Raw genomic sequence first — 57,671 nt, 5'->3', positions numbered from 1 at the left:
CGCCCTGTCGGTCGGTTTCGGTACGGACTGGAGCGGCTTGGTGTCGGCCTGGCTGACCGAGTGGGAACGCAAGGGCCCCAAGTGGGAGAAGGCCAAGGCGCGTGTCCTGTCGACGATGGAGGGCATCGCCGCCCAGCCCAACGGCTTCGTCCAGGGCAGCGGGCTGTACGACCTCGACACGGGCAAGTTCGCCGTCGCCCCGGCGCCGGTGGTGTCGGTCTCGCACCTCTCCGCCGTCTTCGGCCTCAACGAGTTGTGCGCCGAACTGATCGACCTCGTCGACATGCCGAAGTTCAACGAGGCCTACTTCGACTACTGCCGCTACTTCAACGCCACCAAGGCCGAGCAGAAGGCCCGCTACGGCTCCGACTTCGGCTCGCTCCTGCTGTTCCAGGGCCACTCCCGCCTGGACGCCTACACCGCCGTGCGGACCGGTGACGAGAAGCTCGCCAAGCGGGCCTGGGACAAGTTCTACAACTCCGACGGCTACAAGGAGTCGTCGCCCTGGAAGACGGAGAAGCTGAGCGGACCGGCGACCCTGGTACCGGGCAGCGAGGCCGCGTGGGTGTCCTCGAACGACACCGCGCTCTACGGCCTCGCCGCCATCGAGAACCTGGCACTGCTGGGCGACAAGATGCCCTAGCCGGGGCCTAGGGCCTGTTGCGAAAGTGGCCTCTGCCGCGCGACGCCCGGCACGCACTCTCGCCGCACCGCCCGAAAGCCCGAGTACGCCCAGTACGAGGGCTTCCGGGCGGCACTCCCCCAGCCTTCGGCCGGGGGGACCCCCAGAGCACGCACCGGACGCCGCGCGGCCGCCCTCCGGGCAACGAGGCCACTTTCGCAACAGGCCCTAGTCCATCTTCCCCAGGACCTCCCGCACCCGTCGGACGTCCCGGATGCGCTGCTCGTACGTCGCTCCGAGTGCGAGCAGCAGCAGTCCGGCGAGGGCGGGAGGCACCCAACGCGGGAGCACTCCGGTCACCTGCACGAGATACGGGGCGAGTTCGTGCAGCGCGAGCAGGGTGAGCACCGAGCCGCCGAGCAGCAGCGGTGCCTGGAGGTGGTGCCGGGCGCCCAGCAGGGTGACCGCCAGCGCCGCGCCGCCGAGCAGCAGCGGGCGCGTCCAGTGGGCGTCGCCCCAGGCCGCGACGAGGCTCGGGATCAGAGTGGCGGCGAGTCCGGGGCCGTACGCCGTCCAGGAGGATGCCTGCGGATCGCGGCGTCGGCGCAGGGCGCCGACCAGCAGCGCGGGGACGGTGACCGGGAGGGTGTACGCCTCGGGGGCGCCGACGTCCCAGGAAGCCAGCCGGACCCAGGTGGCCAGCACGAAGAGGGCGGTGGCCGCGTAGCCGAGGGAGCGCCGCTCCGGGCGTACGGCCGTCCCGGCGGTGATCACCGCGCACAGGGCCAGGACGAGGGCGAGCACGGGCGGGTCGGTCACGGCGAGGGCCACGGCGAGCCCTCCGGCCGCGGCACCCGCCGCCTCGACCGGCACGGTCGCCGGAGAGCCGCCCAGCCGTGCCGCGAGCAGGGCCGCGACGGTCGGCACCGCCAGCACGAGCAGGGCGGTGTGGGCGGGCGTCCAGTCCGCGGCGGCGCCGGTCGCGCAGGCGAGCGCGGCGGCGTACGCGAGGGCGGCCGGGGCCGTGACGGGCGTGAGACGCGTGGACCAGGAGGCGGCCGCCCACAGCGCGGTCAGGGCGGACAGCACGGTGAGGGTCGCGGTCTGGGTGGCGAGGGAGAGCGCGGCGAGGCTGAGGGAGCTGAGCAGCGCGAGGAGGAGAGCGGTGAGCTTGGCCGGCAGGAAATGCCGTACGTCAGGTGTCGGCGCGGTCGGTTGGGGCGCCCGAGTACCCTCCGGGGACGGGGACGGGGACGGGGACGGGGACGGGGACGGCGACGGCAGCGCTCGGCGTACGGCTCCCGCCGCTCCCAGAGCGGCGGCGATCACGACTCCCTGGACCGACAGGCCGACGGCGTAAGGAAGTTCGAGCACCGCCGGAAGGATCGCAGCCGTGGCCCAGGTCAGCCCCAGCGCGCCGGTCAGGGCTCGTGGGCGCCAGGTCGTGTCGCGGACCGTCAGGACGAGCACGGCCGCGACGGCCGCCGGCACGAGGGGTGCCGTCGCCGCGTGCGGCGGCCAGGCCACGTCCGTCGTCACCGCGACCCGGGAGTCCGAGGGTGCCCCCGCCCACGCGCGGGTCACCCAGCCGGCCGGTCCCAGCAGCGCGACGGCGAGGACGGGCAGCGTCCACAGCACGGCGAGCGCCTGTACCGCCCCGGATGCCCACGCGAGACCGCCTCGCACCGCGTCCGGCAGGGCCGTGGCCCGCACCGCCGCCAACAGGGCTATTGCGCAGGCCAGATGGACCGGAACCGTCCACGCCTCCGGGAGTGCGGGGCGGGCCGTACCGCCGACCGCGCCGACCGCGAGCAGCCCCGAGGCGACGACGAGACCGACGCCCCGCTTCTCGCCCTGGCTCCGCCAGGCGGCACCCAGCGCGATCGCGGCGGCGAGGAGGAGGAGCGCCGCCGCACGGGCGGCGGCGCCCACGCCGGTGGCCGTCCAGGACAGCCAGCCGGCGGCCAGTACGCCCCAGGCGCCCGCGCCGTACGCGCCGACAGCGGCGACGCCCCGCACGGACCCGGAGGTCACCCGGAGCGCCAGCACCGTGTCGGCTGCGGCGGTCACCAGGAGCGCGGCCGTGACCCCGTACGGACCCGCGTCCGCCGCGACCGCCCACAGCAGCAGCGGGAACTGGCCGGCCACCACGGCGGCGGGGAGGGGCAGACGCAGCGCGGCCGTGGCCGGCAGCAGACCGTACCCGGTCCACAGCAGGGCCAGTACGGCCGTCGCCGCCGCCGCGTATCCGGTGCCGTCGACCCCCGCGAGGGCGGCCTCGTGCAGGGCGTACGCGTCCAGCAGCGTCAGCGCGAGCCCGAGGCCCGCCACCGACTCGGCCGTCGAACGCAGCCCCCGCCGCAGCGGCACCGCCGGCACGGCGAGCGCGGTCAGGGTGACCGCGCCCAGCACCAGAGCCCGCCCGGTGATCCCCAGGTGACCCCAGCTGACCAGGGTGAACACCATCGCCGCGACGGTGAGCAGGACACCGCCGAGCAGGAGGAGAAGGTTCTGCACGCCGAGTGCGGAGGTCTCCGGGCGAGGCGGGGTCACGGACATCGACGGGGTCTGAGGCTGCGGCTGCGGCTTCTGCAGGGTGGCGACCAGCCAGGCGCGACGGGCCAGCAACTGGGCCCGGTGGGCGTCCAGGCGCCACAACTCGGCGTCGAGGATCCGCAACTCCTCGGCCGGTGGCGGAATGTGCGTCATGCCGTCGAGTGTGGTGTGCGTCACGTCGTACGGCATGAGTGTGCGTACTCAGGTCGTACTCAGATACGCCTCACCGCGCCCGCCTCGGGCAGACTCGGCTCATGGACTGGAACCGTTACCGCTTCCGCAGCCGGTGGCGTCTGCCCGCCGCGCCGACCGCCGTATACGCCGCGCTGGAGCGGGTCGAGGACTATCCGCGCTGGTGGCGCCAGGTGCGGGAGGTGAACCGGGTCGACGACTCGACCGGCCTCGTCCGCGTCCGCTCCCTCCTGCCCTACGACGTGACCTTCACCGCCCGTGAGGTGCGCCGCGACCCGGTGGCCCGGGTCCTGGAGACCGCCTTGTCCGGGGACATCGACGGCTGGGCACGCTGGACGGTCACCGCGGACGGCACAGGCAGTGTGGCCCGCTACGAGCAGGTGGTCGACGTCAGCAAGCCGCTGCTCAGGCGATTCGCCGTACCGGGACGGCCGCTCTTCCGCGCCAACCACTGGCTGATGATGCGGGCCGGGCGGCGCGGACTGGTCGGCCACCTGACAACGGTTTGAAGGAAACCCGCGGGGACCTGTATTGTTCAGTGCGTTCCCGGGCGATTAGCTCAGTGGGAGAGCGCTTCGTTCACACCGAAGAGGTCACTGGTTCGAACCCAGTATCGCCCACCGGGAAAAGCCGGTCCGCCTGAGGCGGACCGGCTTTCTTCATGCCGCCGCACGCGAACCCTCATGCCGCCGCCGGCATGTCCGGGCGCAGCGGCCACGCCGGATCCACCGTCTCCTCCGTGCCGCTGCGGGCGAACCACGCCTGCAGGCCCCGAGCCTGCGCCGCGTGCCACACCGCCTGGAGCGTGTGCAGCTCGGCCGGGCTCAGCCGCTCCAGCCGCGTCGCGAACCGGCGCCCCACCGCCCGTACGACATCCAGCGCGGCCAGTGCGTCGGCCCCCGCGTCGTGCGCGCCCTCCAGCTCGACGCCGTAGTGCCCGCACAGGTCGGTGAGGGTGCGGCGGCCCTTGCGGTAGCGGTCCAGGTGCTTGTCGAGGACCCTCGGGTCGAGCACCAGCAGGGGGGAGGCATCGAACCAGCGGTCCAGGGACGAGGCGCGGTGCCGGCGCAACTCCCGGTCCAGGAGCGTCAGGTCGAACGGCGCGTTCATCACCACCAACGGCCGTCCGGCGCGCGCCTGTTCGGCCAGCGCCTCGGCTATCTCGTACATCACCGGAGCGGGCCAGCGGCCGTTGCGCTGGAGATGCTCCTCCGTCAGTCCGTGCACCTCTGTCGCCCCGGCGGGCACCGGCACGCCCGGGTTCACCAGCCACCGGGTCACCCGTGGCCGGGTGCCCGGGGCGTCCTGGACGACGACGGCGGCCGACACGATCCGGTCGGTCTCGACGTCCACGCCCGTGGTCTCCGTGTCGAAAGCAGCCAGCGGCCCTTCGTACCAGCAAGCCATACCTACCCAACCCCTCGTTCACCCGCGGCAGCTGACGCCCCGTCGTCTGCCCCGTTTGGTGATACCCGGGCTGTTTGCGCCGTACGCCGGAAGGACACAACAGGAATACGGGTCCTTGCAGTTCAGCGGCCCGGCGCGGGACGCACTCGGCCCAGGCATGGGCACTTCGTCTGTTCTGGAAGGCTGTTGGTCATGGCGATAGCGCAGCCCGAGCGGGGCGGGCTGCTGCCCGAACGCACGGCTCCCCATCGCGGCACACTCGCCACCACCGCCTGCATGGAAACCCTGCAGGTGGGCTACTTGCACGCGGTCGCCGCGGCGGCCGGCTGCTCGCTGTCGCAGCCCTTTCCGGACAACGGCATCGACTGGCACGTCAGTCACGGCTCGCCCGGGCACACCGTCGACGACGAGGTCACCATCAAGGTGCAGTTGAAATGCACCTACCAGGTCCCGCCGAACCCTCCCGGGCGCACGTTCTCCTTCACGCTCGACAACGACCACCTGCGCAAGCTCGCCCGCAGCCCGGTCTCGGTGCACAAGATCCTCGTGGTGATGCTCGTGCCGAGATCCCAGGACGACTGGTTGCGGGCCAGCCACGACCGGCTCGACCTCAGGCACTGCTGCTACTGGGTCAACCTCGCCGGTCACCCGATCACCGGCCGGACCCGGACCACCGTGCGGATACCGACCTCGCGCATCTTCGACGACCGGGCGCTCTGCGAGATCATGACGCGGGTCGGGACCGGAGGCAGACCATGACGCACCGCCCGCTGGAAGAGCCACTGCGGTCCGTACGACCGCATCCCGTCGACCAGACCGCCGTCACCTGGACCCGCCCCCCCGACCCCGCCGACGTCGATCCCGCCGTGCTCGGTGCCCTGCTGCACCGGCACGGCTGGCAGCGGCGCGGGGGAGCGGCCGGCCGCTACGGCCGCTGGACCCCGCCCGGACCGGGCGGCGGCATGAGCCTGCTGGTGCCCGAGAGCCGCGCCTTCCCCGACAGCGACGACCTGCTCGGCGAGGCGCTGCTCGCGCTGTCGCGCAGCGCCGCGCCCTCCGCGCGCGAGGTGCTGGTCTCCCTCGCCGTGCCCAGCGACGAGATCCGCTGGTGGCGCGACGTCCCCACCGGACCGGCCGGCGCCACTGCCTGGACGGTCGAGGAGCAACTGCGAACGGCTTCCCGGCAGATGCTGCTCGCCGGAGCGCTCGCCACGCGCGCGCGGGCCGGCTACTACGGCGCCCGCCACCGGCGCACCGCCGCCACGGTCCTGGAGAACGTGCTCGTCGGCGCCGCGGCCGAGGGCAGGCGCCTGACCGCGTTCGTCCCCGTCGACACCGGCCGCCCGCTCGCCGTCCGCCTGCACCAGGCCCTGTACGCCGCCCGCGAGGCCATCGACTACCAGCGCGCCACCGGCGGCATGGACGCCTTCGACGGCGCCGTGGAGGCAGGCGTGAGCCGTGAGCTCACGGAGGCGCTGATCGCCCTCGTGCGCGGTACGGAAGGGGCGCGCGTCGCCGTCGAGTGGGCACCCGCGGCCGGCGTCCCCGAGGACTGCGCGGCGGGCGGCGAGCCCGTCGAGTTCTCGCCCGGCGACCTGCCCGCCCTGCGCGAGGCCGGCGCCCGCTATCTGCGCGAGGAGCCCTCCGTGCCGGTGCGGATCACCGGAACCGTGGTCCGGATGCGCAGGTCGGGGCCGCGCGGGGAGGGAGCGGTACGGCTGCGGGTGATCGCCGGGGCCGAGGTCCCGCACGTCCGGCTGACCCTGGACGAGGACTCCTACCGGATCGCCGGACACGCGCACCTCGTCGGACTGCCGGTGCGGGTCCTCGGGCGGCTGGAGAGCCGGGGCGGCTTCCGGCGGCTGACGGACGCCTGTGAGGTCGTACCGGTGCAGGTCGACGAGGCGGAGCGGGACCGGCTGATGAAGTCCCTGCAGGACACCGCGGAGATCACGGCCTTCTTCGAGGAGACCCGCGGAGGGGACTGAGACGCAGGTCCGTGGCGGGAGTGAGACGGAGATCCGAGACGGAGGTCCATGGGGACTGAGGCTGGGTGGGGAGACCGGGGTGGCCGGGGCGGGTGGTCATCCGTTTAGCGGTCGGGGGGCGCGGGTCGGTACGATCCGGTCATGCGCGCGCTCCCGGTATGGCGCCGCAGTCCGCCTTCAGTCAGGAGAGACCGGTGTCAGACGTCCGTGTGATCATCCAACGCGATTCCGAGCGGGAAGAGCGCGTGGTGACGACGGGCACTACGGCCGCCGAGCTCTTCGCCGGCGAGCGTTCGATCGTCGCCGCGCGGGTGGGCGGCGAGCTCAAGGACCTGTCGTACGTCCTGTCCGAGGGCGAGGAGGTCGAGGGCGTCGAGATCTCGTCCGAGGACGGCCTCAACATCCTGCGCCACTCCACCGCGCACGTGATGGCGCAGGCCGTGCAGGAGCTCTTCCCCGAGGCCAAGCTGGGCATCGGTCCGCCGGTCAAGGACGGCTTCTACTACGACTTCGACGTCGCCGAGCCGTTCACGCCCGATGACATCAAGCGCATCGAGAAGAAGATGCAGGAGATCCAGAAGCGGGGACAGAGGTTTTCGCGCCGGATCACCACCGACGACGCCGCCCGCGAGGAACTGGCCGACGAGCCCTACAAGCTGGAGCTCATCGGCCTCAAGGGCAATGCCGCGCAGGCCGCCGAGGGCGCCGACGCCGAGGTCGGCGGCGGCGAATTGACGATCTACGACAACCTCGACGCCAAGACCGGCGAGCTGTGCTGGAAGGACCTCTGCCGCGGCCCCCACCTGCCCACCACCCGGAACATCCCGGCGTTCAAGCTGATGCGCTCGGCCGCCGCGTACTGGCGCGGCAGCGAGAAGAACCCGCAGCTCCAGCGCATCTACGGCACCGCATGGCCGTCCAAGGACGAGCTGAAGGCGTATCTGGACTTCCTCGTCGAGGCCGAGAAGCGCGACCACCGCAAGCTCGGCGCCGAGCTGGACCTCTTCTCCATCCCGGAGGAGCTGGGCTCCGGCCTCGCGGTCTTCCACCCCAAGGGCGGCATCGTCCGCCGCGAGATGGAGACCTACTCGCGCAAGCGCCACGAGGACGCGGACTATGAGTTCGTGAACACCCCGCACATCTCGAAGGAAAACCTCTTCGTGACCTCGGGGCACCTGCCGAACTACGGGGACGCGATGTTCCCGCCGCTGGAGTTCGACGGGCAGAACTACCGCCTCAAGGCGATGAACTGCCCCATGCACAACCTGATCTTCAAGGCGCGCGGTCGCTCCTACCGCGAACTGCCCCTGCGGCTCTTCGAGTTCGGCACGGTGTACCGCTACGAGAAGTCGGGCGTCGTGCACGGCCTGACCCGTGCCCGCGGCTTCACGCAGGACGACTCGCACATCTACTGCACCAAGGACCAGATGGCGAGCGAGCTGGACTCGCTCCTGACCTTCGTCCTGGACCTGCTGCGCGACTACGGTCTGAACGACTTCGAACTGGAGCTGTCCACCCGTGACGACTCCCCGAAGTTCATCGGTGAGGACGCGGAGTGGGAGGAGGCCACCGACGCACTGCGTCAGGCGGCCGAGAAGCAGGGCCTCCCGCTGGTTCCCGACCCGGGCGGCGCCGCGTACTACGGCCCGAAGATCTCCGTCCAGGCCAAGGACGCCATCGGCCGCTCCTGGCAGATGTCCACCGTCCAGGTCGACTTCCAGCAGCCCAAGCGGTTCAACCTGGAGTACACCGCGGCGGACGGCTCCAAGCAGCAGCCGGTCATGATCCACCGTGCGCTGTTCGGCTCCATCGAGCGGTTCTTCGCGGTGCTCCTGGAGCACTACGCGGGTGCCTTCCCGGCGTGGCTGGCGCCGGTCCAGGCGGTCGGCATCCCGATCGGGGACGGGCACGTGGAGTACCTGGAGAAGTTCGCCGCCGCGGCCAAGAAGCAGGGGCTGCGGGTCGAGGTGGACTCCTCCTCGGACCGGATGCAGAAGAAGATCCGCAACGCCCAGAAGCAGAAGGTGCCCTTCATGGTCATCGCGGGCGACGAGGACATGTCGGGCGGGTCGGTGTCCTTCCGGTACCGCGACGGCTCCCAGGAGAACGGCATCCCGTTCGACGAGGCCATCGCGAAGATCGCGAAGGTCGTGGAGGAGCGGGCGCAGGTCTGATCTCCTGTCGCCCGCCGACCGGTCTCTCCTGTCGGCGGGCTCCCTCTGCCGACAGGCCCCGGGAGGCTCAGCTTCCCCGGGGCCTGTCGTCGCCCTCGCGGCTGAAGACCTGCAGCAGCCACGCGGAGAACGACCCGGTGACCGCACCGAGCAGCGCGAGGCCGACGCCCATCAGCCCCACTGCGATCAGCCGGCCCACAGGGGTGACCGGAACGACATCGCCGTAGCCGACGGTTCCCAGCGTGGAGCAGGTCCACCACACCGAGTCGCCGAACGTCCGGATCGTCGCGTGCGGGGCGTCGTGTTCCTGCTGGTACACCGCGAGCGCGGCGGCGAACCCGAGCAGCCCCACGGAGAGCGTCGCGTACAGGATGACCCGCGCGTGCAGCGTGAGCCGGGATCGTCCCCGCCGGCGCTGCACGGCCTCGTTGACCTTCACGATCTGCACCGGACGCAACAGCGGCAGCACCATGACCACGGTGTCCAGCCAGTGCCGGCGGACGAACCCCGGGCCCTGCCCGCTGAGCCGCCAGCGCACCCCGTAGTCGACGATGAACATGGCCCAGGTCGCGTAGGTCAGGGCCAGTGCCGAGTCCCTTACGGCGTCGGGCTGGCCGTGCCCGAGGACCCGTACCGCGTAGGAGCCCAGGGACAGCAGCGACGCGACGCCGAGCGGTACCTCGCTGCGGTGCTCCCAGCTGGCCAGACGGCTGTCCTTGTCCACCGGGCCAGCTTGTCCCGGGCCGCTTTCCCCCCAACCCCGGCGACACGGCGCGAACGGGCGAAGCCATATGCTGCACTGCATGACGAGTGAGCCGGAGCAGCAGTGGGGAGTGGGGACCCAGGACGCGTTCCAGCGTCTGTGGACGCCCCACCGGATGGCCTACATCCAGGGCGAGAACAAGCCGACCGGCCCGGGTGCCGGCGACGGCTGCCCCTTCTGCTCCATCCCGGCCAAGTCCGACGAGGACGGGCTGATCGTCCGACGCGGTGAGCAGGTCTACGCCGTGCTCAACCTGTACCCGTACAACGGCGGCCACCTGATGGTCGTGCCCTACCGTCATGTCGCCGACTACACGGACCTCACGGACGCGGAGACGGCTGAGCTGGGCGCCCTGACCAAGCAGGCGATGACCGCCCTGCGCACCGCGTCCGGCGCGCACGGGTTCAACATCGGCATGAACCAGGGCTCGGTGGCGGGCGCGGGCATCGCGGCCCACCTCCACCAGCACATCGTCCCGCGCTGGGGCGGCGACACGAACTTCATGCCCGTGGTCGGCCACACCAGGGTGCTGCCGCAGCTGCTCGCCGACACGAGGAAGATGCTGGCGGACGCCTGGCCCTCGTAGTCCGCCGAGGCGCAGGGCATGCGGGTGTGGGCATCCCCGGCCCGTCCGGCGTCCTTCGAGGAGCAGGCCGTTCGGGCGGAAGGCCGCAAGGGGTCCGGGGCGCCGCCCACGGGACGGGCGCCCCGTCTACGACCCCTCGCTGCCGAAGGCCCTACGCGTCGTACAGGTCCGCCTTCGTCGGCGGGGTGTCCTGCACCGCCGTGCTGAGGAACGCCGACCGGGTGCCGAACTTCTCCGTGTCCACGCCGTTCTCCGTCAGTACCCGGATCGCCGCCGCGTGCACCACCCGCAGGACCGGCGTCGCGGCACGCAGCGCGTCGTCGGCCATGAAGCGGTGCCGCCACGGCTTGTCCGCCCAGGCGTGCCGCAGTCCGAAGGGTTCGGGGAGCGTGAGGCTGCCGCCGAGCCAGTTGAGCAGCGGGGGGTACCAGGTCAGGGGTGCCCGGGCCGTCAGCCGTACCACCTCGTCCGCGTCGACCAGCGGAAGCTTCACCTTCCGGGTCTCCCAGAACTTCAGCGACTTCGCGACTTCCTTCTCCTTGGCCGCCGGCTTCGTGGTGAACAGCCCGTGCACCGGCCCCAGCGCGTGCCCGGTCACCTCGATGCGCAGGGTCTCGTGCAGCACGGTCACCGTGATCAGCATGGTGATGACCAGCTGCCCGTCCCACAGCGTCCACTGCACGCCCAGGTAGTGCCGGTCGCCCGCGCCGAACTGCTGCTTGTTGCAGATGTCCTGTATGGCGTGCGTCTTGACCTGGTACGCCTCCACGTCCGTGCCCTCCGGCCGGGACACCTCCTTCGCCATCTCCGCCACGGGGGTCACGACCCAGTGGCGTATCGACGGCTTCGGGAAGCCTCCGGTGTTCAGCGGGCCGCGCTCCAGCATGCGCAGCTGGTCGTGGATCGCGCGTATGACGTCCCAGCTGCGGAACGGGTGGATCTCACGGGTGGGGTCGGCGGGGAGCAGGTCCTCGGCGAGCTGCCAGATGCCCCAGCGGGTGCCCATGCCGAGTATGCCCTTGGGCCCGGCGTAGAAGACCGAGTTGGACTGCTGCTCGGCGCTCAACCTGGCGAGGGACTGGCGCAGTTGCTCGGCAGCCGTCTGCTTCGGGCTGGTCGGCACCGCCTCGGGCACCTTCGCCCCGATGCTGCTGCCGGACAGCAGGCTGTCCCAACGACCCCGCAGGTCCCTCGCCGTGCGCTCGCAGATCTGCTTGGCCCAGAACCAGCCGACGACCGGCAGGACCACCGCCGCGCGCGCGTACCAGGCCCAGAAGCCCGAGAACGGCATCTTGACCAGGAAGATCACGGCGAGGGCGCCCACCCCGACGAGCAGTGCGGTGGCCAGGGCGCCGGCCCTGCCCTCCTGTTTGGCGATCGTGGTACGGATCTGGAAGACCAGCAGCCAGATGAGCAGCCCGGGCAGGAACAGCAGCCCGCACAGCACCATGACGACGGTGAGCCGGTTGTCCCGTTCCCTGCGGATGTTGTTCGCCGCGAGGCAGTGCTCGACCACGACCTGCGGCTCGGCGCCGAAGGACTGGATGAGCGGCTTGCGGTCGGCCCCGAGCATGCGGGCTATCACGGCGGTGGAGAAGGCCTCGCCCAGGTTGGGGCGGAAGATCCTCGTCCACGTGCGGCCGCCCGAGACGGCCGACTCGTGCCACTCGTTGTTGGCTTTGAGAACCTCCTCCACCGAACTGTCCCGATAGGCCGCCGAGGCCAGCGCGAACGTCGCCGTCTGGTCCCCGTCGCCCGTACGCGGCACCTGCGGACCGAAGATGTCCGCGTAACCGCTCCCAACGGTCATTCCCGCCCCCGATCGCCGCGAGTCCTGCTCCTGCGGCCTTCCCGACTTCCGTGCTCCGCACACCTGTTGATCAGGTCATCAGCGTATCCGCAGGCAGTGACATCCGTCGGCGGACGCCTCAACTGCCCTCGGCGTGCGCCCCCACTGCGGCCGGCGCACGCCCCGACACGCGTCGGCGGACGGCCGAAGCCGCCCGCCGACGCGGAGGGGAGCGTTCCGTCAACGTCACTGGTGGGGCCCGTCACCGGCTAGGCGGCGCTGCCCGCCTCTTCCCGGATCCTTTCGGCGATCTGCGGCGGCATCGGCTCGTGCCGCGCGTACGAACGGCTGAAACGGGCCGTGCCGTGCGACAGCGAACGCAGGTCGACCGCGTACCGGCCGATCTCGATCTCGGGCACCTCGGCCTTGATCAACGTCCGCCCGCCACTGGTCTGTTCGGTGCCCAGCACCCGGCCGCGCCGCCCGGACAGGTCGCTCATCACGGCGCCCACGTAGTCGTCGCCGACCAGGACACTGATCTCGGCGACCGGTTCCAGCAGATGGATCTTCGCGTCGGCCGCCGCCTCCCGCAGCGCCAGCGCCCCGGCCGTCTGGAACGCGGCGTCGGAGGAGTCCACCGAGTGCGCCTTGCCGTCCAGCAGCGTGACCCGGAAGTCGATGAGCGGATAGCCGGCCGCCACTCCCTTGGCGGCCTGGGCCCTGACGCCCTTCTCCACCGACGGGATGAACTGGCGCGGCACCGCCCCGCCGACGACCTTGTCCACGAACTCGATGCCCGAACCGCCCGGCAGCGGCTCCACCTCGATCTCGCAGATGGCGTACTGCCCGTGCCCGCCGGACTGCTTCACGTGCCGGCCGCGGCCCGCCGTCCTCGTCGCGAACGTCTCCCGTAGGGAGACCTTGTGCGGGACGACGTCGACCTGGACGCCGTAGCGGCTGCGCAGCCGTTCCAGGGCGACGTCCGCGTGTGCCTCGCCCAGGCACCAGAGCACCACCTGGTGGGTGTTCTGGTTCTGCTCCAGCCGCATGGTCGGGTCCTCGGCGACCAGCCGGGACAGGCCCTGGGACAGTTTGTCCTCGTCGGCCTTGCTGTGCGCCTGGATGGCCAGCGGCAGCAGGGGGTCGGGCATCTCCCACGGCTCCATGAGCAGCGGGTCGTCCTTGGCCGAGAGCGTGTCCCCGGTCTCCGCGCGGCTCAGCTTCGCGACGCACGCGAGATCACCGGCGATGGCGTGGGCCAGCACCCGCTGCTGCTTGCCGAAGGGAGCCGACAGGGCGCCGATCCGTTCGTCGACATCGTGGTCCTCGTGGCCGCGGTCGCTGAGCCCGTGCCCGGAGACATGGACCGTCTCGTCGGGACGCAGGGTGCCCGAGAAGACCCGTACCAGCGAGACACGGCCCACATACGGGTCGGACGAGGTCTTCACGACCTCCGCGACCAGCGGACCGTCCGGATCGCACAGCTTCAGCTCGCGCGGCTCGCCGTCCACCGTGGTGACCCGGGGCGCCTGCCGCTCCAGCGGGGTCGGGAAACCGCCGGTGATCAGCTCCAGCAGCTCGACCGTGCCGAGTCCCGCGCGGGCACCCTCCGCCGCGGGGGCGGCGGCCAGGACCGGGAAGAAGACCCCGCGCGCGACGGCCCGCTCCAGGTCCTCGATCAGCGTCTTGACGTCGACCTGCTCGCCGCCGAGATAGCGGTCCATGAGGGTCTCGTCCTCGCTCTCCGAGATGATCCCCTCGATCAGCCGTCCGCGGGCCTCCTCGATCAGCGGCAGCTGGTCCTCGCCCGGCTCCGACTCCTTGCGCTCCCCGGAGGAGTAGTCGAACAGCTGCTGCGACAGCAGCCCGATCAGCCCGGTCACGGGCGCGTGCCCGTCCGGTGCCTGCGGGCCGCGCAGCGGCAGGTAGAGCGGGAGTACGGCGTCGGGGTCGTCGCCGCCGAAGGCCTCCGCGCAGATCCGGGTCATCTCCTCGAAGTCCGCGCGGGCGGCCTCCAGGTGCGTGACGACGATCGCCCGCGGCATACCGACCGCCGCGCACTCCTCCCACACCATGCGGGTCGAGCCGTCCACGCCGTCCGAGGCGGAGACGACGAAAAGGGCCGCGTCCGCCGCTCGCAGACCGGCCCTGAGTTCTCCGACGAAGTCGGCGTATCCGGGGGTGTCGAGGAGGTTGATCTTGTACCCGCCCCATGGGACGGGGACCAGGGAGAGCTGCACCGAGCGCTGTTGCCGGTGCTCGATCTCGTCGTAGTCGGAGACGGTGCCGCCGTCCTCCACGCGGCCCGCCCGGTTCACTGCCCCCGACGCCAGCGCGAGGGCTTCCACCAATGTCGTCTTGCCCGAACCGGAGTGGCCGACCAGCACCACATTCCGTACGGACGCGGGGTGGTCGGCCGCCGTTGCCCTGCCGGCGGCTCCGGGGTGTGCGTTCGCCTTGTCGCCCATGGCCTTGCCTCCCGTGCACGGTGAGGTCACTGTGGGCGCGGACACGCGGACCCTCCCCCGAACTGCGTCCGAGGGCACCCCCAGCGGTGACGGCTCCGGCGACGCCCGCGGTGTTCTTCGAGCTTTCCACTCCCGTCACGGTGCGTCCATACGAAGGACGCGATCGCGCCGCCCCCCCCGGCCGGTCGCGGGCCGTCCGCCCGATCCCGGGACCGGGGTGCGGGTGCCCGGCCGTCACCTACGCGCGCGCGTGGCTACGATGGGCCAGCCGGTGGCCAGCAGGGGCCGCCCGGCCACACCGACCCTCGGGAAGGCCATGCTGAACAAGTACGCGCGTGCATTCTTCACGCGTGTCCTCACACCGTTCGCCGCGTTTCTCATCCGGCGGGGCGTCAGCCCCGACACGGTGACCCTCCTCGGCACCGCCGGTGTGGTCGCGGGTGCGCTGGTCTTCTACCCCAGGGGCGAGTTCTTCTGGGGCACGGTCGTGATCACGCTCTTCGTGTTCTCCGACCTCGTCGACGGAAACATGGCCCGCCAGCTCGGCCGCTCCAGCCGCTGGGGCGCCTTCCTGGACTCCACGCTCGACCGGGTCGCCGACGGCGCGATCTTCGGCGGCTTCGCCCTCTGGTACGCGGGAAGCGGCGACGACAACGTCCTGTGCGCGGTCTCGATCTTCTGCCTGGCGAGCGGCCAGGTGGTGTCGTACACCAAGGCGCGCGGCGAGTCGATCGGCCTGCCGGTCGCCGTCAACGGCCTCGTCGAGCGTGCCGAGCGCCTGGTGATCGCCCTGACCCTGGCGGGCCTCGCGGGACTGCACAAGTTCGGTGTGCCCGGCATCCAGTACCTGCTGCCGGTCGCCCTGTGGATCGTGGCCGTCGGCAGCCTGGTCACGCTGATCCAGCGGGTCGTCACGGTCCGCCGCGAGTCCGCCGAGGCGGAAGCTGCCGCCCAGCAGGAGACGCGGGGGAGCGAGGCCGCGAAGTGAGCGCCCAGGAGCGGGTCACCGACGCGCTGTACGGCCTGGGCTGGGGCGTGGTCAAGAAGCTGCCCGAGCCGGTCGCCGTCCGCCTCGGCCGCGGCATCGCCGACCTCGCCTGGAAGCGGCGCGGCAAGGGCGTGCGGCGGCTGGAGAGCAACTACGCGCGCGTGGTGCCGGGCGCGGGCCCCGAGCGCCTCGCCGAGCTCTCGCGCGCGGGCATGCGATCGTACCTGCGCTACTGGATGGAGTCCTTCCGGCTGCCCGCCTGGAGCCCGGACCGCATCAAGGGCGGCTTCGACCCCAAGGACGTGCACCACCTCACCGAGGGTCTCGCGGCCGGCAAGGGCGTCATCCTCGCGCTGCCGCACATGGCCAACTGGGACCTCGCCGGCGCCTGGGTCACCACCGCACTCCGCACGCCGTTCACGACGGTCGCCGAACGCCTCAAGCCCGAGACGCTGTACGACCGTTTCGTCGCCTACCGCGAGGGCCTCGGCATGGAGGTCCTGCCGCACAGCGGCGGCACCGCCTTCGGCACGCTGGCCCGGCGGCTGCGCGACGGCGGCCTGGTCTGCCTGGTCGCCGAACGGGACCTGTCCTCCTCCGGGGTCGAGGTCCGGTTCTTCGGGGAGGCCACCCGGATTCCGGCCGGCCCGGCGCTGCTCGCCCAGCAGACCGGCGCGCTGCTGCTGCCGGTGACACTCTGGTACGACGACTCACCCGTCATGCGGGGCCGGGTGCATCCCCCGGTCGAGGTCCCCGAGTCAGGTACCCGGGCCGAGAAGACGTCTGTCATGGCACAGGCGCTGGCCGATGCCTTCGCCACGGGGATCGCCGACCATCCGGAGGACTGGCACATGCTGCAGCGATTGTGGCTCAAGGACCTCGATCCCGCGCGCTCTCCCGACGGGGGGACCGCGTGAGGATCGGTATCGTCTGCCCGTACTCCTGGGACGTGCCGGGGGGCGTGCAGTTCCACATCCGCGATCTCGCCGAGTACTTCCTCCGCCTGGGCCACGAGGTGTCCGTCCTCGCCCCCGCCGACGACGACACCCCGCTGCCGCCGTACGTCGTCTCGGCCGGCCGCGCGGTGCCGGTGCCGTACAACGGCTCGGTGGCCCGGCTCAACTTCGGCTTCCTGTCGGCGGCCCGGGTCCGGCGCTGGCTGCACGACGGCGGCTTCGACGTCATCCACATCCACGAGCCCACCTCGCCCTCGCTCGGCCTGCTGGCCTGCTGGGCCGCGCAGGGCCCGATCGTCGCCACCTTCCACACCTCCAACCCGCGTTCCCGGGCCATGATCGCCGCGTACTCCATCCTCCAGGCCGCACTGGAGAAGATCAGCGCCCGGATCGCGGTGAGCGAGTACGCGAGACGCACCCTGGTCGAACACCTCGGCGGCGATGCGGTGGTGATCCCGAACGGCGTCGATGTCGACTTCTTCGCCCGGGCCCAGCCCCGTCCCGAGTGGCAGGGGGACACGATCGGCTTCGTCGGACGCATCGACGAGCCGCGCAAGGGCCTGCCGGTGCTGATGAAGGCCCTCCCGAAGATCCTCGCCGCGCGTCCGCAGACCCGGCTGCTGGTCGCCGGACGCGGGGACGAGAAGGAGGCCGTGGAGTCGCTGCCCGCCGATCTGCGCCCGCGGGTGGAGTTCCTCGGCATGGTCAGCGACGAGGACAAGGCCCGTTTCCTGCGCAGCGTCGATCTGTACGTCGCCCCCAACACCGGCGGTGAGAGCTTCGGCATCATCCTGGTCGAGGCGATGTCCGCCGGCGCCCCGGTGCTCGCCTCGGACCTCGACGCCTTCGCCCAGGTCCTGGATCAGGGCGCGGCGGGCGAGCTGTTCGCCAACGAGGACGCCAACGCGCTGGCGGAGGCCGCCGTACGGCTTCTGGGGGACCCGGAGCGGCGGGCCGGGCTGCGCGAGCGCGGCAGCGCGCACGTACGCCGGTTCGACTGGTCGACGGTCGGCGCGGACATCCTGTCCGTGTACGAGACGGTGACGTCCGGCGCGGCGGCGGTCGCCCCGGAGGACGACGAACGGACGACGGGCCTGCTGGCGCGGCTGGGGCTGGCGCGGGACTGAGCGGCACCACTGACGGCTCTCGTGCTCGCGTACGGGCCCTGCGCGCTCGTACAGGCCCCTTCGCGCGGCTTCCCGGCGTCCTGGCCCCGCCCCAGGCCTCCCGAGCCGACGCTCCGGGCCAAGGGCGCATCGCGTCCTCGGCCCGGTCGGTTCCGGGTCGGGAGGTTCCGCCGGGCACGGGTAGCCTTGCGGCCCGTGACGTCGACACTCATCTGGATCGCGGTGGCCCTGGTCGCGATCGGTCTGTATCTGAGCTGGACCGCGGGCCGGCTCGACCGGCTGCACGCCCGGATCGACGCGGCGCGCGCCGCCCTCGACGCGCAGCTGCTGCGCCGCGCCTCGGTGACCCAGGAACTGGCAACCTCCGCGGTGCTCGACCCGGCCGCGTCCATCGTCCTGTACGAGGCCGCCCACGCCGCCCGCCAGGCCGAGGAGGAGCAGCGGGAGGTCGCCGAGAGCGAGCTGAGCCAGGCACTGCGGGCCGTGTTCGCCGAGACCGCGCAGGTGGAGGCGGTACGGGCGGCACCCGGGGGAGAGGCGGCGGCCCGCGAACTGACCGAGGCGGTGCGCAGGGTGCCGATGGCCCGGCGCTTCCACAACGACGCCGTGCGGGCGGCCCGGGCACTGCGCCGGCATCGCAAGGTGCGCTGGTTCCGGCTGGCGGGACACGCGCCCTTCCCGCTCGCCTTCGAGATGGACGACGAGCCGCCCGCGGCCCTGTCCGACCGACCGGCTTAGGCCACTTTCACAGGCCGACGGCCGGAAAACGATCCACCGGCTTCCCATTGGCCCTTGATGTGGCCTGCTCCTCTCCCGTTTCCTCAGTGCTGCAGCAACCCTCTTTCACCGAGTGAGGTCACCCGTGTCCACCACGCTTTCCGACAACCAGGCTCCCGAGACCGGCACCGCCCGCGTGAAGCGCGGCATGGCCGAGCAGCTCAAGGGCGGCGTGATCATGGACGTCGTCACGCCGGAGCAGGCGAAGATCGCCGAGGACGCGGGCGCCGTCGCCGTGATGGCCCTGGAGCGCGTTCCCGCAGACATCCGCAAGGACGGCGGCGTGGCCCGTATGTCCGACCCGGACATGATCGAGGGCATCATCGAGGCCGTCTCCATCCCGGTCATGGCCAAGTCCCGCATCGGCCACTTCGTCGAGGCCCAGGTGCTGCAGTCCCTCGGCGTCGACTACATCGACGAGTCCGAGGTCCTCACCCCGGCCGACGAGGTCAACCACTCCGACAAGTGGGCGTTCACCACGCCCTTCGTCTGTGGTGCCACCAACCTGGGCGAGGCCCTGCGCCGCATCGCCGAGGGCGCCGCGATGATCCGCTCCAAGGGCGAGGCCGGCACCGGCAACGTCGTCGAGGCCGTGCGTCACCTGCGCCAGATCAAGAACGAGATCGCCCGCCTGCGCGGCTACGACAACAACGAGCTGTACGCCGCCGCCAAGGAGCTGCGCGCCCCCTACGAGCTCGTGCGCGAGGTCGCCGAACTCGGCAAGCTCCCGGTCGTGTTGTTCTCCGCCGGTGGCGTCGCCACCCCGGCCGACGCCGCGTTGATGCGTCAGCTCGGCGCCGAGGGCGTCTTCGTCGGCTCCGGCATCTTCAAGTCCGGCGACCCGGCCAAGCGCGCCGCCGCCATCGTCAAGGCGACCACCTTCTTCGACGACCCGAAGATCATCGCGGACGCGTCCCGCAACCTCGGCGAGGCCATGGTCGGCATCAACTGCGACACCCTCCCCGAATCCGAGCGCTACGCCAACCGCGGCTGGTAACCCACCCCATGAGCGACGAAGCCCCTGTCATAGGCGTCCTGGCCCTCCAGGGCGACGTACGGGAGCACCTCATCGCCCTGGCCGCGGCCGACGCCGTGGCCAGGCCGGTGCGGCGCCCCGAAGAACTCGCCGAGGTCGACGGCCTGGTCATCCCCGGCGGTGAGTCCACCACCATCTCCAAGCTGGCCGTCCTGTTCGGCGTGATGGAGCCGCTCCGCGCGCGCGTGCGGGCCGGCATGCCCGTCTACGGCAGCTGCGCGGGCATGATCATGCTCGCCGACAAGATCCTCGACCCGCGCTCGGGTCAGGAGACCGTCGGCGGCATCGACATGATCGTGCGCCGCAACGCCTTCGGACGTCAGAACGAGTCCTTCGAGGCGGCTGTCGACGTGCGGGGAATCGCGGGCGATCCTGTGGAAGGCGTCTTCATCCGCGCCCCCTGGGTCGAGTCCGTCGGAGCCGGGGCCGAGGTGCTCGCCGAGCACGCCGGTCACATCGTCGCGGTCCGCCAGGGCAACGCGCTCGCCACGTCGTTCCACCCGGAACTGACCGGCGACCACCGCGTGCACTCCCTGTTCGTCGACATGGTGCGCGCCAACAGGACAGCGGAGTCCTTGTAGGATCTCTGGGGTTCGTACAGAGACGGGTTACGCGAAGGAGACAGGCAGATGTCCGGCCACTCTAAATGGGCCACGACGAAGCACAAGAAGGCCGTGATCGACGCCAAGCGCGGCAAGCTCTTCGCGAAGCTGATCAAGAACATCGAGGTCGCGGCACGCATGGGCGGCGTGGACCTCGACGGCAATCCGACGCTGTACGACGCCGTGCAGAAGGCGAAGAAGTCGTCGGTGCCCAACAAGAACATCGACTCGGCGATCAAGCGCGGCGGTGGTCTTGAGGCCGGTGGCGCCGACTACGAGACGATCATGTACGAGGGTTACGGCCCGAACGGCGTCGCGGTGCTCATCGAGTGCCTCACCGACAACCGCAACCGCGCCGCCTCGGACGTCCGCGTCGCCATGACCCGCAACGGCGGCTCGATGGCCGACCCCGGCTCGGTGTCGTACCTCTTCAACCGCAAGGGCGTCGTCATCGTCCCCAAGGGGGAGCTGACCGAGGACGACGTCCTCACCGCCGTCCTGGACGCGGGCGCCGAGGAGGTCAACGACCTGGGCGAGTCCTTCGAGGTGCTCAGCGAGGCCACCGACCTGGTCGCCGTCCGCACCGCCCTCCAGGACGCCGGGATCGACTACGACTCCGCCGACGCCAACTTCGTCCCGACCATGCAGGTCGAACTGGACGAGGACGGCGCCAGGAAGATCTTCAAGCTGATCGACGCACTCGAGGACAGCGACGACGTGCAGAACGTCTTCGCCAACTTCGACGTCAGCGACGAGGTCATGGAGAAGGTCGACGCGTAACGCTGCCGCCTGTCGCGCCGCGATCTGAGCGGACCAAGCGGACCAAGCGGACCAAGCGGCTCAACGGGCCGACGGGACACACCCCGTCGGCCCGTCGCTTTGCCGGGCGTTGCCGGCGGTCGTTGTCGGTGGCACCGGATAGCCTGCACAAACAGGCGATCGAAGGAGGGGGCGTGCGCGTACTGGGGGTCGACCCGGGACTGACCCGATGCGGCGTCGGTGTGGTCGAGGGCGTCGCGGGGCGCCCGCTCACCATGCTCGGCGTCGGTGTCGTACGGACGCCCGCGGACGCCGAGTTGGGGCAGCGCCTCGTCGCCGTCGAGCAGGGCATCGAGGAGTGGATCGAGGAGCACCGGCCCGAATTCGTCGCCGTGGAGCGGGTCTTCAGCCAGCACAACGTCCAGACCGTGATGGGCACCGCGCAGGCCAGCGCGGTCGCCATGCTCTGCGCCGCCCGCCGCGGCATCCCGGTCGCCCTGCACACGCCCAGCGAGGTCAAGGCCGCCGTCACGGGCAGCGGCCGCGCCGACAAGGCCCAGGTCGGCGCGATGGTCACCCGGCTGCTGCGGCTGGCCGCGCCGCCGAAGCCCGCCGACGCCGCCGACGCCCTCGCCCTCGCCATCTGCCACATCTGGCGCGCCCCCGCCCAGAACCGGCTCCAGCAGGCGGTCGCCCTGCAGGCGGCCAGAGCCCCGATCACTCCGAAAGGCCGTACGACATGATCGCCTTCGTCAGCGGCACGGTCGCCGCACTCGCTCCCGACGCCGCGGTGATCGAGGTCGGCGGTGTCGGCATGGCCGTCCAGTGCACGCCGAACACGCTGTCCACGCTCCGGCTCGGCCAGCCGGCCAAGCTCGCCACCTCCCTCGTCGTACGGGAGGACTCACTGACCCTGTACGGCTTCGCGGACGACGACGAGCGCCAGACCTTCGAGCTGCTCCAGACCGCGAGCGGCGTCGGTCCCAGGCTCGCCCAGGCGATGCTGGCCGTGCACACGCCGGACGCCCTGCGCCGGGCCGTCGCCACCGGGGACGAGAAGGCGCTCATGGCGGTCCCCGGCATCGGCAAGAAGGGGGCCCAAAAACTCCTGCTGGAGTTCAAGGACCGCCTGGGCCGGCCGATCGGCGCCCCCGCCGTGGGTGCGGCGATCAGCACGGGATGGCGCGATCAGCTGCACGCCGCGCTGATCGGCCTCGGATACGCGACGCGTGAGGCCGACGAGGCCGTCAACGCGGTCGCACCGCAGGCAGAGGCCGCCGGGGGCACGCCCCAGGTGGGCCAGTTGCTGAAGGCGGCCCTGCAGACGCTCAACAGAGCGCGCTGACCCGGCCGGCCGCTGCAGCGAACGGCGCCCACCTCCTCGTACGACCAACCGACCGCGAACCCCGAGGCACACTCCATGAACTGGGACGACCCGACCGACAGCCCCGCCGAAGAGCGGCTCGGCGGCCCTGCCGCGGAGCGGCTGGTGGACTCTGTCGCCGACCGTGAGGACCAGGCCGTCGAGGCCGCCCTGCGCCCCAAGGACCTGGACGAGTTCATCGGACAGGAGAAGGTCCGCGAACAGCTCGACCTCGTGCTGCGCGCCGCCCGGGCACGGGGGGCGACAGCAGATCACGTCCTCCTCTCCGGTGCGCCCGGCCTCGGCAAGACCACCCTGTCGATGATCATCGCGGCCGAGATGAACGCCCCGATCCGCATCACCAGCGGCCCCGCCATCCAGCACGCCGGTGACCTGGCCGCGATCCTTTCCTCCCTCCAGGAGGGAGAGGTCCTCTTCCTCGACGAGATCCACCGCATGTCCCGGCCGGCCGAGGAGATGCTGTACATGGCGATGGAGGACTTCCGCGTCGACGTCATCGTCGGCAAGGGCCCCGGTGCCACCGCCATCCCCCTCGAACTGCCGCCCTTCACCCTGGTCGGCGCCACCACCCGCGCCGGCCTGCTGCCGCCCCCGCTGCGCGACCGCTTCGGCTTCACCGCGCACATGGAGTTCTACGAGCCCGCCGAACTGGAGCGCGTCATCCACCGCTCGGCCCACCTGCTCGACGTGGAGATCGGGGCCGACGGCGCCGCCGAGATCGCCGGCCGCTCCCGCGGCACGCCCCGGATCGCCAACCGCCTGCTGCGCCGGGTGCGGGACTACGCCCAGGTCAAGGCCGACGGGATCATCACCCGCGACATCGCGGCGGCCGCGCTGAAGGTCTACGAGGTCGACGCCCGAGGCCTCGACCGTCTCGACCGGGCGGTCCTGCAGGCACTGCTCAAGCTGTTCGGCGGCGGTCCCGTCGGCCTTTCCACGCTCGCTGTCGCGGTGGGGGAGGAGCGTGAGACCGTGGAGGAGGTCGCCGAACCGTTCCTCGTCCGGGAGGGCCTGCTCGCCCGTACCCCGCGCGGCCGGGTGGCCACGCCCGCCGCATGGGCGCACCTCGGTCTCACCCCGCCCCGCTCGGCGGCCACCGGAAACGGACAACAGGACCTGTTCGGGACGTGACCCGGCCGTGACCGCGCACGCATTGGCCGGAGCAGGAACCCCGGTGCCATGCTGAGCGTTGTTCCATGCGCGCGGACTCGCTTAGACTCCGCCGATGCCGCCTTTGTCGGCGGTATGCACACCCCCAACCATCAGGCCGCTCACACCGCGGTCGCGTGAAGGAAGTACCGACCCGTGAGTCTCGTGACCCTCCTCCCGTTCATCGTGCTCATCGGGGCCATGTTCCTGATGACCCGCTCGGCCAAGCGCAAGCAGCAGGCGGCCGCGAACATGCGGAACGAAATGCAGCCCGGTAGCGGCATCCGCACCATCGGGGGCCTGTACGCGACGGTGAAGGAGGTCAACGAGGACACGGTCCTCGTCGACGCCGGTCCCGGCGTCGAGCTCCTCTTCGCGAAGAACGCCATCGGTGCCGTGCTGACCGACGACGAGTACAACCGCATCGTCCACGGCATCGAGCACGACCTGAAGTCCGACTCCGACGTCGTCCCGGACGACGCCTCCTCCCTCACCGAGACCGACGAGCCCGCCGACGCTGCCGCCGCCTCCGACGACAAGCCCGTCGACCTTGGTAAGAAGGACGCGGCCGAGGAGCCTGCCGACGCCCCGGCCGACACCGAGGCCGCCGAGGCCGCCGAGGCGAAGACGGACGAGGAGCCGAAGAAGACCGGCGGCGACTCCGAGGCGAAGTAGCGCACCCCCAGGCGCACGGGCCTCCGTGCGTCTGCGGACCCTGCGCGGCTCGCACGGGATCCCGACACCATGTCATGGCCGCCCGCCCGCCGATCCGGCGCGAGGCGGCCCGAGAGGGAGTACGAGAAGGTGGCAGCACCTAAGAAGGGCCGGAGCGCGAGTGCCCAGAGCAAGCCAGGGCGCTCGCTGGCCCTCATCCTGATCGCCATCGCGGCGCTCACCGGCGGGATGTTCTGGTCCGGGCACACCACCCCGCGACTGGGCATCGACCTCGCCGGCGGGACGAGCATCACGCTGCGGGCGGTCTCGGAGCCGGGCCAGGAGTCCGCGATCAACAAGACCAACATGGACACCGCGGTCGAGATCATGAACCGCCGGGTCAATGGTCTTGGTGTCTCGGAGGCCGAGGTCCAGACCCAGGGCTCCAAGAACATCATCGTCAACATCCCCAAGGGCACGAACTCCAAGGAGGCCCAGGACCAGGTCGGCACCACCGCGAAGCTGTACTTCCGGCCGGTCCTCGCCACCGAGGTCTCCGGCGCCGCCGCCACGGGGAGCCCGTCGCCGAGCGCGTCCGGCAGCGCCTCGAGCGGCGACAAGGCCACCGGCAAGTCGACCGACAAGTCGACCGACAAGGCCACCTCGTCCTCGTCTCCCAGCAGCTCCACCACCCCCTCGGCGACCTCCACCTCGCAGGGCCGCGCCGTCACCGACGCGCTGAAGGCCGACGCCACCCCGTCCGCGAACGCCTCCGGTTCCCCCACCGCCTCGGGTTCCGCGAAGGCCTCCGCCTCCCCCTCGGCGAGCGGCGGCGCGGGTGACGCCACCAGCAAGCTCCAGGCCCAGTACGCCGCGCTGGACTGCACCAAGCCCACGCAGCGCGCCAAGGCCGGCAAGACCGCCAAGCCCACCGACACCACCGTGGCCTGCGGCCAGAACGCGCAGGGTCAGTGGCAGAAGTACGTCCTGGGCCCCGCCGCCGTGGACGGCACCGACGTCGACAAGGCGCAGGCCGTCTTCAACACGACGACCGCCGCCGGCTGGACCGTCACCATGGACTTCACGGACAAGGGCTCCAAGAAGTTCGCCGACATCACCGGCCAGCTGGCCAAGAACCAGTCCCCGCAGAACCAGTTCGCGATCGTCCTCGACGGCGAGGTCGTCTCCGACCCGTACGTCCGCCAGGCGCTGACCGGCGGCAACGCGGAGATCTCCGGCAGCTTCAGCCAGGACGAGGCCCAGAGCCTCGCCAACATGCTGAAGTACGGCGCGCTGCCGCTGACCTTCAAGGAGGACAGCGTCACCACGGTGACCGCCGCCCTCGGTGGTGAGCAGCTGCACGCCGGTCTGATCGCCGGCGCCATCGGCCTCGCGCTGGTCATCCTGTACCTGGTGGCGTACTACCGCGGCCTGTCGCTCGTCGCGATCGCCTCGCTGCTGTGCTCGGCCGCTCTCACGTACGTGATCATGGCGCTGCTCGGCCCGACCATCGGCTTCGCGCTGAACCTGCCGGCTGTCTGCGGTGCCATCGTCGCCATCGGCATCACAGCGGACTCGTTCATCGTGTACTTCGAACGGGTCCGGGACGAGATCCGCGAGGGACGCACGCTGCGTCCTGCCGTCGAGCGGGCCTGGCCGCGCGCCCGGCGCACCATCCTGGTCTCCGACTTCGTGTCGTTCCTCGCCGCCGCGGTGCTCTTCATCGTCACCGTCGGCAAGGTCCAGGGCTTCGCCTTCACGCTCGGCCTGACCACCGTGCTCGACGTCGTCGTGGTCTTCCTCTTCACCAAGCCGTTGCTGACGCTCCTGGCCCGCCGGAAGTTCTTCGCGAGCGGCCACAAGTGGTCGGGCCTGGACCCGAAGGCACTCGGCGCCAAACCCCCGCTCCGCCGCACGCGCCGTCCCTCCTCCCCTGCCGCTGGCCCTGTCGACCCGAAGGAGGCGTGAGATGTCCAAGCTCGGCACCCTCGGCGCCCGACTGCACCGTGGCGAGGTCGGCTACGACTTCGTCGGCAACCGCAAGATCTGGTACGGCATCTCGATCCTGATCACCATCACGGCCATCGTCGGCCTGGCGGTGCGCGGCCTGAACATGGGCATCGACTTCCAGGGTGGTGCCGTCTTCACCACCCAGAACAACACCGCCGCCTCGGTCTCCCAGGCCGAGAGGTACGCGGAAGAGGCCTCCGGCCACGACGCGGTCGTGCAGAAGCTCGGCAACGGCAGCCTGCGCATCCAGATCGCCGGTATCGACACCGACAAGTCCAACCAGATCAAGGACGAGCTCGCCAAGGACCTGAAGGTCGACGCCGAGAACATCAACGCCGACCTGATCGGCCCCAGTTGGGGTGACCAGATCGCCAACAAGGCCTGGCAGGGCCTCGGCATCTTCCTGGTCCTGGTCGTGATCTACCTGGCGATCGCCTTCGAATGGCGCATGGCGATCGCCGCGTTCGTCGCGCTGATCCACGACATCACCATCACGGTCGGCATCTACGCGCTCGTCGGCTTCGAGGTCACACCCGGCACCGTGATCGGTCTGCTCACGATCCTCGGTTACTCGCTCTACGACACCGTGGTCGTCTTCGACAGCCTCAAGGAGCAGACCAAGGACATCACCAAGCAGACCCGCTGGACCTACAGCGACATCGCCAACCGGTCGATCAACAGCACCCTGGTCCGCTCCATCAACACGACCGTGGTGGCGCTGCTGCCGGTGGCGGGCCTGCTGTTCATCGGTGGCGGTGTCCTCGGCGCCGGCATGCTGAACGACATCTCGCTGTCGCTGTTCGTCGGCCTCGCGGCCGGTGCGTACTCCTCGATCTTCATCGCCACGCCGCTCGTCGCCGACCTCAAGGAGCGCGAGCCGCAGATGAAGGCCCTCAAGAAGCGCGTCCTCGCCAAGCGCGCCCAGGCCGCCGCGGCGGGCGAGTCCCTGGAGGCCCCGGTCGACGACGAGCGTTTCGAGGACGAGCCGGAGGACGGCGACGCCGCTCCCGCGGTGGTCGGTCCCCGCAACCAGCCCGCGTCGCGCAACCGCGGCCGTGGCCGGCCCTCGGGGAAGCGCCGATGACCGACCTCGCGGAGATCACGACGCTCTTGCTCAGCCGTATCCGTGATGTGGCCGACTACCCGGAGCCGGGCGTGATGTTCAAGGACATCACCCCGCTCCTGGCGGACCCGGCGGCATTCACCGCGCTCACCGACGCGCTCGCCGAGATCGCCGAGCACACCGGCGCCACGAAGGTCGTCGGTCTTGAGGCCCGCGGTTTCATCCTCGGCGCCCCGGTCGCCGTCCGCGCGGGCCTCGGCTTCATCCCCGTACGCAAGGCGGGCAAGCTCCCCGGAGCGACCCTCAGCCAGGCGTACGACCTGGAGTACGGCTCCGCGGAGATCGAGGTGCACGCCGAGGACCTCACGGGGGACGATCGCGTGCTGGTCGTCGATGACGTGCTGGCCACCGGCGGCACCGCCGAGGCGTCGATCCAGCTCATCCGCCGCGCGGGCGCCGAGGTCGCGGGCCTCGCCGTGCTGATGGAGCTGGGCTTCCTGGGCGGCCGTGCCCGTCTGGAACCGGCCCTCGCCGGGGCCCCGCTGGAGGCGCTGCTCAAGGTCTGAGGCCCTGGGAACACCGGGTGGACACCCCGGTGCCACCCGCAGGACACCGCAGGGACGGGTCCGGAGGAATCCGGCGCCCGTCCCTCGCGTTTCACCGGTAGACGTCCCTCACAGTGGCCAGAAGGCGATCCTGGGGCGCAGGCTCGCTACCATGGGATCTCCGGAGCCTGACCGGGGGACCCGGATCGCGCACGAGGAGTCCTCTTGCCAGACGAGGCGCAGCCCCTTATCGCCGCCAAGCCCGAGCCCGGCTCGGCGCCGGCGGCCAAGCCCGCACCGCACGGGACGAACGCGTCCGGCGCGAAGAACGATCCCCGCGGGCCGGTCCAGCACGCCCACGCGGCGCCCGTCGAGAAGCCGGCCGAGCAGCCGCGCCCCAAGCCGGCCGACCCCCAGCGACCCGTGAACACCCCCGCGGTCCGCCCGGCCACCGGACAGCCCGCCCGCACCGGCTCCTCCAACCGTGTCCGCGCCCGCCTCGCCCGCCTCGGTGTCCAGCGTTCCAACCCGTACAACCCGGTCCTGGAGCCGCTGCTGCGGATAGTGCGCAGCAACGACCCGAAGACCGAGACGTCGACGCTCCGCCAGATCGAGAAGGCCTACCAGGTCGCCGAGCGCTGGCACCGCGGCCAGAAGCGCAAGAGCGGCGACCCGTACATCACACACCCGCTCGCGGTGACCACGATCCTCGCCGAGCTGGGCATGGACCCGGCCACCCTCATGGCGGGCCTGCTGCACGACACCGTCGAGGACACCGAGTACGGCCTCGACCAGCTGCGCCGCGACTTCGGCGACCAGGTCGCCCTGCTGGTCGACGGCGTCACCAAGCTGGACAAGGTCAAGTTCGGCGAGGCCGCGCAGGCCGAGACCGTGCGCAAGATGGTCGTCGCCATGGCCAAGGACCCACGCGTCCTGGTCATCAAGCTCGCCGACCGCCTGCACAACATGCGCACCATGCGCTACCTCAAGCGCGAGAAGCAGGAGAAGAAGGCGCGCGAGACGCTGGAGATCTACGCGCCGCTCGCCCACCGCCTGGGCATGAACACCATCAAGTGGGAACTGGAGGACCTCGCCTTCGCGATCCTCTACCCCAAGATGTACGACGAGATCGTCCGGCTGGTGGCCGAGAGGGCACCGAAGCGTGACGAGTACCTGGCCATAGTGACCGACGAGGTCCAGGCCGACCTGCGTGCCGCCCGCATCAAGGCGACCGTCACCGGCCGCCCGAAGCACTACTACAGCGTCTACCAGAAGATGATCGTCCGCGGCCGTGACTTCGCGGAGATCTACGACCTGGTGGGCATCCGCGTCCTGGTGGACACCGTCCGCGACTGCTACGCGGCCCTGGGCACCGTCCACGCCCGCTGGAACCCGGTTCCGGGGCGGTTCAAGGACTACATCGCGATGCCCAAGTTCAACATGTACCAGTCGCTGCACACCACGGTCATCGGGCCCAACGGCAAGCCGGTCGAGCTGCAGATCCGCACGTTCGACATGCACCGCCGTGCCGAGTACGGCATCGCCGCGCACTGGAAGTACAAGCAGGAGGCCGTCGCCGGCACCTCCAAGGTGCGTTCGGACCAGCCGAGGACCACCGGCAAGGACGACCACCTCAACGACATGGCGTGGCTGCGCCAACTGCTCGACTGGCAGAAGGAGACCGAGGACCCGGGCGAGTTCCTGGAGTCCCTGCGCTTCGACCTGTCCCGCAACGAGGTCTTCGTCTTCACCCCCAAGGGCGACGTCATAGCGCTTCCGGCCGGTGCCACCCCGGTCGACTTCGCGTACGCCGTCCACACCGAGGTCGGCCACCGCACCATAGGAGCGCGGGTCAACGGCAGGCTCGTACCGCTCGAATCCACCCTGGACAACGGCGACCTGGTGGAGGTCTTCACCTCCAAGGCGGCCGGCGCGGGCCCCTCCCGCGACTGGCTCGGCTTCGTGAAGTCGCCGCGCGCCCGCAACAAGATCCGCGCCTGGTTCTCCAAGGAGCGCCGCGACGAGGCGATCGAGCAGGGCAAGGACGCCATCGTCCGCGCCATGCGCAAGCAGAACCTGCCGATCCAGCGGATCCTCACCGGCGACTCCCTCGTCACGCTCGCGCACGAGATGCGCTACCCGGACATCTCCGCGCTGTACGCGGCGATCGGCGAGGGTCATGTCTCCGCGCAGAACGTCGTGCAGAAGCTCGTCCAGGCGCTCGGCGGCGAGGAGGCGGCCACCGAGGAGATCGACGAGTCGGTCCCGCCGTCCCGCGGCCGCAGCCGCAAGCGCCGCACCAGCACCGACCCGGGCGTCGTCGTCAAGGGCGTCGACGACGTGTGGGTCAAGCTGGCCCGCTGCTGTACGCCCGTCCCCGGCGACCCGATCATCGGCTTCGTCACCCGGGGCAGTGGCGTATCGGTTCACCGCAGCGACTGCGTGAACGTGGAGTCACTGTCCCGCGAGCCCGAGCGCATCCTCGAGGTCGAGTGGGCGCCCACCCAGTCCTCGGTCTTCCTGGTCGCCATCCAGGTCGAGGCCCTGGACCGGTCCCGGCTCCTGTCGGACGTCACGCGCGTCCTGTCGGACCAGCACGTCAACATCCTCTCCGCGGCCGTCCAGACCTCCCGCGACCGCGTCGCCACCTCCCGCTTCACCTTCGAGATGGGCGACCCCAAGCACCTGGGGCACGTCCTGAAGGCGGTCCGGGGCGTCGAGGGCGTGTACGACGTGTACCGGGTGACGTCGGCGCGCAGCCGGTCGTAGCGGCGCGTACGACGTACACAGCGCACAGGACGCGTCGACGCATACGACAGAGGGGCTCCCGTACCGCCAGGTACGGGAGCCCCTCTGTCGTATGCGGTCTCTAGCCGCCGAACTCCTGCAGGCCCTTCAGAGCCTGGTCCAGGAGCGCCTGGCGGCCCTCCAGCTCGCGCTCCAGCTTGTCGGCCCTGGCGTTGTTGCCCTGGGCGCGGGCCTGCTCGATCTGGCCCTTCAGCTTGTCCACGGCCGCCTGGAGCTGCCCGGTCAGACCCTCGGCACGCGCGCGTGCCTCCGGGTTGGTCCGGCGCCACTCGGTCTCCTCGGCCTCCTGCAGGGCCCGCTCGACGGCGTGCATCCGGCCCTCGATCTTCGGCCGGGCGTCGCGCGGCACATGGCCGATGGCCTCCCAGCGCTCGTTCAGCGAGCGGAACGCGGCCCGGGCACTCTTCAGGTCCCCGATCGGCAGGAGCTTCTCGGCCTCCTCGGCCAGCTCCTCCTTCAGCTTCAGGTTCTCGGACTGCTCGGCGTCCCGCTCGGCGAAGACCGAGCTGCGGGCGGCGAAGAAGACGTCCTGGGCGCCGCGGAAGCGGTTCCACAGGTCGTCCTCGTGCTCGCGCTGGGCGCGGCCCGCCGCCTTCCACTCCGCCATCAGCTCGCGGTAGCGCGCGGCCGTCGGACCCCAGTCGGTCGACCCTGACAGCGACTCGGCCTCGGTGACCAGCCGCTCCTTGGTGCGGCGGGCCTCCTCGCGCTGCGCGTCCAGCGAGGCGAAGTGGGCCTTGCGGCGCTTGGAGAACGCCGAGCGGGCGTGCGAGAAGCGGTGCCACAGCTCGTCGTCCGACTTGCGGTCCAGCCGTGGCAGGCCCTTCCAGGTGTCGACCAGGGAGCGCAGCCGTTCCCCTGCCGCCCGCCACTGGTCCGACTGCGCCAGCTCCTCGGCCTCCGCGACCAGCGCCTCCTTGGAGTGCCGCGCCTCGTCGGACTGCTTCGCGCGCTGCTGCTTGCGCTCCTCGCGGCGCTTCTCGACGGTCTCCACGAGCTTGTCGAGCCGCACCCGCAGAGCGTCCAGGTCACCGACCGCGTGGTGCGCGTCGACCTGCTCGCGGATGTGGTCGATCGCTGCCTGCGCGTCCTTCGCCGACAGGTCGGTGGTCTTCACTCGCTTCTCGAGGAGGCCGATCTCGACAACCAGGCCCTCGTACTTGCGCTCGAAGTAGGCCAGTGCCTCATCAGGGGAGCCGGCCTGCCAGGAACCGACGACCTGCTCGCCGTCGGCCGTACGCACGTACACGGTCCCCGTCTCGTCGACGCGGCCCCACGGGTCGCTGCTCACAGCGCCTCCTCCACATGATGCCTGCGGGGGCCTCAGCGCCCCCGGGCATCGTCCACAGTTTCGTCACGGCCAACATAGGCGACCGGCGGGTTGCCTGTCCGCATCCCGCGCGACCGAAATTACGCAGCTGGGGGTCAGGATTTGGTGACGGTTGCCTTGTTGATCACGACCGTCGCGTTGGGTGCCGTGTTCTGCGTCGTGGGGTCCGCGGGCTGCGCTCCCGCGGCGGCGATCTTCTTGAGGACCTTCATGCCGGATGCGGACACCGTGCCGAACGGTGTGTAGCTCGGCGGGAGCTGACTGTCCTGGTAGACGAGGAAGAACTGGCTGCCGCCGGTGTGCGCCTGGCCGGTGTTCGCCATCGCGACCGTGCCCGCCGGGTAGATGTTGTTCTTGAGGCTTTTGTCCTTGAGATTCTCGTCCGGGATCGTGTAGCCGGGACCGCCGCTGCCGCTGCCCGTCGGGTCGCCGCACTGCAGCACGTAGATGCCCTGGGTGGTGAGCCGGTGGCACTTGGTGTGGTCGAAGAAGCCCTTGCCGGCAAGGAAGTCGAACGAGTTCACGGTGTGCGGCGCCGCCGACGCCTTCAGCGCGAGGTCTATGTCGCCGCACGTCGTCGCGAGCTTCATCGTGTACTTGGCCGACTTGTCGATGGTCACCGCCGGCTCCTTCTTCCAGGTGGCCGTCTTGACCTTGCCGGCCGCCGGCTTCTCGCACGGATCCGGCGCCTTGGTGGTCGGTGCCGCGCTCGGCGTCGTCTCGGAACTCGCGTTGGTCTTGTCGTCGTCCTTGAGGACACCGGTCGTGTAGAGGGCCAGACTGCCCACCAGGATCACGCCGAGCACCGACGCGATCACGGAGTTGCGCATGCGTGCCTTGCGCCGCGCGGCCGTGCGCCGCTCCTGCTGCCGCAAGAACTTCTCCCGGGCGAGCTGACGCTTCCGCTGTTCCTGGGTGACCACCGGATTTTCTCCTCATGCGTCTCGTACGTCGACTGGGACGCGTGCGTCTTGTGAGCCGACCGCCTGTGTGTGCCCCGTACCGTATATGGGTTGGCTGAGGAATCGGCAGCGCCGGTAGGCTCTGACCACAGGTGTAACCGCTTTGAAGCCCACCCGAATCGACACAACGAAGGACGATCGTGCTCATTGCCGGGTTCCCCGCCGGGGCCTGGGGGACGAACTGTTATCTCGTCGCCCCCGCCGCCGGTGAGGAGTGCGTGATCATCGACCCCGGCCACCAGGCCGCCGAGGGAGTCGAGGAGACGCTGAAGAAGCATCGGCTCAAGCCCGTCGCCGTCGTCCTCACCCACGGCCACATCGACCACGTGGCCTCGGTCGTCCCGGTGTGCGGCGCGCACGGCGTACCGGCGTGGATCCACCCCGAGGACCGGTACATGATGAGCGACCCGTCGATGGGTCTCGGCCGTTCCATCGGGACGCAACTGATGGGCGAGCTGACGGTGGGGGAGCCGGACGACGTCAAGGAGCTGACCGACGGTGCCGAGCTGGACCTCGCGGGGCTGACGTTCTCGGTCGCGCACGCACCCGGCCATACCAAGGGGTCGGTGACCTTCCAGATGCCCGAGGCGGCGGACATCCCGTCGGTGTTCTTCTCGGGCGATCTGCTCTTCGCCGGCTCCATCGGACGCACCGACCTGCCCGGCGGTGACATGGCCGAGATGCTCGACTCGCTGGCCCGCGTGTGCCTGCCGCTCGACGACTCGACCGTGGTGCTGTCCGGCCACGGCCCCCAGACGACCATCGGCCAGGAGCGCGCCACCAACCCGTATCTGCGGCAGGTGGCCGCAGGCCGCCAGGAGCGCGGCGCTGCTGAGGCTCCCCGACGAGGAATGTGACGAGATACCTCCCGTGAGCACCTTCAAGGCCCCCAAGGGCACGTACGACCTGATCCCGCCGGACTCCGCGACGTACCTGGCGGTCCGTGAGGCGATCGCCGCGCCGCTGCGCACCTCCGGCTACGGCTACATCGAGACGCCGGGCTTCGAGAGCGTGGAGCTCTTCGCGCGCGGGGTCGGTGAGTCGACCGACATCGTGACGAAGGAGATGTACGCCTTCGAGACCAAGGGCGGCGACCGGCTGGCCCTGCGCCCCGAGGGCACGGCCTCCGTGCTGCGCGCCGCGCTGGAGGCCAACCTGCACAAGGCGGGCAACCTCCCCGTCAAGCTCTGGTACTCCGGCTCGTACTACCGCTACGAGCGCCCCCAGAAGGGCCGCTACCGGCACTTCTCCCAGGTCGGCGCGGAGGCGATCGGCGCTGAGGACCCGGCCCTCGACGCCGAGCTGATCATCCTGGCCGACCAGGCGTACCGCTCGCTGGGCCTCAGGAACTTCCGGATCCTGCTGAACTCCCTGGGCGACAAGGAGTGCCGCCCGGTGTACCGGGAGGCGCTGCAGAACTTCCTGCGGAGCCTGGACCTGGACGAGGAGACGCTTCGCCGCGCGGACATCAACCCGCTGCGCGTCCTGGACGACAAGCGCCCGGACGTCCAGAAGCAGCTGACCGACGCCCCGCTGCTGCGCGACTACCTCTGCGACGCGTGCAAGGCGTACCACGAGGAGGTGCGCGAGCTGATCACCGCGGCGGGCGTGGCCTTCGAGGACGACCCGAAGCTGGTGCGCGGCCTGGACTACTACACCCGTACCACCTTCGAGTTCGTCCACGACGGTCTGGGCTCCCAGTCGGCGGTGGGCGGCGGCGGACGCTACGACGGCCTGTCCGAGATGATCGGCGGCCCCGCGCTGCCGTCCGTCGGCTGGGCACTGGGCGTCGACCGCACGGTCCTCGCCCTGGAGGCGGAGGGCGTCGAGCTCGAACTCCCCTCCGCCACCAGTGTGTTCGCGGTGCCGCTGGGCGAGGAGGCCCGCCGCGTCCTGTTCGCGAAGGTCACCGAGCTGCGCAAGCAGGGGGTCGCGGCGGACTTCTCCTACGGGGCCAAGGGCCTCAAGGGCGCGATGAAGAACGCCAACCGCAGCGGTGCCCGCTACACGATCGTCGCCGGCGAACGCGACCTCGCCGAGGGCGTCGTCCAGCTCAAGGACATGGAGTCCGGTGAACAGACGGCGATCGGCGTGAACGAGATCGTCGCGGAACTGGAGTCGAGGCTGGGCTGAGGCCGCGGGCGCGAGGGTTTTTCGCCCCGGGGGCTGTTCCCCCCGGGGCGAGGAAAACTCAGTCGAGCAAACCGAACCGCATCGCGCTCGTCACCGCCGCCGTGCGGTCGTCCACGCCCAACTTGCCGAAGGCCCGCAGCAGATGGGTCTTCACCGTCGACTCCCCGATGAACAACCGGCGGCCTATCTCGGCGTTCGTGCAACCCTCGGCGACCAGGCGGAGCACGGCCGTCTCGCGCTCCGACAGGCGGGGGCGTTCCGGCTTGGTGCGGAGCTGGTCGACCAGGCGGGCCGCCACCGACGGGGCCAGTACGGTCTCGCCGCGCGCCGCGGCCCGTACCGCCTGAGCCAGTTCGCCGCGCGGCAGGTCCTTGAGCAGATAGCCCGCCGCCCCTGCCTCGACCGCCCGCAGAATGTCCCGGTCCGTCTCGTACGTCGTCAGGACGATCACCCGGCAGGGCAGCCCCGCCTGGCTCATCCGTGCGATCGAGGCCACGCCCCCGCCGCCCGGCATCCGCAGGTCCATCAGCACGATGTCGGGGCGGAGTTCGGCCGCCATCGTCTCCGCCTGCGGGCCGCTGGACGCGTCGGCGACCACCTCCAGGTCCGGCTCGGCGCTCAGCATCGCCCGCAGACCTTCCCGTACGACGGGATGGTCGTCGGCCAGGATGATCCGGATCACCATGTGCTCCTCGGGGACGGTACGGGCAGGCGGACGGTCACCGTCGTGCCGTCGCCGGGGACGCTGCGCACCTCGGCCGTGCCGCCGGCCTCGGTGGCCCGGGCGCGCAGTCCCGCCAGACCGTAGCCGCCGGTGACGGCCTCCGGGTCGAAGCCGCAGCCGTCGTCCCGTACGGACACCGTCAGGGCGTCGTCGGTGTACGCGAGACAGATGCCGACCGCGAGCGAACTGCCCGCATGCTTACGGGCGTTGGTCAGTGCTTCCTGGCAGGCGCGCAGGGCCACCACCTCGGGGCCGGCGGGCAGCGGACGTACGCTGCCCGTGACGTCGAGGCTCGCCTCGTGGCGGGCGGCCAGGCGGCGCAGCGCGTCCGGCAGAGAGGCTCCGTCGAGGTCGGCGGGTGCGCCTCCGGCGACCAGGGCACGCGCTTCGGCGAGGTTCTGCCGGGCGGTCTCGTCCATCAGCGCGAGGTGGCGGCGGGCCTGCGGCACGTCGTGGTCGAGTTCCGCCTCCACGGCCTGGATCAGCATCAGCAGGCTGGTGAAGCCCTGCGCGAGCGTGTCGTGGATCTCCCGCGCCATCCGCTCCCGCTCGGCCAGCGCGCCGTGCGCCGCCGACAGCCGGGAGACCTCGTGACGGCTCGCGTCCAGTTCCGCGATCAGCGCGGCCCGCTCCTGGCTCTGCTCGATGATCCGTATGACCCAGCCGCCGACGGCCACCGAGAAGGCCAGGGAGACCACCGCGAACAGCCCGTTGAGGAAGACCTCATGATCGCTCGGCCACCAGACCAGCGCCCAGCCCGCGACCGGGGCGAGGCTGATGACCGTCACCGCCAGCAGCGCCGGCCGCATCCGCAGTGTCATGAAGCACTGGGGGACGAGCGCGAACGTCATCAGCCGGGTCTCGCCCACGAGGATCGCGGACGGCAGGAAAAGTGTCATGGCCGCCACGAGGTAGCGGAGCGCCCGCCGTTCCTCGGGCGGATCGCCCCGCAGGAGAGGCCGCCCCACCGACACGAACAGGGGGACCAGAAGGACGAGGAGCACCGCCGCGACGATCCTGACCGGCCGCCCCGGATGGTCCGTACTGAGTACGGACACCAGGGTGGCCAGCCAGATCAACGCGAAGTACGTGTCCCAGATCCGGAACGACCGCGCCCAGGTGTAGGCGCCGACAGCGTCGTCGTCCGGGGCACTCACCCGTCGCGCCGGTTCTTCCACCGGAAGGTCAGCAGGCACAGCAGCAATCCTCCGACGCACCACGCCCCGAGCACCAGGGCGATCCGGCCGTACTCCCAGCCTCCCGTCTGCTCCAGGATCCGCGCCGAATCCGGCAGGAACACCCCGCGCAGCCCCTGGCACATCCACTTCAGCGGGAACAGGGCGCCGATGTTGAGCATCCAGTCGGGAATCGTGTCGATCGCGATGTACACCCCGGAGATGAACTGCAGCACCAGGAAGGGGAGGACGACCACGGAACTCGCGCTCTTGCCCGACTTCGGGACCGAGCTGATCGCGATCCCGAGCAGCGCGCACGCCGTCAGCCCGAGGAGGAAGATCCAGGCGAAGTCGAACCAGCGGCCCGCGTCCGACGGCAGTTCGACGTCGTAGAGCGTGGTGCCGACGCCCAGCAGGATCGCCGTCTCCAGCAGTCCGGTGACCAGAACCAGCCAGATCTTGCCGAGGAAGTACGCGGCCGGCGGCATCGGTGTGCCGCGCAGCCGGCGCAGCACCTTCTCGTCCCGTTCGATCGCGATGGAGATGCCGAGGGACTGGAAGCTCGTCGACATGATGCCGGCGGCCATCATCGCCGGGACGTACAGCTGCGAGGCGGTGATGCCGGCGCCCTGGACGTCGTCGCGGAAGATCGACGCGAACAGGAACAGGAACACCACCGGGAAGGCGAAGGTGAACACCACCTGGTCGCGCTGCCGGAAGAACTGCTTGATCTCCAGGGCGCCCCGCCGCGCCCCGAGGACCCAGGCCCCGGGCAGCCGCTCGCCGGACGCGTCTGTGCGAGGTTCACGAGGCTGTCGTACGGCGGTCGTGGTCATCGTGCGTCCTCCTGCCCGGTCAGCCGAAGGTAGACGTCCTCCAGCGTGGGGCGGCCGACCCGCAGCCCCGGGATCTCGCCGTCGAAGCGGCGCATCAGCTCGGCGACCGTCCGGGTGGGCGTCTCCGTCCGCTCCGCGCGCGGGGAGCCGTCCGGCTCGGTCCACTCGACGGTGGCCCCGGTGCCGTACCGCTCCCGTAGCGCGGTGGGCTCGCCCTCGGCGACGACCTGGCCCTTGACGATCACGGCCAGCCGGTCGGCGAGCGCCTCGGCCTCCTCCAGGTAGTGGGTGGTGAGCAGGATCGTCGTGCCCTCGTCGGCCAGCTTGCGGATCAGGTCCCAGAACTGGCGGCGGGCCGCCGGGTCGAAGCCCGTCGTCGGCTCGTCCAGAAGCAGCAGTTCGGGATCGCCGATCACGCCTAGCGCCACGTCGAGACGCCGGCGCTGCCCGCCGGACAGCGCCTTGATCCGGCTGCCCGCCTTGGCCTGAAGACCGACCAGGCCGATGACCTCCTCCGGGTCGCGTGGCCTCGGGTAGTAGCGGGCGAAGTGCCGCACGGTCTCGTCGACCGTCAACTCCGCGGGCGCGGATTCGTCCTGCCAGACGATTCCGACACGTGAGCGCCACGCGCGCGTGCCGCGCGCCGGATCCGCCCCGAGGACGGACACTTCGCCGGCGTCCCGGTCCCGGTTGCCCTGGAGGATCTCCACCGTCGTGCTCTTGCCCGCCCCATTGGGCCCGAGCAGGCCGAACACCTCACCCTGGTGGATGCCGAGGTCGATGCCGTCGACCGCGACCACGTCGCCGTACTGCTTGCGCAGCCCCCGTACGTCCACCGCGAGTTCTTTCGCGTCTGCTGTCATGTGTTCGAGCTTGGGCCCGGAACCGAGCGTTCCGGGACGACCGTGCGTACTTCCTTATGTCCACCGAACGGTGGACACGCGCCCGGGTGCGGCACAATGGCCGATGCCCGAAGAAGGTCCGAACTCTCGAGCAGACGGAATCGGCGTGATGAGCAAGACCCGAGTCAAAGACGTCTCCACCGAGCCCGAGCCGTCGTCGGCATCAGCCGACGCCGCGCCCCGGACGGTGGGCGGCAGTCGCGCGTTCGCCCTGCTGCTGGTGATCACCGGCGCGGCGGGTCTGCTCGCCGCGTGGGTCATCACGATCGACAAGTTCAAGCTGCTCGAGGCCAAGGTCGAGGGCAAGACCTTCACGCCCGGCTGCAGCCTGAACCCCGTCGTCTCCTGCGGCAGCGTCATGGAGAGCAAGCAGGCCGCCGCCTTCGGGTTCCCCAACCCGATGCTCGGCCTGGTCTGCTACGGCATCGTGATCTGCGTCGGCATGAGCCTGCTGGCCCGGGCCCGCTTCCCGCGCTGGTACTGGCTCACCTTCAACGCCGGCACCCTCTTCGGCGTCGGTTTCTGCGCCTGGCTGATGTTCCAGTCGCTGTACCGGATCAACGCGCTGTGCCTGTGGTGCTCGCTTGCCTGGGTCGCCACGATCGTCATGTTCTGGTACGTCACGTCGTTCAACATCCGCAACGACTTCCTGCCCGCCCCGCGCTGGCTGAAGAGTTTCTTCGGTGAGTTCACCTGGGTCATGCCGGTCCTGCACATCGGGATCATCGGCATGCTGATCCTGACCCGCTGGTGGGACTTCTGGACCAGCTGACGGCCCGGGATCCGGACCGTTGGCCGCCCGCGATCCGGGCCGTCGAGCGCCCGCGATCCGGGCCGTCCGACGGCCCCGGCCGGATTGTCAGTGCGGTGACATAGGGTTTTCGGTGTGGAGCCCGACCTGTTCACCGCCGCAGCCGAAGAACGCCAGGAGAAGGACCCGGCCGCCAGCCCGCTGGCCGTCCGGATGCGCCCGCGCACCCTCGACGAGGTCGTGGGCCAGCAGCACCTCCTGAAGCCGGGCTCACCCCTGCGCAGACTGGTCGGCGAGGGGTCGGGCGGCCCGGCCGGCCCGTCCTCGGTGATCCTCTGGGGCCCGCCCGGCACCGGGAAGACGACCCTGGCGTACGTCGTCTCCAAGGCCACCAACAAGCGCTTCGTGGAACTCTCGGCGATCACCGCCGGCGTCAAGGAGGTCCGCGCGGTCATCGACGGAGCCCGCCGCGCCACCGGCGGCTTCGGCAAGGAGACCGTCCTCTTCCTCGACGAGATCCACCGCTTCAGCAAGGCACAGCAGGACTCCCTGCTGCCGGCCGTCGAGAACCGCTGGGTGACCCTGATCGCGGCGACCACCGAGAACCCGTACTTCTCGGTGATCTCCCCCCTGTTGTCCCGCTCCCTCCTGCTCACCCTCGAACCGCTCACGGACGACGACGTGCGCGGACTCCTGCGCCGCGCCCTCACCGACGTGCGCGGCCTGGGGGACACCGTCACCCTCCCCGAGGACACCGAGGAACACCTGCTGCGGATCGCCGGCGGCGACGCCCGCCGCGCTCTGACCGCCCTGGAGGCCGCCGCCGGCGCCACCCTCGACAAGGGCGAGGCGGAGGTGAGCCTGCAGACCCTGGAGGAGACGGTCGACCGGGCCGCCGTGAAGTACGACCGCGACGGCGACCAGCACTACGACGTGGCCAGCGCCCTCATCAAGTCCATCCGCGGCTCCGACGTCGACGCGGCCCTGCACTACCTGGCCCGCATGATCGAGGCCGGCGAGGACCCCCGCTTCATCGCCCGCCGCCTGATGATCTCCGCCAGCGAGGACATCGGCCTCGCCGACCCGAACGCCCTGCCGATCGCGGTCGCCGCCGCCCAGGCCGTCGCCATGATCGGATTCCCTGAGGCCGCCCTCACCCTCAGCCACGCCACCATCGCCCTCGCCCTGGCCCCCAAGTCCAACGCGGCGACGACGGCGATCGGCGCCGCCATGGAGGACGTACGCAAGGGACTGGCCGGCCCCGTGCCGCCCCACCTGCGCGACGGGCACTACAAGGGCGCCGCCAAACTCGGGCACGCCCAGGGGTACGTGTACCCGCACGACCTGCCGGAGGGCATCGCCGCCCAGCAGTACGCCCCGGACGCCATCAAGGACCGCGCGTACTACGAACCCACCCGGCACGGCGCCGAGGCGAGATACGCGGACGCCGTGGAGTGGACCCGCAAACACCTCGGTCGCAAGGGGTCCTGAGCACCCTGTAGACTCGCCCGAAGTGCTGCGTCCCGTGTCCGGCCCCTTGAAGAGGAACCGGCTCACCAGAGCGGGACATCCAGCCGGAGACCTGGTCCGCCAGGATCTCCAGGAGCGTCGCGCACCGTCGAACGGTGTCGCGGGCAGCCCACCACCACCCGGAGTTCCGGGAAAGGCCGGTGGGCCACTCGCGTGCTGCACGTTGTGCCCAGACCAGGGAGCGGCTGCCCAGCAGGTCCCCAGTGGACCGGCGGGGTTTCCCCGGCTGCGGATGCGACCTCCCCTAACCCTGGTGAAGCCGTATTCGCATCAGAAACACGAGGTGTTTGGTTCATGCCGAACCAGTCCCGCCCCAAGGTCAAGAAGTCGCGTGCCCTCGGTATCGCGCTGACCCCGAAGGCCGTCAAGTACTTCGAGGCCCGTCCCTACCCCCCGGGTGAGCACGGCCGTGGCCGCAAGCAGAACTCGGACTACAAGGTCCGTCTGCTGGAGAAGCAGCGTCTGCGCGCGCAGTACGACGTGTCCGAGCGTCAGCTCGTCCGCGCCTACGAGCGTGCCTCCAAGGTTCAGGGCAAGACCGGTGAGGCCCTGATCATCGAGCTCGAGCGCCGTCTCGACGCGCTGGTCCTGCGTTCGGGCATCGCCCGCACGATCTACCAGGCCCGCCAGATGGTCGTCCACGGCCACATCGAGGTCAACGGCCAGAAGGTCGACAAGCCGTCCTTCCGCGTCAAGCCCGACGACGTCGTGATGGTCCGTGAGCGCAGCCGCGAGAAGACCCTCTTCTCGATCGCCCGCGAGGGCGGCTTCGCCCCCGACGGCGAGACCCCGCGCTACCTCCAGGTGAACCTCCGCGCCCTGGCCTTCCGCCTGGACCGCGAGCCGAACCGCAAGGAGATCCCGGTGATCTGCGACGAGCAGCTCGTCGTCGAGTACTACGCCCGCTGATCACCCAGCGGCGGACGTAGCACCACCCGCGTCTCAGCCCGCCGTCTCGCCGCCCTTCCGGGTGGGCGAGGCGGCGGGCTCGTGCGTGTCACGGCTCGCCGCGGCACGCCGCACCGGCCCGCGCGGCGCCGGCAGCGCCTCCAGGGACGGCTCCGGCGCTCCGTTCAGCGCCCGGTCCACCGAGGCCTCCCGGCCGAGCCGGGCGCCCTGCCGTACGCACTCCTCGTACCGCTCGTCGCCCAGCTGCTCCCGGGCCATCGCCTCGCACAGCTCGTGCGGGGCGTTGTAGTGGGCCGAGCCGAACAGCGGCAGGCCCACCGAGGGCCACAGGGCTCCCGCCGCCCCTTGCAGAACGGCGGCCTCCGCCGGGTCGCCGTCCGTGACCGTGACCAGGGCCAGCAGTTCGATCGACAGCACCGAGCCGAGCAGATCGTGGAAGGCGTGCGCGCTGCCCAGGCAGTCGCACAGCAGCTCGCGGGCGCGCGCCGGGTCGCCCCCGCTCCAGGCGGCGTACGCCAGGACGTACAGCGCGTAGCCGCGCGCCCAGCGCTCGCCGTGGTCGTCGCAGACCCGGCGCACGTCCTCGCACAGCCGCACCGCGTCCGGCAGATCGCCCTGGACCGCCCGGGTCATCGCGAGCTCGACCTGGGCCATCAGCACATTGCTGTTGAGTTCGCCGATCTCCTGGTAGCGCGCCAGCGCCGAGCGCAGCAGCGTCTCCGCGCGCGCCATGTCGCCCGTCACCAGAGCCAGACAGCCCGTACGGTGCTCGGCGTACGCCGCCCCCGTGGCGCTCGCGACCCGCTCCGCCTCCTCCCGGCACTCCTGCAGCGCCGCCAGCGCGGGCACCGTGTCGCCCTGCAGGATCGCCACATAGCCGAGCACCCACAGCGCCTTCAGCCGGGGCTGTGGATGCTCCGACTCCAGACGCACCGCCTGTTCCAGCCAGCGCCGTCCCTCCGCGAGCCGGCCGCAGCCGACCCAGCAGAACCACAGGGAGCCCGCGAGGTACTGGCCCAGACGGGCCCCGTCCGGCTCGGTCAGGCAGTGCTCCAGGGCCAGCCGCAGGTTCGGCAGCTCCGCCGCCACACGAGCGGCCACCTCGAGCTGGCGCGGGGAGAACCAGTCCAGCTCGCACGAGGTCGCGAGGCCCATGTACCAGTCGCGGTGCCGCCGCCGCAGCCGGGCCGCGTCACCGGTCGCCTCCAGCCAGTCGGCGCCGTACGCACGGACCGTGTCCAGCATGCGGTAACGCACGCCCGTCGCGGTCTCCTCGCGGGTGACCACGGACTGGGCGAGCAGTTCCGTCAGTACGGCCAGGACGTCGTTGCAGTGCAGCCCGTTGCCGCTGCACACGTACTCGGCGGCCTCCAGGTCGAACCGCCCGGCGAACACCGACAGCCGCGACCACAGCAACCGCTCCTCGCGCGTGCACAGTTCGTGGCTCCAGCCGATCGCCGTGCGCAGCGTCCGATGACGGGGGAGCGCGTCCCGGCTCCCCCCGGTCAGCAGCCCGAACCGGTCGTCCAGGCGCTCGAGTAACTGCCCGGGGGACAGCGCGCGCAGCCGCCCCGCGGCCAGCTCGACCGCCAGCGGGATGCCGTCGAGGCGCCGGCACAGCTCCCGTACCTCGGGATGGTCCCGGAGCGCGATCCCCTGCCGGGCGGCCCGGTCCGCGAACAGCTCGACCGCCTCGTCCACGTCGAGCGGACCCAGCGGCACCACGCACTCACCGGCCACCTCCAGCGGCCGGCGCCCCACGGCGAGCACCCGGAGCCCGGGCGCTCGGCCCAGCAGTTCGGTCACCAGCGAGGCGCACGCGTCCACCAGGTGCTCGAACCCGTCGAGGAGCAGCAGGAGTTCACGGTCGGCGAGATGTGCGAGCAGCGTCTCGCAGGGCGCGCGGGTGGTGTGATCCGTGAGCCCGAGCGCCTCCACCACCGCGAAGTCCACGAACGCCGGATCGCGCACCGGCGCCAGTTCCACCCGCCACACGCCGTCCCGGGGCACCGACCGGGCCGCCGCGCGCGCCGCCAGCCGGGACTTGCCGATCCCGCCGCCCCCGGTGACGGTCACCAGCCGCGAGGCGTGGAGCGCCCGTGTCAGTGTGGAGAGTTCGGCCGAGCGGCCCACGAACGCGGTGAGCTCCAGGGGGAGATTGCCGTTGACCGGGGTACTGCCGGACTGGTGATCGCACATGGGACACGGAGCGTACTGAGCTGTGTTCGGTCCGTACAATTCCTGGGCGTCACTCTCCCGCGCGCGGGAGGTAATCCGGTACTGAGCCCCACCCCCGGCGCGATAGGCTCGGCATACGACTTTTTCGATACGCAGGCACGTTTCAGGGAGCGGGTGCACACAGTGTCCGGTGGAGAGGTGGCCGGGATCCTGGTGGCCGTCTTCTGGGCGATCCTGGTCTCCTTCCTCGCCGTCGCGCTGGCGAGGCTGGCCCAGACGCTCAGGGCGACCACCAAGCTCGTGGCGGACGTGACCGATCAGGCCGTCCCGCTGCTGGCCGACGCCTCCGCGGCGGTGCGCTCCGCGCAGACCCAGATCGACCGGGTGGACGCGATCGCGTCGGACGTCCAGGAAGTCACGTCGAACGCCTCGGCGCTGTCGACCACCGTCGCCTCCACCTTCGGCGGCCCCCTGGTCAAGGTCGCCGCCTTCGGTTACGGCGTGCGCCGGGCCCTCGGCGGCCGCAAGGACGACGTGCCCGTCAAAGCACCCCGGCGTACCGTGATCGTGGGCCGCACGGTCTCTCGGCGGGACAAGCGAGACCTCCGCAAAAAGAAGGACTGAGAGCCAGCGATGTTCCGCCGTACCTTCTGGTTCACCTCGGGCGTCGCCGCCGGTGTGTGGGCCACCACCAAGGTCAACCGCAAGCTGAGGCAGCTGACGCCCGAGAACCTGGCAGTGAGCGCCGCGAACAAGGCGATCGACGCCGGTCACCGTCTCAAGGACCGCGCGGTGGGCTTCGCACTCGACGTCCGCGACAACATGGCCCAGCGCGAGGCCGAGCTGGGCGACGCCCTCGGGATCAACGAGAACCCGGAGCTGCCCTCCCCCCGGCGGTACGCCGCCATCGAGAACCGCAACAGCCTGAAGTCCGTCGACAACGACAGGACGACGTATTCGTACAACCGGAATGAGGACCACTGATGGAGTCGGCTGAAATCCGCCGCCGCTGGTTGAGCTTCTTCGAGGAGCGCGGTCACACCGTCGTCCCTTCGGCGTCGCTCATCGCGGACGACCCGACTCTGCTCCTCGTCCCGGCCGGCATGGTGCCCTTCAAGCCCTACTTCCTGGGTGAGGTCAAGCCTCCGTTCGCGCGCGCCACCAGCGTGCAGAAGTGCGTCCGCACGCCCGACATCGAAGAGGTCGGCAAGACCACGCGGCACGGCACCTTCTTCCAGATGTGCGGCAACTTCTCCTTCGGTGACTACTTCAAGGAAGGCGCCATCACGTACGCCTGGGAGCTGCTCACCTCGCCCCAGGACAAGGGTGGTTACGGCCTGGAGCCGGAGAAGCTCTGGATCACCGTCTACCAGGACGACGACGAGGCCGAGCGCATCTGGCACGAGGTCGTCGGCGTGCCCAAGGAGCGCATCCAGCGCCTCGGGATGGGGCCCAACTTCTGGTCCATGGGCGTCCCGGGTCCCTGCGGCCCGTGCTCCGAGATCAACTACGACCGCGGCCCCGAGTTCGGCGTCGAGGGCGGCCCCGCCGTCAACGACGAGCGGTACGTGGAGATCTGGAACCTCGTCTTCATGCAGTACGAGCGTGGCGAGGGCACCGGCAAGGAGGACTTCGAGATCCTCGGCGACCTGCCGAGCAAGAACATCGACACGGGCCTCGGCCTGGAGCGCCTCGCCATGATTCTGCAGGGCGTGCAGAACATGTACGAGATCGACACCTCGATGGCCGTCATCAAGAAGGCCACCGAGCTGACCGGCGTCGAGTACGGCGAGGCCCACGAGTCGGACGTCTCCCTGCGCGTGGTCACCGACCACATGCGCACCTCCGTGATGCTCATCGGTGACGGCGTGAGCCCCGGTAACGAGGGCCGCGGCTACGTCCTGCGCCGCATCATGCGCCGCGCCATCCGCAACATGCGCCTGCTCGGTGCCACCGGTCCGGTCGTCAAGGACCTCGTCGACGTCGTGATCGAGATGATGGGCCAGCAGTACCCGGAGCTGGTCACCGACCGCGAGCGCATCGAGAAGGTCGCCGTCGCCGAGGAGAACGCCTTCCTCAAGACGCTGAAGGCCGGCACCAACATCCTCGACACCGCCGTCACCGAGACCAAGCAGGCCGGCGGCGCCGTCCTGCCCGGCGACAAGGCCTTCCTGCTCCACGACACCTGGGGCTTCCCGATCGACCTCACCCTGGAGATGGCCGCCGAACAGGGCGTCTCCGTGGACGAGGAGGGCTTCCGGCGCCTGATGAAGGAGCAGCGGGAGCGCGCCAAGGCCGATGCCCGGTCCAAGAAGACCGGCCACGCCGACCTCGGTGCCTACCGCGAGATCGCCGACACCGCCGGAGAGACCGACTTCATCGGCTACTCGGACACCGAGGGTGAGTCCACGGTCGTCGGCATCCTCGTCGACGGCGTCTCCTCCCCGGCCGCCACCGAGGGCGACGAGGTCGAGATCGTCCTCGACCGCACGCCCTTCTACGCCGAGGGCGGCGGGCAGATCGGCGACACCGGCCGTATCAAGGTGGACTCCGGTGCCGTGATCGAGGTCCGCGACTGCCAGAAGCCGGTCCCGGGCGTCTACGTCCACAAGGGTGTCGTCCAGGTCGGTGAGGTCACCGTCGGTGCCAAGGCTCATGCCGCCATCGACAACCGCCGCCGCACGGCCATCGCCCGCGCCCACTCGGCCACCCACCTCACCCACCAGGCCCTGCGCGACGCCCTCGGCCCGACGGCCGCCCAGGCCGGTTCCGAGAACCAGCCCGGCCGCTTCCGCTTCGACTTCGGTTCGCCGTCCGCCGTTCCGACGGCCGTGATGACCGACGTCGAGCAGAAGATCAACGAGGTGCTCGCCCGTGACCTCGACGTCCGCGCCGATGTCATGGGCATCGACGAGGCGAGGAAGCAGGGCGCCATCGCCGAGTTCGGCGAGAAGTACGGTGAGCGTGTGAGGGTCGTCACCATCGGCGACTTCTCCAAGGAGCTGTGCGGCGGCACGCATGTGCACAACACCGCCCAGCTCGGCCTGGTGAAGCTGCTCGGCGAGTCGTCCATCGGCTCGGGTGTGCGCCGTATCGAGGCTCTCGTCGGTGTGGACGCCTACAGCTTCCTGGCCCGTGAGCACACGGTCGTCGCCCAGCTCCAGGAGCTGATCAAGGGCCGTCCCGAAGAGCTCCCGGAGAAGGTCTCCGCCATGCTCGGCAAGCTGAAGGACGCCGAGAAGGAGATCGAGAAGTTCCGGGCCGAGAAGGTCCTCCAGGCCGCCGGCGGCCTCGCCGAGTCCGCCAAGGACGTGCAGGGCGTCGCACTTGTCACCGGGCAGGTCCCGGACGGCACCACGCCCGACGACCTGCGCAAGCTGGTGCTCGACGTGCGCGGCCGCATCCAGGGCGGACGAGCCGCGGTGGTCGCCCTGTTCACGGTCAACAACGGCAAGCCGCTGACGGTCATCGCCACCAACGAGGCCGCCCGCGAGCGCGGCCTCAAGGCCGGTGACCTGGTCCGTACGGCCGCCAAGACCCTCGGTGGCGGCGGTGGCGGCAAGCCGGACCTCGCCCAGGGCGGCGGCCAGAACCCGGCCGCCCTCGGCGAGGCCGTCGACGCTGTCGAACGCCTCGTGGCCGAGACGGCGAAGTAAGGCTGAAGAGATGCGCAGAGGACGTCGACTCGCGATCGACGTCGGGGACGCCCGTATCGGGGTCGCCTCGTGCGACCCCGACGGGATCCTCGCCACTCCGGTGGAGACGGTCCCCGGGCGCGACCTCCCGGCAGCCCACCGCAGGCTGAAGCAACTGGTCGAGGAGTACGAGCCGATCGAGGTCGTCGTCGGCCTTCCCCGCTCCCTCAAGGGGGGCGAGGGCCCGGCTGCGGTAAAGGTTCGCGGCTTCGCCCAGGAGCTCGCGAAGGGCATCGCCCCGGTCCCGGTGAGACTCCTCGACGAGCGGATGACGACCGTGACGGCCAGTCAGGGACTGCGCGCCTCTGGGGTGAAATCCAAGAAGGGCAGATCGGTCATCGACCAGGCAGCGGCCGTGATCATCCTTCAACAGGCGCTGGAATCCGAACGAGTGTCAGGTAAAGCACCCGGCGAGGGCGTCGAAGTGGGCCTCTGATCGCGATACGGTAACGTTCCGCGCGATGCGGAGGCATTCGAACAGCCACCGCACAAAGAGAGGCGGAACGGTAGCCGGGCCGTAGACACGCGACCGCCGCCTCGCGGCTCTAGGGGATCGATGACTGAGTATGGCCGGGGCGAAGGCTCCGAACCGTGGCATCCGGAGGACCCGTTGTACGGGGACGGCGGATGGGAAGGACAGCAGGCCCACCCGGGCGGGCAGTCCTCCTACGGCGGCCAGCCGCAGCACTATCCGGAGCAGCACCCGCAGCAGCCGCAGTACGACCACGGAAGCTGGGGCGACGGCCAGCAGCCCGCATACGGTCAGGCGCAGCAGCACGAGCAGCAGCAGTACGGCGAGCAGCAGCACTACCAGCAGCAGCACGACCAAGAGCAGCAGTACGGGCAGCAGCACTACCAGCAGCAGCACGACCAGCGGCAATACGACCCGCAGTACGAGCAGCAGCAGTACCCGGACCAGCACCAGTACAACCAGCAGCATCAACAGCACCAGCAGCAGTACGACAACGGCGGCTGGGCTTCCGGCACGCACGGGCACGTCCAGTACACCGACCCGTCCGACCCGTACGGGCAGCAGAACCTGGCGTACGGCGGGGAGCAGCCCGACCAGTACGGCACCCAGGACGCCTACCCGCCCCCGGAGCCGCCAGCCCGCCGTCAGGCCGAGCCCGCGCCGCCGCAGACCGACTGGGATCCCGGCCCGGACCAGGGTGAACACGCCTTCTTCGCGGGCGGCGACGATGACGAGGACGGCGATGACGACGAGCCGGGGGACCGCCGTGGACGCGGCGACCGGCGGGACAAGGGCGGCAAGGAGAAGAAACGCCGCAATGGATGCGCCTGTCTGGTGGTCGTGCTGGTGTTCGGCGGCGGCGTGGGCACTGTCGGATATTTCGGGTACCAGTACTACCAAAATCGTTTCGCCGCGGCTCCGGACTACGCGGGGGACGGTACGAGCCAGTTGGTGACCGTCGTCATCCCCAAGGGCGCCTTCGGATCGACGATCGGTCAGAAGCTCAAGGAAGCGGGGGTCGTCAAGAGTGTCGACGCCTTCGTCTCCGCGCAGTCGAAGAATCCCGACGGCGACAGGATCCAGGCGGGTGCCTACCTCCTGAAGAAGCAGATGTCCGCCGAAAGCGCCGTCCAGATGATGCTCGACCCCGAGAGCCAGAACAATGTGCTGGTCAAGCCCGGAGAGCGCAATATCAGCGTCTACAAGGCGATCGACGCCAAGCTCGAGTTGTCGTCCGGCACCACCCGGAAGATCGCCGAGAAGAAATACGGGAGCCTCGGACTTCCGGACTGGGCGAACGACAACAGCAAGATAAAGGATCCGTTGGAAGGGTTCCTCTACCCGGGAACCTATGCCGCCGCCAAGGGCATGAAGCCCGAAACGATCCTCAAGGATATGGTCACCCAGGCCGCGAAGAAGTACGAAGGGTACGGTCTGGCCGGCAAGGCCAAGGCGCTCGACCTGGAGAATCCGCTGCAGCTCGTCACGGTCGGCAGCCTCGTCCAGGCCGAGGGCAAGACCACCGAGGACTTCCGCAAGATGGCCGAGGTGGTCTACAACCGCCTCAAGCCGACGAACACGCAGACCAACCAGAAGCTCCAGTTCGACTCGACCTTCAATTACCTGAAGAACGAGAGCAAAATCCACATCAGCGAGTCCGAGATCAACAGCAACATGGACCCGTACAACACCTACACGCAGCGGGGCCTGCCGCCCGGACCGATCGGAAACCCCGGTGACGACGCGATGAAGGCGGCGCTGGATCCGACCGACGACGGATGGCTCTACTTCGTGGCGACCGATGGTGTGAACAAGACGGAATTCGCCAAGACCTTCGCGGAATTCCAGAGGCTCAAGGACAAGTTCGATGCCAGCACGGGCAACTGACGCCCGCCGGGCCGCCGTGCTCGGCAAGCCCATCGCCCACTCCCTCTCCCCGGCGCTGCACCGCGCCGCCTACGCGGAACTGGGCCTCACCGGCTGGTCGTACGACCGGTTCGAGCTGGACGAGGCCGCGCTGCCGGGGTTCTTCGCGCAGCTCGGCCCGGAGTGGGCCGGACTGTCGGTGACCATGCCGCTGAAGCGGGCCGTCATTCCGCTGCTCGACGGGATCAGCGAGACGGCGGCCTCGGTCGACACGGTCAACACCGTGGTGTTCACCGATGACGGCCGCCGCATCGGCGACAACACCGACATCCCCGGCATCGTCGCCGCCCTCAGGGAACACGGCATCGAGCAGGTCGACTCGGCGGCGATCCTCGGCGCCGGCGCCACCGCCTCCTCCGCGCTCGCCGCGCTGGCCCGCGTCTGCACCGGCGAGGTCGTCGCCTACGTCCGCAGCGAGGCCCGCGCCGCCGAGATGCGGCAGTGGGGGGAGCGGCTCGACGTCGAGGTCCGGACGGCCGACTGGGCGGACGCCGCCGAGGCCCTGCGCGCCCCGCTCGTCATCGCCACCACCCCCGCCGGGACGACCGACGCGCTCTCCTTTGCCGTGCCGGAACGCCCCGCCACCCTCTTCGACGTGCTCTACGACCCGTGGCCGACCGAGCTCGCGGCCCGCTGGTCGGCGTACGGCGGGGCGGTGGTCAGCGGACTCGACCTGCTGGTGCACCAGGCGGTGCTGCAGGTGGAGCAGATGACGGGGCGCGCACCGGCTCCGCTGGACGCCATGCGCAAGGCCGGCGAACACGCGCTCGCCGCCCGCTAGGGCCTGTTGCGAAAGTGGCCTCTGCCGCGCGACGCCCGGCACGCACTCTCGCCGCACCGCCCGAAAGCCCGAGTACGCCCAGTACGAGGGCTTCCGGGCGGCACTCCCCCAGCCTTCGGCCGGGGGGACCCCCAGAGCACGCACCGGACGCCGCGCGGCCGCCCTCCGGGCGACGAGGCCACTTTCGCAACAGGCCCTAGGAGCCGCCCGGCCCCCGTCGAAGACGGCGGTGCTCCGTCCGCCTTGTGGACCGGCGGCCGGGTCCCGGGCCCGGACGTGGGAGGATCAGAGGTGGCGGGCCGGGGCCGCGCACCTGGTCGCGCCGTTGCCGTACGCGAGGACGAGCGTGCGGCGGGCAGTACCGGGGCGCGAGCACTGAGGAGCACCGTTGAGCAGGTTGCGCTGGCTGACCGCGGGGGAGTCCCATGGTCCCGCACTCGTGGCGACGCTGGAGGGCCTTCCCGCCGGCGTGCCGATCACCACGGAGATGGTGGCGGACCACCTGGCCCGGCGCCGGCTCGGCTATGGCCGCGGTGCGCGCATGAAGTTCGAGCGCGACGAGGTCACCTTCATCGGCGGTGTGCGGCACGGCCTCACCCTCGGCTCCCCGGTCGCGATCATGGTGGGCAACACCGAATGGCCGAAGTGGGAGCAGGTCATGGCGGCCGACCCCGTCGACCCGGAGATCCTCGCCGGCCTGGCCCGCAACGCCCCGCTGACCCGCCCGCGGCCCGGCCACGCGGACCTGGCCGGTATGCAGAAGTACGGCTTCGACGAGGCCCGGCCGATCCTGGAGCGGGCCTCCGCCCGGGAGACGGCGGCCCGGGTGGCGCTGGGCGCGGTCGCCCGTTCGTACCTGAAGGAGACGGCCGGCATCGAGATCGTCAGCCACGTCGTCGAACTGGCCTCCGCCAAGGCCCCGCGGGGTGTGTACCCCACCCCGGCGGACGTCGAGAAGCTGGACGCGGACCCGGTGCGCTGCCTGGACGCGGACGCCTCGAAGGCGATGGTCGCGGAGATCGACCAGGCCCACAAGGACGGCGACACCCTCGGCGGTGTCGTCGAGATCCTGGCCTACGGCGTTCCCGTGGGCCTGGGCTCACATGTGCACTGGGACCGCAAGCTGGACGCACGGCTGGCCGGTGCCCTCATGGGCATCCAGGCGATCAAGGGTGTCGAGGTCGGCGACGGGTTCGAACTGGCGCGGGTGCCCGGCTCGAAGGCGCACGACGAGATCGTGCGGACGGGCGAGGGCATCCGGCGGGTCTCCGGCCGGTCCGGCGGCACCGAGGGCGGCCTGAGCACGGGCGAACTGCTGCGGGTACGCGCCGCGATGAAGCCGATCGCGACCGTGCCGCGCGCCCTGCAGACCGTGGACGTGGTCACCGGTGAGGCCGCTCAGGCCCACCACCAGCGCTCCGACGTGTCCGCGGTCCCGGCGGCCGGGATCGTGGCCGAGGCGATGGTCGCACTGGTCCTCGCGGACGCGGTGGCGGAGAAGTTCGGCGGCGACAGCGTGCCCGAGACCCGCCGCAACGTGCGGTCCTACCTCGACAACCTGGTGGTCCGGTGAGCGCGGTGCCTCTGATCGTGCTGGTGGGCCCGATGGGGGTGGGCAAGTCCACTGTCGGACAACTGCTCGCCGAGCGGCTCGGCGTGAGCTACCGGGACAGTGACGACGACATCGTCGCCGAGCAGGGCCGGACCATCGCGGAGATCTTCGTCGACGAGGGCGAGCCGGCCTTCCGCGCCATCGAGAAGCGGGCCGTGCGGACGGCGCTCGCCGAGCACGACGGCGTCCTCGCGCTGGGCGGCGGCGCGATCCTGGACGCGGACACACGCGCGCTGCTCGACGGCAAGCGCGTCGTCTACCTCTCCATGGACGTCGAGGAAGCCGTCAAGCGCACCGGCCTGAACGCCGCCCGCCCGCTGCTGGCCGTCAACCCGCGCAAGCAGTGGCGCGAGCTGATGGAGGCGCGCCGGCACCTGTACACGGAGGTCGCCACGGCCGTCGTGGCGACCGATGGCCGTACGCCCGAAGAGGTCACCCAAGCCGCCCTGGACGCACTGGAGTTGAAGGAAGCATGAGCGAGGCAGTCACCCGGATCCAGGTCGGCGGCACCGCGGGCAGTGAACCGTACGAGGTCCTGGTGGGCCGCCAACTCCTGGGCGAGCTCGGCGGGTTGATCGGGGACAAGGTCAAGCGGGTCGCCGTCGTGCACCCCGAGGCGCTCGCCGAGACCGGCGACGCGCTCCGCGCCGATCTGGCCGGGCAGGGCTACGAGGCCGTCGCCATCCAGGTGCCGAACGCGGAGGAGGCCAAGACCGCGGAGGTCGCCGCCTACTGCTGGAAGGCGCTGGGCCAGTCCGGGTTCACCCGCTCCGACGTCGTCGTGGGTGTCGGCGGCGGCGCGACCACGGACCTGGCCGGGTTCGTCGCCGCGACCTGGCTGCGCGGGGTGCGCTGGATCGCCGTGCCGACCACCGTGCTCGCCATGGTGGACGCGGCCGTCGGCGGCAAGACCGGCATCAACACCGCCGAGGGCAAGAACCTGGTGGGCTCCTTCCACCCGCCGGCCGGGGTGCTGTGCGACCTGGCGGCGCTGGACTCCCTCCCGGTGAACGACTACGTCTCCGGGCTGGCCGAGATCATCAAGGCCGGGTTCATCGCCGATCCGAGGATCCTGGAGCTGATCGAGGCCGACCCGGAGGGTGCCCGCAGTCCGGCGGGAGCGCACGCCGCGGAGCTGATCGAGCGCTCGATCCGGGTCAAGGCCGAGGTGGTCTCGTCCGACCTGAAGGAGTCGGGCCTCAGGGAGATCCTCAACTACGGCCACACCCTCGCCCACGCCATCGAGAAGAACGAGCGCTACCAGTGGCGTCATGGCGCCGCGGTGTCGGTCGGCATGCACTTCGCCGCCGAACTCGGCCGCCTGGCGGGCCGGTTGGACGATGCCACGGCCGACCGCCACCGTACGGTGCTTGAGTCGGTCGGGCTGCCGCTGCACTACCGCTACGACCAGTGGCCCAAGCTGCTGGAGACCATGAAGGTCGACAAGAAGTCCCGTGGCGACCTGTTGAGGTTCATCGTCCTGGACGGGCTGGCCAAGCCCACCGTCCTGGAGGGGCCCGACCCGGCGGTGCTGCTGGCCGCCTACGGCGAAGTGGGCCAGTAGATCCCGCCGTACTCCATCCGCCCGATTCGCCTTGCGCCACGGGCACTTCGGACCGTCCCCGGCCGTTTCACCAAACGACGGCAGGGGGCGGTACCGTTCGGGTGGGGGACCCTCCCACGCCCCTGAGGCAGTGGGGAAAGCGGGTACACCCGCTGACAGCGCCCATCGCCTGCGGCGAGGGGATCCGAAGGGGCGCGCCGGTGTGGTCGAGAGGTCGAGCGCACAGGCCCGAGGGGCTGAGCACGGTCGGTCCCGGGGCACCGGCTCCAGTGCCCCGAAGGTGAACCGAGCCCCACAGAACGAGACGGAGTGGCACCGGATGCAGCACGCAGTGGGTTCTCCGCTGCCGCCGCCCCACCAGCCGGGGCACGGACCGGCCACCGGCTGGTCGCCGGCCGCACATCACCCGGGGCCCCACCCGCCGGGCGCACATCAGGGCGCCGGGCCCGTGCCCCCGCCGCCTCCCGCCCCGGGCTTCACGGGAGCCGGAGCCGGAGCCCCCTCGGCACCCGTACCCCCCACCCCCCAGCATGCCCCGGCACCCCCCGCCCCGGACGCCACCGGCCATGTGCCCCTGCCGCCCGGCGGCCCCGTCGCCATGCCCAGCGCGCCGCCCGTCACGGCCGCCCCCGATCCGGCCGCCACCACCCTCGCGGTACTGCTCATCGGCCCCGCGGGCGCCGGCAAGACCAGTGTCGCCAAGTACTGGGCGGACCACCGCCGGGTCCCCACCGCCCACATCAGCCTCGACGACGTCCGCGAGTGGGTCCGCTCCGGCTTCGCCGACCCCCAGTCCGGGTGGAACGACCACTCCGAGGCGCAGTACCGCCTGGCCCGCCGCACCTGCGGCTTCGCCGCGCGCAACTTCCTCGCCAACGGCATCTCGTGCATCCTCGACGACGCCGTCTTCCCCGACCGCCCGGTCGTCGGCCTCGGCGGCTGGAAGCGTCACGTCGGCCCGGGTCTGCTCCCGGTCGTCCTGCTGCCCGGCCTGGAGATCGTCCTGGAGCGCAACGCCGAACGCTCCGGCAACCGCCGCCTCACCGACGAGGAGGTCGCCCGCATCCACGGCCGTATGGCGGGCTGGTACGGCTCCGGTCTGCCCATCATCGACAACTCCCAACTGGACGTGGCCCAGACGGCCCAGGTCCTGGACGACGTACTGGCGAGGTCGCTGGCGAGCCCGCCGAACTGGTAGCCGACCTCCAAAAACGCGCGCGGTGCCGGATCGATGTGTGCCTCGTCCCACGGACCGGCGGGCGGCAGAACCGCCGCACCCATCCCGTCCCCCGATCGGCTCCTGCCCACTCGGCCTCTCTCGAGCGGCGGCCCACCTGCGGGGCTCCTACGCTCGTGTCATGTCAGAGGTCCACGCTGCCCGCCGAGCCCGCCTACGGGAACGCTGCCAAGCCAGCGGCAGCGCCTCCGCGCTGGTCTCCCGCCCCGCCAACGTCCGCTACCTCGCAGGCACCGCCCCGTACGGCGCCGTCCTGCTCCTCGGCAGGACCGAGGACCTGCTGCTGTGCCCCGGCCCGCCGGACGAGCGCCCCGCCGAGGGCCGGCCCGACGAGGCGCTGCGGGTGGAGCGGCTGCCCGGCCCGGGCGGCGATCCCGCCGTCGCCGCGGCCGACCTCGCGGCGGCCCAGGGCGGCGAGTCCCTGGCCGTCGAGGAGCACCACCTCACCGTCGCCCGGCACCGGGCCATCCGCTCGGTGGTGCCCCGGTTGCGCCTGGCCGACCTGGGCGGCGCGGTGGAGCAGTTGAGAGTGGTGAAGGACGAGGAGGAGATCTCCTGCCTCAGGATCGGCGCCGAGATCGCCGACCAGGCGCTGGGGGAGCTGCTCGAATCCATCCTGGTCGGCCGCACCGAACGCCATCTCGCGCTGGAACTGGAGCGGCGTCTGGTCGACCACGGCGCCGACGGCCCCGCCTTCGCGACCTCCGTCGCCACCGGCCCGAACTCCGGCAGACGCGGCCACCGCCCCACCGACCGACGGGTCGAGGAGGGCGACTTCCTCTCCGTCTGCCTGGGCGCGAGCTACCGCGGCTACCGCTGCGAGATCGGCCGTACCTTTGTCATCGGTACCTCCCCGACGGACTGGCAGATCGAGCTGTACGACCTCGTCTTCGCCGCTCAGCGGGCCGGCCGGGAGGCCCTGGCCCCGGGTGTCGCCCACCGTGACGTGGACCGTGCCGCACGCCAGGTGCTGGACTCGGCGGGGTATGCGGAAAGCCTTCCCGCCCTGACGGGACACGGTGTGGGACTGGAAATCGACGAGGACCCGCAGTTGGGTCCCGCGGCCATGGGTAAACTGGACGCTTGCGTGCCGGTCACCGTCGAACCGGGGGTCCACCTCCCGGGCCGGGGCGGTGTCCGGATCGATGACACGCTCGTCGTCCGCCCCGAGGCGGACGGCGGACCCGAGCTACTCACCATCACGACCAAGGAGCTGCTCGCCCTGTAGGCAGGTGCGTGCGCCGGGGTCGTCCACGTCAGTCCAGGAGATTCCGCAACCGTGGCTTCCACGAACGACCTCAAGAACGGCCTGGTGCTCAAGCTCGAAGGCGGCCAGCTCTGGTCCGTCGTCGAGTTCCAGCACGTCAAGCCCGGCAAGGGCCCGGCCTTCGTGCGCACCAAGCTCAAGAACGTGCTGTCCGGCAAGGTCGTCGACAAGACCTTCAACGCCGGCGTCAAGGTCGAGACGGCCACGATTGACAAGCGCGACATGCAGTTCTCCTACATGGACGGCGAGTACTTCGTCTTCATGGACATGGAGACCTACGACCAGCTCATGGTCGACCGCAAGGCCGTCGGCGACGCCGCCAACTTCCTGATCGAGGGCTTCACGGCCACCGTCGCGCAGCACGAGGGCGAAGTGCTCTTCGTCGAGCTGCCGGCCGCCGTCGAGCTCGTGGTCCAGGAGACCGAGCCGGGTGTCCAGGGCGACCGCTCCACCGGCGGCACCAAGCCGGCCACGCTGGAGACGGGTCACCAGATCCAGGTCCCGCTCTTCATCACCACCGGTGAGAAGATCAAGGTCGACACCCGCACGAGCGACTACCTCGGCCGGGTGAACAGCTAACCGTGGCTGCCCGCAACACGGCCCGCAAGCGCGCCTTCCAGATCCTCTTCGAGGGCGACCAGCGCGGCGCCGACGTCCTGACCGTCCTCGCGGACTGGATCCGGCTCTCCCGGGGCGACACCCGGCAGCCGCCCGTGAGCGAGTACACGATGCAGCTCGTCGAGGGCTACGCGCAGCACGCGAAGCGCATCGACGAGCTGCTCGCTCAGTACTCGGTCGGCTGGACGCTCGACCGGATGCCGGTCGTCGATCGCAACATCCTGCGCCTGGGCGCCTACGAGCTGATCTGGGCGGACGAGACGCCGGACGCCGTCGTGCTCGACGAGATGGTGCAGCTGGCGAAGGAGTTCTCCACGGACGAGTCACCCTCGTTCGTCAACGGCCTGCTCGGCCGGCTCAAGGACCTCAAGCCCTCACTGCGCCGGGACGAGGCGTAAGGGCGCCAGGAGCACCAGGCGCCACGAGCACCAGGACTACCGCTGAGCCAGGAAACGCCCAGGGGCCCCCAGCCAGATCGCTGGGGGCCCCTGGGCATCCCGCTGTCCGGAAGGTCCCCGAAGGGCGCAGAAAGCCGCCGGGGGGGGGGGGGCCCCCCGGGGGGGGGCCCCCCCCCCGGGCGGTTTTTGGGGCACAATAACGGGGGGGCCGGGGGGGGGGCGCCCCACACACGGGGGGGGGCCCCCCCCGCGCGGGGGCGCGGGGCCG

At 70.8% G+C, this 57,671-nt stretch carries 51 protein-coding genes and 1 tRNA gene (1 of these 52 cut by a window edge); 40 read left to right on the top strand and 12 right to left on the bottom strand.

From position 1 onward, the window contains the following. On the top strand, window positions 1–643 hold the 3' portion of the coding sequence (locus tag ACIBK3_RS38590) for a Tat pathway signal sequence domain protein (protein WP_399372573.1). Its footprint begins 2,093 nt before the window's first position; only the last 643 of its 2,736 coding nucleotides appear in the window; its start codon lies beyond the left edge, outside the window; it ends in the stop codon at window positions 641–643. Between the two features lie 207 nt (window positions 644–850). On the opposite strand, the gene ACIBK3_RS38585 is transcribed toward ACIBK3_RS38590, so the two are convergent. Continuing rightward, window positions 851–3,367 (bottom strand): SCO7613 C-terminal domain-containing membrane protein, encoded by a 2,517-nt coding sequence (locus ACIBK3_RS38585; protein ID WP_399372571.1) that lies wholly within the window; start codon window positions 3,365–3,367, stop codon window positions 851–853. Between the two features lie 65 nt (window positions 3,368–3,432). Between ACIBK3_RS38585 and ACIBK3_RS38580 the strand changes: the two genes are divergently transcribed. Together ACIBK3_RS38580 and ACIBK3_RS38575 are read left to right on the top strand one after the other, a co-directional pair. Continuing rightward, window positions 3,433–3,879, top strand: a complete 447-nt coding sequence (locus ACIBK3_RS38580; RefSeq protein WP_399372570.1) for an SRPBCC family protein — start codon at window positions 3,433–3,435, stop codon at window positions 3,877–3,879. A gap of 39 nt (window positions 3,880–3,918) precedes the next feature. Then, window positions 3,919–3,990: transfer RNA gene (locus tag ACIBK3_RS38575), tRNA-Val, on the top strand. Between the two features lie 61 nt (window positions 3,991–4,051). Here the strand turns inward: ACIBK3_RS38575 and ACIBK3_RS38570 are convergent. Beyond that, on the bottom strand, window positions 4,052–4,777 hold the full coding sequence (locus ACIBK3_RS38570; RefSeq protein ID WP_399372569.1) for a 3'-5' exonuclease: 726 nt from the start codon (window positions 4,775–4,777) through the stop codon (window positions 4,052–4,054). 192 nt (window positions 4,778–4,969) lie between these two features. On the opposite strand from ACIBK3_RS38570, the gene ACIBK3_RS38565 reads away from it, so the two are divergent. The 3 genes from ACIBK3_RS38565 to thrS all read left to right on the top strand — a co-directional run bounded on the left by ACIBK3_RS38565 (window position 4,970) and on the right by thrS (window position 8,939). Next, entirely contained in the window at window positions 4,970–5,536 is a 567-nt protein-coding gene (locus tag ACIBK3_RS38565) for a DUF4365 domain-containing protein (protein ID WP_398660087.1), read from the top strand. Further along, window positions 5,533–6,765, top strand: coding sequence for a hypothetical protein (locus ACIBK3_RS38560; RefSeq protein ID WP_399372568.1), 1,233 nt, complete (start codon window positions 5,533–5,535; stop codon window positions 6,763–6,765). Before ACIBK3_RS38565 ends, ACIBK3_RS38560 begins: the two co-directional genes overlap by 4 nt. Window positions 6,766–6,959: 194 nt before the next feature. After that, window positions 6,960–8,939 (top strand): threonine--tRNA ligase, encoded by a 1,980-nt coding sequence (gene thrS / locus ACIBK3_RS38555; RefSeq protein WP_399372567.1) that lies wholly within the window; start codon window positions 6,960–6,962, stop codon window positions 8,937–8,939. Window positions 8,940–9,006: 67 nt separating this feature from the next. Here the strand turns inward: thrS and ACIBK3_RS38550 are convergent, their stop codons facing one another. Beyond that, window positions 9,007–9,663 (bottom strand): potassium channel family protein, encoded by a 657-nt coding sequence (locus ACIBK3_RS38550; RefSeq protein WP_399372565.1) that lies wholly within the window; start codon window positions 9,661–9,663, stop codon window positions 9,007–9,009. Between the two features lie 67 nt (window positions 9,664–9,730). Between ACIBK3_RS38550 and ACIBK3_RS38545 the strand changes: the two genes are divergently transcribed. Then, window positions 9,731–10,288 (top strand): HIT family protein, encoded by a 558-nt coding sequence (locus ACIBK3_RS38545; RefSeq protein ID WP_399372564.1) that lies wholly within the window; start codon window positions 9,731–9,733, stop codon window positions 10,286–10,288. Between the two features lie 151 nt (window positions 10,289–10,439). On the opposite strand, the gene ACIBK3_RS38540 is transcribed toward ACIBK3_RS38545, so the two are convergent. After that, window positions 10,440–12,098, bottom strand: coding sequence for a hypothetical protein (locus ACIBK3_RS38540; RefSeq protein ID WP_399372562.1), 1,659 nt, complete (start codon window positions 12,096–12,098; stop codon window positions 10,440–10,442). A 248-nt stretch (window positions 12,099–12,346) separates the two neighbouring features. Continuing rightward, complete coding sequence (locus ACIBK3_RS38535; RefSeq protein ID WP_399372655.1) at window positions 12,347–14,545, bottom strand: elongation factor G-like protein EF-G2; 2,199 nt, start codon at window positions 14,543–14,545, stop codon at window positions 12,347–12,349. Window positions 14,546–14,804: 259 nt separating this feature from the next. Here ACIBK3_RS38535 and pgsA point away from each other — a divergent pair, with 259 nt between their 5' ends. From pgsA to ACIBK3_RS38460, 15 genes are all read left to right on the top strand, one after another. Beyond that, window positions 14,805–15,533: a phosphatidylinositol phosphate synthase gene (gene pgsA / locus ACIBK3_RS38530; protein WP_399372654.1), complete on the top strand. Its 729-nt coding sequence runs from the start codon at window positions 14,805–14,807 to the stop codon at window positions 15,531–15,533. Further along, entirely contained in the window at window positions 15,530–16,450 is a 921-nt protein-coding gene (locus ACIBK3_RS38525; protein ID WP_399372561.1) for a phosphatidylinositol mannoside acyltransferase, read from the top strand. Before pgsA ends, ACIBK3_RS38525 begins: the two co-directional genes overlap by 4 nt. Then, the gene (locus ACIBK3_RS38520) at window positions 16,447–17,616 is read left to right on the top strand and encodes a glycosyltransferase family 4 protein (RefSeq protein ID WP_399372559.1); all 1,170 of its coding nucleotides are present in this window, start codon (window positions 16,447–16,449) and stop codon (window positions 17,614–17,616) included. Before ACIBK3_RS38525 ends, ACIBK3_RS38520 begins: the two co-directional genes overlap by 4 nt. Before the next feature lie 195 nt (window positions 17,617–17,811). After that, a complete protein-coding gene (locus ACIBK3_RS38515; RefSeq protein ID WP_399372558.1) occupies window positions 17,812–18,354 on the top strand; it encodes a hypothetical protein in 543 nt (180 codons plus the stop codon). A 187-nt stretch (window positions 18,355–18,541) separates the two neighbouring features. Further along, entirely contained in the window at window positions 18,542–19,390 is an 849-nt protein-coding gene (pdxS, locus tag ACIBK3_RS38510; protein ID WP_399372653.1) for a pyridoxal 5'-phosphate synthase lyase subunit PdxS, read from the top strand. Window positions 19,391–19,398: 8 nt separating this feature from the next. Then, entirely contained in the window at window positions 19,399–20,010 is a 612-nt protein-coding gene (gene pdxT / locus ACIBK3_RS38505) for a pyridoxal 5'-phosphate synthase glutaminase subunit PdxT (protein WP_399372556.1), read from the top strand. A 48-nt stretch (window positions 20,011–20,058) separates the two neighbouring features. Continuing rightward, on the top strand, window positions 20,059–20,811 hold the full coding sequence (locus tag ACIBK3_RS38500; RefSeq protein ID WP_399372555.1) for a YebC/PmpR family DNA-binding transcriptional regulator: 753 nt from the start codon (window positions 20,059–20,061) through the stop codon (window positions 20,809–20,811). 173 nt (window positions 20,812–20,984) lie between these two features. Beyond that, the gene (ruvC, locus tag ACIBK3_RS38495; protein WP_399372554.1) at window positions 20,985–21,533 is read left to right on the top strand and encodes a crossover junction endodeoxyribonuclease RuvC; all 549 of its coding nucleotides are present in this window, start codon (window positions 20,985–20,987) and stop codon (window positions 21,531–21,533) included. Beyond that, window positions 21,530–22,135 (top strand): Holliday junction branch migration protein RuvA, encoded by a 606-nt coding sequence (ruvA, locus tag ACIBK3_RS38490; protein ID WP_399372552.1) that lies wholly within the window; start codon window positions 21,530–21,532, stop codon window positions 22,133–22,135. The genes ruvC and ruvA overlap by 4 nt, the downstream gene beginning before the upstream one ends. A 75-nt stretch (window positions 22,136–22,210) precedes the next feature. After that, complete coding sequence (gene ruvB / locus ACIBK3_RS38485; RefSeq protein WP_399372550.1) at window positions 22,211–23,305, top strand: Holliday junction branch migration DNA helicase RuvB; 1,095 nt, start codon at window positions 22,211–22,213, stop codon at window positions 23,303–23,305. Window positions 23,306–23,479: 174 nt separating this feature from the next. Continuing rightward, complete coding sequence (gene yajC / locus ACIBK3_RS38480; RefSeq protein ID WP_399372549.1) at window positions 23,480–23,998, top strand: preprotein translocase subunit YajC; 519 nt, start codon at window positions 23,480–23,482, stop codon at window positions 23,996–23,998. 129 nt (window positions 23,999–24,127) lie between these two features. Continuing rightward, window positions 24,128–25,945: a protein translocase subunit SecD gene (gene secD, locus ACIBK3_RS38475; RefSeq protein ID WP_399372548.1), complete on the top strand. Its 1,818-nt coding sequence runs from the start codon at window positions 24,128–24,130 to the stop codon at window positions 25,943–25,945. Window position 25,946: 1 nt separating this feature from the next. Beyond that, window positions 25,947–27,071 carry a protein translocase subunit SecF gene (secF, locus tag ACIBK3_RS38470; RefSeq protein ID WP_399372546.1) on the top strand — a complete coding sequence of 375 codons (1,125 nt, stop codon included), beginning with the start codon at window positions 25,947–25,949 and terminating at the stop codon, window positions 27,069–27,071. Then, a complete protein-coding gene (locus tag ACIBK3_RS38465) occupies window positions 27,068–27,616 on the top strand; it encodes an adenine phosphoribosyltransferase (RefSeq protein WP_399372545.1) in 549 nt (182 codons plus the stop codon). Before secF ends, ACIBK3_RS38465 begins: the two co-directional genes overlap by 4 nt. 204 nt (window positions 27,617–27,820) lie before the next feature. Further along, the gene (locus ACIBK3_RS38460) at window positions 27,821–30,364 is read left to right on the top strand and encodes a RelA/SpoT family protein (RefSeq protein WP_399372544.1); all 2,544 of its coding nucleotides are present in this window, start codon (window positions 27,821–27,823) and stop codon (window positions 30,362–30,364) included. A 100-nt stretch (window positions 30,365–30,464) separates the two neighbouring features. Here ACIBK3_RS38460 and ACIBK3_RS38455 read toward each other — a convergent pair whose 3' ends face one another. Further along, window positions 30,465–31,694, bottom strand: a complete 1,230-nt coding sequence (locus ACIBK3_RS38455) for a DUF349 domain-containing protein (protein WP_399372543.1) — start codon at window positions 31,692–31,694, stop codon at window positions 30,465–30,467. Window positions 31,695–31,828: 134 nt separating this feature from the next. After that, window positions 31,829–32,656: a peptidylprolyl isomerase gene (locus ACIBK3_RS38450; protein WP_399372541.1), complete on the bottom strand. Its 828-nt coding sequence runs from the start codon at window positions 32,654–32,656 to the stop codon at window positions 31,829–31,831. A gap of 179 nt (window positions 32,657–32,835) precedes the next feature. On the opposite strand from ACIBK3_RS38450, the gene ACIBK3_RS38445 reads away from it, so the two are divergent. Further along, window positions 32,836–33,552, top strand: a complete 717-nt coding sequence (locus ACIBK3_RS38445) for an MBL fold metallo-hydrolase (protein ID WP_399372540.1) — start codon at window positions 32,836–32,838, stop codon at window positions 33,550–33,552. Between the two features lie 13 nt (window positions 33,553–33,565). After that, window positions 33,566–34,828, top strand: a complete 1,263-nt coding sequence (gene hisS, locus ACIBK3_RS38440) for a histidine--tRNA ligase (protein ID WP_399372538.1) — start codon at window positions 33,566–33,568, stop codon at window positions 34,826–34,828. A gap of 58 nt (window positions 34,829–34,886) precedes the next feature. Here hisS and ACIBK3_RS38435 read toward each other — a convergent pair whose 3' ends face one another. From ACIBK3_RS38435 to ACIBK3_RS38420, 4 genes are read right to left on the bottom strand one after another with little or no spacing between them, the layout of a single operon-like run. Beyond that, entirely contained in the window at window positions 34,887–35,510 is a 624-nt protein-coding gene (locus ACIBK3_RS38435) for a response regulator (RefSeq protein ID WP_399372652.1), read from the bottom strand. Further along, complete coding sequence (locus ACIBK3_RS38430) at window positions 35,507–36,748, bottom strand: sensor histidine kinase (protein WP_399372536.1); 1,242 nt, start codon at window positions 36,746–36,748, stop codon at window positions 35,507–35,509. The genes ACIBK3_RS38435 and ACIBK3_RS38430 overlap by 4 nt, the downstream gene beginning before the upstream one ends. Then, window positions 36,706–37,563: an ABC transporter permease gene (locus ACIBK3_RS38425; protein ID WP_399372534.1), complete on the bottom strand. Its 858-nt coding sequence runs from the start codon at window positions 37,561–37,563 to the stop codon at window positions 36,706–36,708. The genes ACIBK3_RS38430 and ACIBK3_RS38425 overlap by 43 nt, the downstream gene beginning before the upstream one ends. Beyond that, window positions 37,560–38,426: an ABC transporter ATP-binding protein gene (locus ACIBK3_RS38420; protein WP_399372533.1), complete on the bottom strand. Its 867-nt coding sequence runs from the start codon at window positions 38,424–38,426 to the stop codon at window positions 37,560–37,562. The genes ACIBK3_RS38425 and ACIBK3_RS38420 overlap by 4 nt, the downstream gene beginning before the upstream one ends. 148 nt (window positions 38,427–38,574) lie before the next feature. Between ACIBK3_RS38420 and ACIBK3_RS38415 the strand changes: the two genes are divergently transcribed. The 3 genes from ACIBK3_RS38415 (at window position 38,575) to rpsD (ending at window position 41,655) form a co-directional block, all read left to right on the top strand. Continuing rightward, window positions 38,575–39,237: a vitamin K epoxide reductase family protein gene (locus ACIBK3_RS38415; RefSeq protein WP_399372531.1), complete on the top strand. Its 663-nt coding sequence runs from the start codon at window positions 38,575–38,577 to the stop codon at window positions 39,235–39,237. Between the two features lie 114 nt (window positions 39,238–39,351). Next, window positions 39,352–40,707, top strand: a complete 1,356-nt coding sequence (locus ACIBK3_RS38410; protein WP_399372530.1) for a replication-associated recombination protein A — start codon at window positions 39,352–39,354, stop codon at window positions 40,705–40,707. 333 nt (window positions 40,708–41,040) lie between these two features. Then, complete coding sequence (gene rpsD / locus ACIBK3_RS38405; RefSeq protein ID WP_030670738.1) at window positions 41,041–41,655, top strand: 30S ribosomal protein S4; 615 nt, start codon at window positions 41,041–41,043, stop codon at window positions 41,653–41,655. A gap of 33 nt (window positions 41,656–41,688) precedes the next feature. Here the strand turns inward: rpsD and ACIBK3_RS38400 are convergent, their stop codons facing one another. Beyond that, window positions 41,689–43,854 carry an ATP-binding protein gene (locus tag ACIBK3_RS38400; protein ID WP_399372529.1) on the bottom strand — a complete coding sequence of 722 codons (2,166 nt, stop codon included), beginning with the start codon at window positions 43,852–43,854 and terminating at the stop codon, window positions 41,689–41,691. A gap of 153 nt (window positions 43,855–44,007) precedes the next feature. Here ACIBK3_RS38400 and ACIBK3_RS38395 point away from each other — a divergent pair, with 153 nt between their 5' ends. The 13 genes from ACIBK3_RS38395 to nusB all read left to right on the top strand — a co-directional run bounded on the left by ACIBK3_RS38395 (window position 44,008) and on the right by nusB (window position 57,403). Next, window positions 44,008–44,457, top strand: a complete 450-nt coding sequence (locus tag ACIBK3_RS38395) for a DUF948 domain-containing protein (RefSeq protein ID WP_399372528.1) — start codon at window positions 44,008–44,010, stop codon at window positions 44,455–44,457. 9 nt (window positions 44,458–44,466) lie between these two features. Further along, complete coding sequence (locus ACIBK3_RS38390) at window positions 44,467–44,817, top strand: hypothetical protein (protein ID WP_399372527.1); 351 nt, start codon at window positions 44,467–44,469, stop codon at window positions 44,815–44,817. Beyond that, window positions 44,817–47,489 (top strand): alanine--tRNA ligase, encoded by a 2,673-nt coding sequence (gene alaS / locus ACIBK3_RS38385; RefSeq protein WP_399372526.1) that lies wholly within the window; start codon window positions 44,817–44,819, stop codon window positions 47,487–47,489. Before ACIBK3_RS38390 ends, alaS begins: the two co-directional genes overlap by 1 nt. A 10-nt stretch (window positions 47,490–47,499) precedes the next feature. Then, complete coding sequence (gene ruvX / locus ACIBK3_RS38380) at window positions 47,500–47,964, top strand: Holliday junction resolvase RuvX (RefSeq protein WP_399372525.1); 465 nt, start codon at window positions 47,500–47,502, stop codon at window positions 47,962–47,964. 120 nt (window positions 47,965–48,084) lie between these two features. After that, window positions 48,085–49,887: an endolytic transglycosylase MltG gene (gene mltG / locus ACIBK3_RS38375; RefSeq protein ID WP_399372523.1), complete on the top strand. Its 1,803-nt coding sequence runs from the start codon at window positions 48,085–48,087 to the stop codon at window positions 49,885–49,887. Next, window positions 49,868–50,707 (top strand): shikimate dehydrogenase, encoded by an 840-nt coding sequence (locus ACIBK3_RS38370; protein WP_399372522.1) that lies wholly within the window; start codon window positions 49,868–49,870, stop codon window positions 50,705–50,707. Before mltG ends, ACIBK3_RS38370 begins: the two co-directional genes overlap by 20 nt. A gap of 388 nt (window positions 50,708–51,095) precedes the next feature. Beyond that, the gene (gene aroC, locus ACIBK3_RS38365; RefSeq protein ID WP_399372521.1) at window positions 51,096–52,280 is read left to right on the top strand and encodes a chorismate synthase; all 1,185 of its coding nucleotides are present in this window, start codon (window positions 51,096–51,098) and stop codon (window positions 52,278–52,280) included. 32 nt (window positions 52,281–52,312) lie between these two features. After that, on the top strand, window positions 52,313–52,795 hold the full coding sequence (locus tag ACIBK3_RS38360) for a shikimate kinase (RefSeq protein ID WP_399372651.1): 483 nt from the start codon (window positions 52,313–52,315) through the stop codon (window positions 52,793–52,795). Then, entirely contained in the window at window positions 52,792–53,883 is a 1,092-nt protein-coding gene (aroB, locus tag ACIBK3_RS38355; protein ID WP_399372519.1) for a 3-dehydroquinate synthase, read from the top strand. The genes ACIBK3_RS38360 and aroB overlap by 4 nt, the downstream gene beginning before the upstream one ends. A 319-nt stretch (window positions 53,884–54,202) precedes the next feature. Continuing rightward, window positions 54,203–55,081 carry a Pro-rich N-terminal domain-containing protein gene (locus tag ACIBK3_RS38350; RefSeq protein WP_399372518.1) on the top strand — a complete coding sequence of 293 codons (879 nt, stop codon included), beginning with the start codon at window positions 54,203–54,205 and terminating at the stop codon, window positions 55,079–55,081. A 160-nt stretch (window positions 55,082–55,241) separates the two neighbouring features. Continuing rightward, complete coding sequence (locus tag ACIBK3_RS38345) at window positions 55,242–56,348, top strand: aminopeptidase P family protein (RefSeq protein WP_399372517.1); 1,107 nt, start codon at window positions 55,242–55,244, stop codon at window positions 56,346–56,348. A 51-nt stretch (window positions 56,349–56,399) separates the two neighbouring features. After that, window positions 56,400–56,966, top strand: coding sequence for an elongation factor P (gene efp / locus ACIBK3_RS38340; RefSeq protein ID WP_030670773.1), 567 nt, complete (start codon window positions 56,400–56,402; stop codon window positions 56,964–56,966). A 2-nt stretch (window positions 56,967–56,968) separates the two neighbouring features. After that, window positions 56,969–57,403, top strand: coding sequence for a transcription antitermination factor NusB (gene nusB / locus ACIBK3_RS38335; RefSeq protein WP_030670776.1), 435 nt, complete (start codon window positions 56,969–56,971; stop codon window positions 57,401–57,403). Window positions 57,404–57,671: the final 268 nt, after the last annotated feature.

The sequence above is a fragment of the Streptomyces sp. NPDC050287 genome, assembly GCF_044459385.1.
Lineage (GTDB): Bacteria > Actinomycetota > Actinomycetes > Streptomycetales > Streptomycetaceae > Streptomyces.
Note: the sequence above shows the minus strand (reverse complement) of the source record. Positions and strands in the feature narration are given on the sequence as shown.

Coding starts and splice junctions, on each gene's coding strand:
- ruvX (WP_399372525.1), top strand. CDS start 47,500: ATGCGCAGAGGACGTCGACTCGCGATCGACGTCGGGGACGCCCGTATC.
- ACIBK3_RS38415 (WP_399372531.1), top strand. CDS start 38,575: ATGAGCAAGACCCGAGTCAAAGACGTCTCCACCGAGCCCGAGCCGTCG.
- ACIBK3_RS38345 (WP_399372517.1), top strand. CDS start 55,242: ATGTCAGAGGTCCACGCTGCCCGCCGAGCCCGCCTACGGGAACGCTGC.
- ACIBK3_RS38535 (WP_399372655.1), bottom strand. CDS start 14,545: ATGGGCGACAAGGCGAACGCACACCCCGGAGCCGCCGGCAGGGCAACG.
- ACIBK3_RS38570 (WP_399372569.1), bottom strand. CDS start 4,777: ATGGCTTGCTGGTACGAAGGGCCGCTGGCTGCTTTCGACACGGAGACC.
- ACIBK3_RS38545 (WP_399372564.1), top strand. CDS start 9,731: ATGCTGCACTGCATGACGAGTGAGCCGGAGCAGCAGTGGGGAGTGGGG.
- ACIBK3_RS38420 (WP_399372533.1), bottom strand. CDS start 38,426: ATGACAGCAGACGCGAAAGAACTCGCGGTGGACGTACGGGGGCTGCGC.
- pdxS (WP_399372653.1), top strand. CDS start 18,542: ATGGCCGAGCAGCTCAAGGGCGGCGTGATCATGGACGTCGTCACGCCG.
- ruvA (WP_399372552.1), top strand. CDS start 21,530: ATGATCGCCTTCGTCAGCGGCACGGTCGCCGCACTCGCTCCCGACGCC.
- ACIBK3_RS38560 (WP_399372568.1), top strand. CDS start 5,533: ATGACGCACCGCCCGCTGGAAGAGCCACTGCGGTCCGTACGACCGCAT.
- ACIBK3_RS38390 (WP_399372527.1), top strand. CDS start 44,467: ATGTTCCGCCGTACCTTCTGGTTCACCTCGGGCGTCGCCGCCGGTGTG.
- ACIBK3_RS38500 (WP_399372555.1), top strand. CDS start 20,059: ATGTCCGGCCACTCTAAATGGGCCACGACGAAGCACAAGAAGGCCGTG.
- mltG (WP_399372523.1), top strand. CDS start 48,085: ATGACTGAGTATGGCCGGGGCGAAGGCTCCGAACCGTGGCATCCGGAG.
- ACIBK3_RS38585 (WP_399372571.1), bottom strand. CDS start 3,367: ATGCCGTACGACGTGACGCACACCACACTCGACGGCATGACGCACATT.
- rpsD (WP_030670738.1), top strand. CDS start 41,041: ATGCCGAACCAGTCCCGCCCCAAGGTCAAGAAGTCGCGTGCCCTCGGT.
- ACIBK3_RS38400 (WP_399372529.1), bottom strand. CDS start 43,854: ATGTGCGATCACCAGTCCGGCAGTACCCCGGTCAACGGCAATCTCCCC.
- ACIBK3_RS38565 (WP_398660087.1), top strand. CDS start 4,970: ATGGCGATAGCGCAGCCCGAGCGGGGCGGGCTGCTGCCCGAACGCACG.
- ACIBK3_RS38370 (WP_399372522.1), top strand. CDS start 49,868: ATGCCAGCACGGGCAACTGACGCCCGCCGGGCCGCCGTGCTCGGCAAG.
- ACIBK3_RS38465 (WP_399372545.1), top strand. CDS start 27,068: ATGACCGACCTCGCGGAGATCACGACGCTCTTGCTCAGCCGTATCCGT.
- secF (WP_399372546.1), top strand. CDS start 25,947: ATGTCCAAGCTCGGCACCCTCGGCGCCCGACTGCACCGTGGCGAGGTC.
- pdxT (WP_399372556.1), top strand. CDS start 19,399: ATGAGCGACGAAGCCCCTGTCATAGGCGTCCTGGCCCTCCAGGGCGAC.
- ACIBK3_RS38350 (WP_399372518.1), top strand. CDS start 54,203: ATGCAGCACGCAGTGGGTTCTCCGCTGCCGCCGCCCCACCAGCCGGGG.
- ruvB (WP_399372550.1), top strand. CDS start 22,211: ATGAACTGGGACGACCCGACCGACAGCCCCGCCGAAGAGCGGCTCGGC.
- ACIBK3_RS38360 (WP_399372651.1), top strand. CDS start 52,313: ATGGGGGTGGGCAAGTCCACTGTCGGACAACTGCTCGCCGAGCGGCTC.
- ACIBK3_RS38540 (WP_399372562.1), bottom strand. CDS start 12,098: ATGACCGTTGGGAGCGGTTACGCGGACATCTTCGGTCCGCAGGTGCCG.
- ACIBK3_RS38425 (WP_399372534.1), bottom strand. CDS start 37,563: ATGACCACGACCGCCGTACGACAGCCTCGTGAACCTCGCACAGACGCG.
- aroB (WP_399372519.1), top strand. CDS start 52,792: ATGAGCGAGGCAGTCACCCGGATCCAGGTCGGCGGCACCGCGGGCAGT.
- ACIBK3_RS38580 (WP_399372570.1), top strand. CDS start 3,433: ATGGACTGGAACCGTTACCGCTTCCGCAGCCGGTGGCGTCTGCCCGCC.
- pgsA (WP_399372654.1), top strand. CDS start 14,805: ATGGGCCAGCCGGTGGCCAGCAGGGGCCGCCCGGCCACACCGACCCTC.
- alaS (WP_399372526.1), top strand. CDS start 44,817: ATGGAGTCGGCTGAAATCCGCCGCCGCTGGTTGAGCTTCTTCGAGGAG.